Annotated in this window: 56 protein-coding genes, 3 tRNA genes, 1 pseudogene and 1 other annotated feature; of the genes and pseudogenes, 39 read left to right on the top strand and 21 right to left on the bottom strand. The window is 69.5% G+C overall.

Annotated features, from left to right (window positions below; all coding sequences use genetic code 11):
• Positions 1-202: 202 nt before the first annotated feature.
• Positions 203-691, bottom strand: a complete 489-nt coding sequence (locus tag DEI95_RS08425) for an aminoacyl-tRNA deacylase (protein WP_111059973.1) — start codon at positions 689-691, stop codon at positions 203-205.
• A 47-nt stretch (positions 692-738) separates the two neighbouring features.
• On the opposite strand from DEI95_RS08425, the gene dusB reads away from it, so the two are divergent.
• The 11 genes from dusB (at position 739) to DEI95_RS08365 (ending at position 13876) form a co-directional block, all read left to right on the top strand.
• Complete coding sequence (gene dusB / locus DEI95_RS08420) at positions 739-1890, top strand: tRNA dihydrouridine synthase DusB (protein ID WP_110899976.1); 1152 nt, start codon at positions 739-741, stop codon at positions 1888-1890.
• A complete protein-coding gene (locus DEI95_RS08415; protein ID WP_110899977.1) occupies positions 1887-3167 on the top strand; it encodes a deoxyguanosinetriphosphate triphosphohydrolase in 1281 nt (426 codons plus the stop codon). The genes dusB and DEI95_RS08415 overlap by 4 nt, the downstream gene beginning before the upstream one ends.
• Positions 3168-3257: 90 nt before the next feature.
• Entirely contained in the window at positions 3258-5192 is a 1935-nt protein-coding gene (gene dnaG, locus DEI95_RS08405; protein ID WP_111059972.1) for a DNA primase, read from the top strand.
• Positions 5193-5495: 303 nt separating this feature from the next.
• Entirely contained in the window at positions 5496-7115 is a 1620-nt protein-coding gene (locus DEI95_RS08400) for an ABC transporter substrate-binding protein (RefSeq protein WP_111059971.1), read from the top strand.
• Positions 7116-7185: 70 nt separating this feature from the next.
• Complete coding sequence (locus DEI95_RS08395) at positions 7186-8280, top strand: ABC transporter permease (protein WP_110825332.1); 1095 nt, start codon at positions 7186-7188, stop codon at positions 8278-8280.
• 2 nt (positions 8281-8282) lie between these two features.
• Positions 8283-9281, top strand: coding sequence for an ABC transporter permease (locus DEI95_RS08390; protein ID WP_111059970.1), 999 nt, complete (start codon positions 8283-8285; stop codon positions 9279-9281).
• A complete protein-coding gene (locus DEI95_RS17050; protein WP_375342347.1) occupies positions 9278-10984 on the top strand; it encodes an ABC transporter ATP-binding protein in 1707 nt (568 codons plus the stop codon). The genes DEI95_RS08390 and DEI95_RS17050 overlap by 4 nt, the downstream gene beginning before the upstream one ends.
• Positions 10985-11122: 138 nt before the next feature.
• Positions 11123-11998, top strand: coding sequence for an ATP-binding cassette domain-containing protein (locus tag DEI95_RS08380; protein WP_110825334.1), 876 nt, complete (start codon positions 11123-11125; stop codon positions 11996-11998).
• Positions 11995-13002 (top strand): D-isomer specific 2-hydroxyacid dehydrogenase family protein, encoded by a 1008-nt coding sequence (locus DEI95_RS08375; RefSeq protein ID WP_111059969.1) that lies wholly within the window; start codon positions 11995-11997, stop codon positions 13000-13002. The genes DEI95_RS08380 and DEI95_RS08375 overlap by 4 nt, the downstream gene beginning before the upstream one ends.
• A 128-nt stretch (positions 13003-13130) precedes the next feature.
• Positions 13131-13203 (top strand) — tRNA-Asn (locus DEI95_RS08370).
• A 160-nt stretch (positions 13204-13363) separates the two neighbouring features.
• Entirely contained in the window at positions 13364-13876 is a 513-nt protein-coding gene (locus tag DEI95_RS08365) for a hypothetical protein (protein ID WP_110825336.1), read from the top strand.
• Positions 13877-13912: 36 nt separating this feature from the next.
• On the opposite strand, the gene def is transcribed toward DEI95_RS08365, so the two are convergent.
• Positions 13913-14488, bottom strand: a complete 576-nt coding sequence (gene def, locus DEI95_RS08360; protein ID WP_110825337.1) for a peptide deformylase — start codon at positions 14486-14488, stop codon at positions 13913-13915.
• A 39-nt stretch (positions 14489-14527) separates the two neighbouring features.
• On the opposite strand from def, the gene DEI95_RS08355 reads away from it, so the two are divergent.
• The 5 genes from DEI95_RS08355 to DEI95_RS08335 all read left to right on the top strand — a co-directional run bounded on the left by DEI95_RS08355 (position 14528) and on the right by DEI95_RS08335 (position 18709).
• Positions 14528-15442 (top strand): multidrug DMT transporter permease, encoded by a 915-nt coding sequence (locus tag DEI95_RS08355; protein ID WP_181436249.1) that lies wholly within the window; start codon positions 14528-14530, stop codon positions 15440-15442.
• A 169-nt stretch (positions 15443-15611) separates the two neighbouring features.
• Positions 15612-16844 carry a glycosyltransferase gene (locus DEI95_RS08350; protein ID WP_258367528.1) on the top strand — a complete coding sequence of 411 codons (1233 nt, stop codon included), beginning with the start codon at positions 15612-15614 and terminating at the stop codon, positions 16842-16844.
• Positions 16835-16909 (top strand) — tRNA-Ile (locus tag DEI95_RS08345). Before DEI95_RS08350 ends, DEI95_RS08345 begins: the two co-directional genes overlap by 10 nt.
• A gap of 64 nt (positions 16910-16973) precedes the next feature.
• Positions 16974-18044, top strand: a complete 1071-nt coding sequence (locus DEI95_RS08340) for an AI-2E family transporter (protein WP_258367527.1) — start codon at positions 16974-16976, stop codon at positions 18042-18044.
• A gap of 131 nt (positions 18045-18175) precedes the next feature.
• Positions 18176-18709, top strand: a complete 534-nt coding sequence (locus DEI95_RS08335) for a DUF3145 domain-containing protein (protein ID WP_110825338.1) — start codon at positions 18176-18178, stop codon at positions 18707-18709.
• Positions 18710-19153: 444 nt separating this feature from the next.
• On the opposite strand, the gene DEI95_RS08330 is transcribed toward DEI95_RS08335, so the two are convergent.
• The 6 genes from DEI95_RS08330 to aceE form a co-directional block, all read right to left on the bottom strand.
• Positions 19154-20398, bottom strand: a complete 1245-nt coding sequence (locus DEI95_RS08330) for a beta-ketoacyl synthase (protein WP_111059968.1) — start codon at positions 20396-20398, stop codon at positions 19154-19156.
• A gap of 88 nt (positions 20399-20486) precedes the next feature.
• Complete coding sequence (locus tag DEI95_RS08325) at positions 20487-20735, bottom strand: acyl carrier protein (protein ID WP_058741348.1); 249 nt, start codon at positions 20733-20735, stop codon at positions 20487-20489.
• A gap of 84 nt (positions 20736-20819) precedes the next feature.
• Positions 20820-21896 carry a beta-ketoacyl-ACP synthase III gene (locus DEI95_RS08320; RefSeq protein WP_110889655.1) on the bottom strand — a complete coding sequence of 359 codons (1077 nt, stop codon included), beginning with the start codon at positions 21894-21896 and terminating at the stop codon, positions 20820-20822.
• The gene (locus DEI95_RS08315) at positions 21893-22855 is read right to left on the bottom strand and encodes an ACP S-malonyltransferase (protein ID WP_110889656.1); all 963 of its coding nucleotides are present in this window, start codon (positions 22853-22855) and stop codon (positions 21893-21895) included. The genes DEI95_RS08320 and DEI95_RS08315 overlap by 4 nt, the downstream gene beginning before the upstream one ends.
• Positions 22856-22949: 94 nt before the next feature.
• Positions 22950-24176, bottom strand: coding sequence for a CdaR family transcriptional regulator (locus DEI95_RS08310; RefSeq protein WP_110825341.1), 1227 nt, complete (start codon positions 24174-24176; stop codon positions 22950-22952).
• Positions 24177-24183: 7 nt separating this feature from the next.
• Positions 24184-26928 carry a pyruvate dehydrogenase (acetyl-transferring), homodimeric type gene (gene aceE, locus DEI95_RS08305; protein WP_111059967.1) on the bottom strand — a complete coding sequence of 915 codons (2745 nt, stop codon included), beginning with the start codon at positions 26926-26928 and terminating at the stop codon, positions 24184-24186.
• A gap of 243 nt (positions 26929-27171) precedes the next feature.
• On the opposite strand from aceE, the gene DEI95_RS08300 reads away from it, so the two are divergent.
• Both DEI95_RS08300 and DEI95_RS08295 read left to right on the top strand, forming a co-directional pair.
• Entirely contained in the window at positions 27172-27660 is a 489-nt protein-coding gene (locus DEI95_RS08300) for a peroxiredoxin (protein WP_110825343.1), read from the top strand.
• 110 nt (positions 27661-27770) lie between these two features.
• On the top strand, positions 27771-28700 hold the full coding sequence (locus tag DEI95_RS08295; protein ID WP_181436248.1) for an alpha/beta fold hydrolase: 930 nt from the start codon (positions 27771-27773) through the stop codon (positions 28698-28700).
• Here DEI95_RS08295 and DEI95_RS08290 read toward each other — a convergent pair.
• Both DEI95_RS08290 and DEI95_RS08285 read right to left on the bottom strand, forming a co-directional pair.
• Complete coding sequence (locus DEI95_RS08290) at positions 28693-29580, bottom strand: L,D-transpeptidase (RefSeq protein WP_111059965.1); 888 nt, start codon at positions 29578-29580, stop codon at positions 28693-28695. The genes DEI95_RS08295 and DEI95_RS08290 overlap by 8 nt on opposite strands.
• Before the next feature lie 148 nt (positions 29581-29728).
• The gene (locus DEI95_RS08285; protein WP_111059964.1) at positions 29729-30298 is read right to left on the bottom strand and encodes a hypothetical protein; all 570 of its coding nucleotides are present in this window, start codon (positions 30296-30298) and stop codon (positions 29729-29731) included.
• 79 nt (positions 30299-30377) lie between these two features.
• Here DEI95_RS08285 and DEI95_RS08280 point away from each other — a divergent pair.
• Together DEI95_RS08280 and DEI95_RS08275 are read left to right on the top strand one after the other, a co-directional pair.
• A tRNA-Val gene (locus tag DEI95_RS08280) sits at positions 30378-30450 on the top strand.
• A gap of 314 nt (positions 30451-30764) precedes the next feature.
• Positions 30765-31814 carry a hypothetical protein gene (locus DEI95_RS08275; RefSeq protein ID WP_111059963.1) on the top strand — a complete coding sequence of 350 codons (1050 nt, stop codon included), beginning with the start codon at positions 30765-30767 and terminating at the stop codon, positions 31812-31814.
• Between the two features lie 49 nt (positions 31815-31863).
• On the opposite strand, the gene DEI95_RS17095 is transcribed toward DEI95_RS08275, so the two are convergent.
• The 3 genes from DEI95_RS17095 to DEI95_RS08260 are packed head-to-tail and all read right to left on the bottom strand — an operon-like array spanning position 31864 to position 33016.
• Entirely contained in the window at positions 31864-32082 is a 219-nt protein-coding gene (locus tag DEI95_RS17095) for a tyrosine-type recombinase/integrase (protein WP_111059962.1), read from the bottom strand.
• Entirely contained in the window at positions 32030-32449 is a 420-nt protein-coding gene (locus tag DEI95_RS08265) for a hypothetical protein (protein WP_146243635.1), read from the bottom strand. Before DEI95_RS08265 ends, DEI95_RS17095 begins: the two co-directional genes overlap by 53 nt.
• A 33-nt stretch (positions 32450-32482) precedes the next feature.
• Positions 32483-33016, bottom strand: a complete 534-nt coding sequence (locus DEI95_RS08260; RefSeq protein ID WP_146243634.1) for a hypothetical protein — start codon at positions 33014-33016, stop codon at positions 32483-32485.
• A gap of 1342 nt (positions 33017-34358) precedes the next feature.
• On the opposite strand from DEI95_RS08260, the gene DEI95_RS08255 reads away from it, so the two are divergent.
• From DEI95_RS08255 to DEI95_RS08230, 5 genes are all read left to right on the top strand, one after another.
• Complete coding sequence (locus DEI95_RS08255; protein WP_111059959.1) at positions 34359-34604, top strand: hypothetical protein; 246 nt, start codon at positions 34359-34361, stop codon at positions 34602-34604.
• Positions 34601-34936 carry a hypothetical protein gene (locus DEI95_RS08250; RefSeq protein WP_111059958.1) on the top strand — a complete coding sequence of 112 codons (336 nt, stop codon included), beginning with the start codon at positions 34601-34603 and terminating at the stop codon, positions 34934-34936. The genes DEI95_RS08255 and DEI95_RS08250 overlap by 4 nt, the downstream gene beginning before the upstream one ends.
• A 551-nt stretch (positions 34937-35487) precedes the next feature.
• The gene (locus DEI95_RS08240) at positions 35488-36318 is read left to right on the top strand and encodes a hypothetical protein (RefSeq protein WP_111059956.1); all 831 of its coding nucleotides are present in this window, start codon (positions 35488-35490) and stop codon (positions 36316-36318) included.
• Positions 36319-36373: 55 nt separating this feature from the next.
• The gene (locus tag DEI95_RS08235; protein ID WP_146243633.1) at positions 36374-36676 is read left to right on the top strand and encodes a hypothetical protein; all 303 of its coding nucleotides are present in this window, start codon (positions 36374-36376) and stop codon (positions 36674-36676) included.
• Positions 36673-37215 carry a hypothetical protein gene (locus DEI95_RS08230; protein WP_111059954.1) on the top strand — a complete coding sequence of 181 codons (543 nt, stop codon included), beginning with the start codon at positions 36673-36675 and terminating at the stop codon, positions 37213-37215. The genes DEI95_RS08235 and DEI95_RS08230 overlap by 4 nt, the downstream gene beginning before the upstream one ends.
• 158 nt (positions 37216-37373) lie before the next feature.
• Here DEI95_RS08230 and DEI95_RS08225 read toward each other — a convergent pair whose 3' ends face one another.
• Entirely contained in the window at positions 37374-38624 is a 1251-nt protein-coding gene (locus tag DEI95_RS08225; protein WP_146243632.1) for a hypothetical protein, read from the bottom strand.
• 94 nt (positions 38625-38718) lie between these two features.
• On the opposite strand from DEI95_RS08225, the gene DEI95_RS08220 reads away from it, so the two are divergent.
• The 3 genes and pseudogenes from DEI95_RS08220 (at position 38719) to DEI95_RS08210 (ending at position 42219) form a co-directional block, all read left to right on the top strand.
• On the top strand, positions 38719-38934 hold the full coding sequence (locus DEI95_RS08220; RefSeq protein WP_111059952.1) for a hypothetical protein: 216 nt from the start codon (positions 38719-38721) through the stop codon (positions 38932-38934).
• A 331-nt stretch (positions 38935-39265) separates the two neighbouring features.
• Complete coding sequence (locus DEI95_RS08215; protein WP_111059951.1) at positions 39266-40621, top strand: competence protein CoiA family protein; 1356 nt, start codon at positions 39266-39268, stop codon at positions 40619-40621.
• Between the two features lie 364 nt (positions 40622-40985).
• A pseudogene (locus tag DEI95_RS08210) lies at positions 40986-42219 on the top strand (IS3 family transposase).
• Positions 41264-41377: a sequence feature (AL1L pseudoknot), on the top strand. Its footprint overlaps the pseudogene before it by 114 nt.
• Before the next feature lie 132 nt (positions 42220-42351).
• On the opposite strand, the gene DEI95_RS08205 reads toward DEI95_RS08210, so the two are convergent.
• Complete coding sequence (locus DEI95_RS08205; RefSeq protein ID WP_146243631.1) at positions 42352-43506, bottom strand: helix-turn-helix domain-containing protein; 1155 nt, start codon at positions 43504-43506, stop codon at positions 42352-42354.
• Positions 43507-43948: 442 nt separating this feature from the next.
• Here DEI95_RS08205 and DEI95_RS08200 point away from each other — a divergent pair, with 442 nt between their 5' ends.
• The 5 genes from DEI95_RS08200 (at position 43949) to DEI95_RS08180 (ending at position 46680) form a co-directional block, all read left to right on the top strand.
• Complete coding sequence (locus DEI95_RS08200) at positions 43949-44887, top strand: hypothetical protein (protein ID WP_111059949.1); 939 nt, start codon at positions 43949-43951, stop codon at positions 44885-44887.
• The gene (locus tag DEI95_RS08195; RefSeq protein WP_111059948.1) at positions 44884-45081 is read left to right on the top strand and encodes a hypothetical protein; all 198 of its coding nucleotides are present in this window, start codon (positions 44884-44886) and stop codon (positions 45079-45081) included. The genes DEI95_RS08200 and DEI95_RS08195 overlap by 4 nt, the downstream gene beginning before the upstream one ends.
• A gap of 259 nt (positions 45082-45340) precedes the next feature.
• Positions 45341-45946, top strand: a complete 606-nt coding sequence (locus DEI95_RS16460; protein WP_146243630.1) for a hypothetical protein — start codon at positions 45341-45343, stop codon at positions 45944-45946.
• On the top strand, positions 45939-46295 hold the full coding sequence (locus tag DEI95_RS08185) for a hypothetical protein (protein WP_111059946.1): 357 nt from the start codon (positions 45939-45941) through the stop codon (positions 46293-46295). Before DEI95_RS16460 ends, DEI95_RS08185 begins: the two co-directional genes overlap by 8 nt.
• A 160-nt stretch (positions 46296-46455) precedes the next feature.
• Complete coding sequence (locus DEI95_RS08180; RefSeq protein WP_111059945.1) at positions 46456-46680, top strand: hypothetical protein; 225 nt, start codon at positions 46456-46458, stop codon at positions 46678-46680.
• A gap of 11 nt (positions 46681-46691) precedes the next feature.
• Here the strand turns inward: DEI95_RS08180 and DEI95_RS08175 are convergent, their stop codons facing one another.
• A complete protein-coding gene (locus DEI95_RS08175) occupies positions 46692-47612 on the bottom strand; it encodes a DUF2971 domain-containing protein (RefSeq protein ID WP_146243629.1) in 921 nt (306 codons plus the stop codon).
• 292 nt (positions 47613-47904) lie between these two features.
• Between DEI95_RS08175 and DEI95_RS08170 the strand changes: the two genes are divergently transcribed.
• The 3 genes from DEI95_RS08170 to DEI95_RS08160 are packed head-to-tail and all read left to right on the top strand — an operon-like array spanning position 47905 to position 49846.
• Positions 47905-48594 (top strand): NYN domain-containing protein, encoded by a 690-nt coding sequence (locus DEI95_RS08170; RefSeq protein WP_181436246.1) that lies wholly within the window; start codon positions 47905-47907, stop codon positions 48592-48594.
• A 41-nt stretch (positions 48595-48635) separates the two neighbouring features.
• Positions 48636-49520: a hypothetical protein gene (locus DEI95_RS08165; protein WP_111059942.1), complete on the top strand. Its 885-nt coding sequence runs from the start codon at positions 48636-48638 to the stop codon at positions 49518-49520.
• A gap of 26 nt (positions 49521-49546) precedes the next feature.
• On the top strand, positions 49547-49846 hold the full coding sequence (locus DEI95_RS08160) for a hypothetical protein (RefSeq protein WP_258367547.1): 300 nt from the start codon (positions 49547-49549) through the stop codon (positions 49844-49846).
• 181 nt (positions 49847-50027) lie between these two features.
• On the opposite strand, the gene DEI95_RS16455 is transcribed toward DEI95_RS08160, so the two are convergent.
• On the bottom strand, positions 50028-50453 hold the full coding sequence (locus tag DEI95_RS16455; protein WP_146243628.1) for a hypothetical protein: 426 nt from the start codon (positions 50451-50453) through the stop codon (positions 50028-50030).
• A 227-nt stretch (positions 50454-50680) separates the two neighbouring features.
• Between DEI95_RS16455 and DEI95_RS08155 the strand changes: the two genes are divergently transcribed.
• Positions 50681-51871, top strand: a complete 1191-nt coding sequence (locus DEI95_RS08155) for a hypothetical protein (RefSeq protein ID WP_111059941.1) — start codon at positions 50681-50683, stop codon at positions 51869-51871.
• Positions 51868-52308, top strand: coding sequence for a hypothetical protein (locus DEI95_RS08150; protein ID WP_146243197.1), 441 nt, complete (start codon positions 51868-51870; stop codon positions 52306-52308). The genes DEI95_RS08155 and DEI95_RS08150 overlap by 4 nt, the downstream gene beginning before the upstream one ends.
• 48 nt (positions 52309-52356) lie before the next feature.
• On the opposite strand, the gene DEI95_RS08145 is transcribed toward DEI95_RS08150, so the two are convergent.
• Positions 52357-53370 carry a tyrosine-type recombinase/integrase gene (locus tag DEI95_RS08145; protein WP_181436245.1) on the bottom strand — a complete coding sequence of 338 codons (1014 nt, stop codon included), beginning with the start codon at positions 53368-53370 and terminating at the stop codon, positions 52357-52359.
• A 68-nt stretch (positions 53371-53438) separates the two neighbouring features.
• Positions 53439-53651: an AlpA family transcriptional regulator gene (locus tag DEI95_RS08140; protein ID WP_220036640.1), complete on the bottom strand. Its 213-nt coding sequence runs from the start codon at positions 53649-53651 to the stop codon at positions 53439-53441.
• A 225-nt stretch (positions 53652-53876) separates the two neighbouring features.
• On the opposite strand from DEI95_RS08140, the gene DEI95_RS08135 reads away from it, so the two are divergent.
• On the top strand, positions 53877-54602 hold the full coding sequence (locus tag DEI95_RS08135; protein ID WP_146243627.1) for a hypothetical protein: 726 nt from the start codon (positions 53877-53879) through the stop codon (positions 54600-54602).
• A gap of 16 nt (positions 54603-54618) precedes the next feature.
• Here the strand turns inward: DEI95_RS08135 and DEI95_RS08130 are convergent, their stop codons facing one another.
• Positions 54619-55044, bottom strand: coding sequence for a hypothetical protein (locus DEI95_RS08130; protein WP_111059937.1), 426 nt, complete (start codon positions 55042-55044; stop codon positions 54619-54621).
• 97 nt (positions 55045-55141) lie between these two features.
• Positions 55142-55618: a MarR family transcriptional regulator gene (locus DEI95_RS17090; RefSeq protein ID WP_220036639.1), complete on the bottom strand. Its 477-nt coding sequence runs from the start codon at positions 55616-55618 to the stop codon at positions 55142-55144.
• Positions 55619-56096: the final 478 nt, after the last annotated feature.

The following is a 56096-nucleotide window of genomic DNA, read 5'->3' as shown; positions in this document are numbered from 1 at the left end:
GCCTCCCGGCCGGCCTGGGCCCACGCGAGCCGGTACCGACGCGTCGCGAAGCGGCGGGGCGGCCGAGCTCGTGGGGAGAGGGACGACCCGCCCTCCTGACGTTGGTCACGGCCGGCGGCGCCCCCGTCTGCGAGGGCGACTCGTGCTTCGTGCCGGGCGCCGAGGGGGACTGGTCCGAGGTCCCGGACTGACGCGGGCTCCGTCAGGGGCGGGCGGGCTCCTCGTCGGTGATGTCCGCGATCGTCGCGCCGTAGGCGGTGACGAGTGCGTCGCCGTCGACGAACGCGCTCGCGCCCTGGCGACCCGCTCCCAGTGCGATCCGTCGGCCGAGCACCCGCTCGTCGGCGTACACCGGCAGGTCGCCGGTCGCGCCGATCGGGGTGATGGTGCCGCGCTCGTAGCCGCTGGCTTCGAGGGCCGTGGCCGCGTCGGGCATCGACAGCTTGTTCACGCCGACGACGGTGCGGAGCTTCTTCCAGGCGATGCTCCGGCCGCCGGGGACGAGGGCGAGCAGGAAACCACCGTCGTGCCGCTTCACGACGAGGGTCTTCACGATGTCGCCGGGGTCGATGCCGAGCAGGGCAGCGGCGCCCTCGAGCGAATCGGCCGCGGGACGCTCGACGACCTGGACGTCGAGGCCCCGGGCGGCAGCGTCGGCGTCGAAGCGGGAGACGGCATCGGGATCGGTCATGTGGAGAACGCTACCGGCGGCAGCCGACGTGGGAGAATGGGCGAGGTATGACGATCACACAAGCAGCAGCACCCCTGCGCATCGGCCCGATCCAGGTCGATGCGCCCGTCGTGCTCGCCCCGATGGCCGGCATCACGAACATGGCGTACCGCCGCCTCTGCCGCGAGTACGGCGCCGGGCTGTACGTGTGTGAGATGATCACCTCCCGTGCCCTGGTGGAGCGGACGCCCGAGTCGATGCGGCTGATCCGGCACCACGAGTCCGAGACCCCGCGGTCGATCCAGCTGTACGGCGTCGAACCGAACACCGTCGCCGAGGCCGCCACGATCCTGGTCGGCGAGGACCGCGCGGACCACATCGACCTCAACTTCGGGTGCCCGGTGCCGAAGGTCACGCGCAAGGGCGGCGGTGCGGCCCTGCCCTGGAAGCTCGACCTGTTCCGGGACCTCGTGACGAAGACCGTCGCGGCCGCGGGCGACGTGCCGGTCACCGTGAAGATGCGCAAGGGCATCGACGGCGACCACCTCACCTACCTCGACGCGGCGAAGATCGCGCGGGATGCCGGTGTGGCGAGCGTCGCCCTGCACGCCCGCACCGCCAACGAGCACTACTCGGGCCAGGCCGACTGGTCGGCGATCGCGACCCTCAAGGAGACGATCACCGACATCCCGGTGCTCGGCAACGGGGACATCTGGTCCGCGGCCGACGCCCTCCGGATGGTCGACGAGACCGGTTGCGACGGCGTCGTCGTCGGACGCGGCTGCCTCGGCCGACCGTGGCTGTTCGGCGACCTCGCCGCGGCGTTCCGGGGCGAGGACCTCCGCGCGGCACCGAGCCTCGGTGACGTCGCGGTCGCCTTCCGTCGGCACGCCGAGCTGCTCGTCGAGTTCTTCGAGTCCGAGGAGCACGGCTGCCGGGACATCCGGAAGCACGTGGCGTGGTACTTCAAGGGGTACCCGATCGGCGGAGAGGTCCGTTCCGGTCTCGCGATGGCGTCGAGCCTGCAGGAGATCGACGACCTGCTCGGCAAGCTCGACTGGAGCGCCCCCTACCCGGGCGCCGACGTCGAGGGTCCGCGGGGCCGTGCCGGCCACGCCAAGCGCACCGCACTGCCCGACCGGTGGCTCGAGAGCCGTGATGTGGACGCGGAGTTCCGCAAGGTCCTCGCCGCCGCCGAGATGCACCACAGCGGCGGATGAGCGCCACCTCGTCGTACGGTCCGGCCGACGCCGACCGGTGGTTCCCCGAGCAGCACAGCAGCCGGCGGAGCGACTTCGCGCGTGACCGCGCCCGCCTGCTGCACTCCAGCGCGCTGCGCCGCCTCGCCGCGAAGACGCAGGTCCTCAGCCCGACCACCGGGCTCGACTTCGCCCGGAACCGCCTGACGCACTCGCTCGAGGTGGCGCAGGTCGGGCGCGAGCTCGCCGACAGCCTGGGCCTCGACCCGGACGTCGTCGACACGGCGTGCCTCGCGCACGACATCGGGCACCCGCCGTTCGGCCACAACGGCGAGACCGCGGTCAACGCCTGGGCCGCCGGCATCGGCGGGTTCGAGGGCAACGCGCAGACGCTGCGGTTGCTCACGCGGCTCGAGCCGAAGGTCTACGGCGACGACGGCCGGGCCTACGGGCTCAACCTGACCCGGGCCTCCCTCGACGCCAGCTGCAAGTACCCCTGGCCGGCGTCCCAGGGCGTCGGCGAGGCGTCGTCGGGACGGACCAAGTTCGGCTTCTACGACGACGACCACGAGGCCTTCGCCTGGCTCCGCGCCGGCGCACCGCGACGACAGCGGTGCATCGAGGCCCAGGTGATGGACCTGTCCGACGACATCGCGTACTCGGTGCACGACTTCGAGGACGCCGTCGTCGCGGGCTTCATCGACGTCGCTGCGCTCGGCGACCGCGTCGGTGAGAACGACATCGTCACCGCCATGCACGCTTGGGTCGGCGACGACCTGAGCCGCGACGAACTGCTCGAGGCGTTCGACCGCCTGCGCGGGATGTCGCTGTGGATGACCTCGTACGACGGCTCGCGGCAGGACCAGGCACGCCTGAAGAACCTGACGAGTCAGCTCATCGGCCGCTTCGCCCGGACCGCGACCACGGCGACGCGGGAGTCCTACGCCTCCGGCTCGCTCGTCCGGTTCGCCGCGAGCGTCGTCACGCCGCCGGAGATCATCGGCGAGATCGCGGTGCTCAAGGGCATCGTCGCGGCCTTCGTGATGACGCACGGCGACCGGCAGCCCGTGTACGAGGACCAGCGGCGCGTGTTGACCGAACTGCTCGACGCGATCGCCGCGCGCGAGGACTCCGCACTCGAGCCCGGGTTCGCCGCCGACTGGCGGGCCGCCGGGGACGACGCCGGACGGCTCCGGGCCGTGGTGGACCAGGTGGCGAGCCTCACCGACCAGGGGGCGCTCGCCTGGCACAAGCGGCTGGTGGTCGGGGAGCGCGAGACGGTCTCCATCGCCGTCTGACCGGAGCGGGTCCGTTGCCCGCACGGACCGGTGTCCCGACGCGGGTGCACACGGTCCGCCGGCGTCGGCCCGCCGAACTAGAATCGTCGGGTGGCAGGCCTGATCGCGCGGAACGACATCGACGAGGTCCGCGCGCGCGTGAACATCGCCGACGTGGTCGGCGACTACGTCACGCTGAAGTCGGCGGGCGTCGGGTCACTGAAGGGCCTCTGCCCCTTCCACGACGAGCGGACGCCCTCGTTCCACGTCCGCCCGCAGGTCGGTCGCTACCACTGCTTCGGGTGCGGTGAGGACGGCGACGTCTTCAGCTTCCTGATGTCGCAGGACCACACGACGTTCCAGGAAGCCGTCGAGCGGATGGCCGCCAAGATCGGTTTCACACTCCACTACGAGGAGGGCGACGGGCCGCGGACCGACTACAACGCGCGCGCCCGGCTCATCGCCGCGAACGAGGCCGCGCAGGCGTTCTTCACCGCGCAGCTCACGACGGCCGCGGCCGAGCCGGCCCGCCGGTTCCTGGGCGAGCGCGGCTTCGACCCGGCGGCGGCGCAGCACTTCGGCGTCGGCTTCGCACCGAAGTCGTTCGACGCGCTCAAGGACCACCTGCGCGGCCTCCGGTTCAGCATCGACGAGATCGTCGCCGCCGGACTGGTCAGCCAGGGTGACCGGTCCCCGTACGACCGGTTCCGCGGACGCCTGATGTGGCCGATCCGGGACGTCACCGGGGCCACCATCGGCTTCGGCGCACGACGGCTGCTCGAGGACGACAAGGGGCCGAAGTACCTCAACACGCCGGAGACGCCGATCTACCACAAGAGCCAGGTGCTCTACGGGATCGACCTCGCCCGCAAGGAGATCGCGAAGGGCAAGCAGGTCGTCATCGTCGAGGGCTACACGGACGTCATGGCGTGCCACCTCGCCGGGATCACGACCGCGGTGGCCACGTGCGGGACGTCGTTCGGGGTCGACCACATCAAGGTCCTCCGACCGATGCTCGGCGACTCCGCCGCACAGCACGTCTCCCAGCTCGGGCAGATCGTCTTCACCTTCGACCCCGACGAGGCCGGGCAGCGCGCCGCCTCCCGTGCCTTCACCGAGGAGCAGCGGTTCGCGTCGCAGACCTACGTCGCGGTCGCGCCGGGCGGGCTCGACCCCTGCGACCTGCGCCTGGCCCGCGGCGACGACGCCGTCCGCCGGCTCGTCGAGAACCGTCGACCGATGTTCGAGTTCATGATCCGCCGTCGGTTGGACGGCCACGACCTCGACACGGTGGAGGGGCGCGTCGCGGGACTCCGTGAATCGGCGCCGGTCATCTCCGAGATCCGGGACCGCGCGCTGGCCGACGGGTACATCCGGAACACCGCCGGCTGGCTCGGCATGGACATCGACGACGTCCGTCGCGCCGTCTCTGCGGCGCGGCGACGCCCGGCCGACAGCGGCGCGGAGACCCGGTCGCCAGGTCCGTCCGGCGCCGGTCACACCGGCACGGGGAACGGCCACCCCGGTCACGGCGACGGACCGAGCGTGCCCGAGGAGCCGCAGGCGAGCCTCCGGTCCCTGCCGGACGACCCGATCGCGCGGATGGAGCGCGACGCGGTGATGGCGATGGTGCAGCAGCCGCAGTCCGTCGGTGTGCCGCTGCTCGGCCTGGCGGCGTCCGCCACGTTCTCGGCACGGATGCTCTCGGTCGTCCGCGACGCTGTCGTCGCCAACATCGATGCCGTGGGGGACCGGTCCTGGCTCGACAAGCTGCTCGCGGACGTGCCGGCGCCGTTCCGCTCGCTCGTGCAGGAACTCGCCCTGGCGCCGATCCCGGCGCGCTCCGACGAGGACCTGGCGATCTACTGCCGCGGCATCGTGGTGGCCCTGGTCGAGCGCGACCTGCTCGCCCGCAAGGCGTCGCTGCTCGGACAGCTGCAGCGCACCGACCCGTCCGACCAGGAGCGTCGGGCGGATGTGCAGCGGCAACTCGTCGACCTCGACGCCCAGCGGATGCGCCTCCGCGCGGACACCCCCGGAGCCTGAGGCCGGGCCCTCCCGACCGGTCGTCGCGGTCCGTCGCCAGGTCCTGACTCCCGCGGAGTACTGCGGAATTGCCGGACGCAACAAGGCGTCCCGAGCGCAACGAAGATGCGCGCCGCGCCGGGCACACCGACTCCGATGCTGCCCTCGAAGCTGCGATCGTGCGTTACAGCGGTGTAAACAATCCGTTCCCGGAGCGCTCCGTTGTCTGGCAGGGTGTGACCATTGAACGTCCCTGCGACCGGTCACAGCCCGTTCCACCTCGGTCCCAGGACTCCTGCAACCACACCAGAGAGGCAATCGGACATGGCATCCGTTCCCACATGGGGCAAGCGCACCCTCGCGCTGGGCGCCGGCGCGGCAGTGACCGCGCTCGTGCTCACCGGCTGCGCAGGCGGCACCAGCGGCGGCACCGGCGACCTGGACGGCCTGATCATCGGCACGACCGACAAGATCACGTCGCTCGACCCGGCCGGCTCGTACGACAACGGCTCGTTCGCCGTGCAGAACCAGGTCTTCCCGTTCCTCATGAACACCCCGACGGGCAGCCCGGACGTCGAGCCGGACATCGCCACGAAGGCCGAGTTCACCGACCCGACGACGTACGAGGTGACCCTGAAGAAGGGCCTCCAGTTCGCGAACGGCAACGACCTCACCTCGAGCGACGTCAAGTTCTCGTTCGAGCGTGACCTGAAGATCAAGAACGACAACGGCCCCTGGTCGCTGCTCGCGAACCTCAAGAGCATCGAGACCCCGGACGACACCACGGTCGTGTTCCACCTCGACCACGCCGACCAGACCTGGCCCCAGGTGCTCTCGAGCCCCGCCGGTCCGATCGTCGACGAGGACGTCTTCTCGGCGACCGAGCTCACCAGCGCCGAGGACATCGTCAAGGGCAAGGCCTTCGCCGGCCAGTACACGATCACCTCCTACAAGGAGAACGACCTCATCGCCTACAAGGCGAACCCGAAGTACGACGGTGTCCTCGACAAGGCGAAGACCAAGGACGTCACCGCCCAGTACTTCACCAAGGAGACCGACCTCAAGCTCGCCGTCCAGCAGGGCGACGTCGACGTGGCGTACCGCTCCCTGACCCCGACCGACATCTCGTCGCTCCGCAAGGACGACGCGCTGCAGGTCATCGACGGCCCCGGCGGCGAGATCCGCTACGTGGTCTTCAACTTCGCGACCCAGCCCTTCGGGACCGGCCAGGACGACGCCGACGAGGCGAAGGCCCTCGCCGTGCGTCAGGCCGTGGCGGACGTCGTCGACCGTGACGAGCTCGCCAAGGAGGTCTACAACGACACCTACACGCCGGTCTACTCGATGGTGCCGGACGGCCTGACGGGTGCCGCGACGCCGTTCAAGTCGCTCTACGGCGACGGCAACGGTGCCCCGGACGTCGACAAGGCGAAGAAGACCCTCGCCGACGCGGGCGTCACGGGCAAGGTCGAGCTCGACATCCAGTACTCGCCGGACCACTACGGCTCGGCTTCGGACGACGAGTACGCGACGCTCAAGACGCAGCTCGAGGACTCGGGTCTGTTCACCGTCAACATCCAGTCGACGGTCTACACGACCTACGCCGTCGAGCGCACGAAGGACGCCTACCCGCTGTACCAGCTCGGCTGGTTCCCGGACTTCTCCGACGCCGACAACTACCTGTCGCCGTTCTTCACGAAGGACAACTTCGTGCAGAACCACTACGACGACCCGACCATCCAGGGTCTGATCGCCGACGAGCAGGAGGAGTCGGACGCGGACAAGCGCGCCGCGATCATCGAGAAGGCCCAGCAGCGTGAGGCCGAGCAGATCTCGACCCTCCCGCTCCTGCAGGGCAAGTCGGTCGCCGTGGCCGGCAAGGACGTCAAGGGCGTCACGCTCGACGCGTCGTTCAAGTTCCGCTACGGGACCATCACCAAGTAACCAGACGGACGACCGGGGGTGCTCCCACGAGGGGCACCCCCGGTCGCGTCATGCGAAAGGCACCCACCCCGTGACCCTCACGAACCCCGAGGCGATCGACACGGAGCCGACGAAGCCACAGGCACAGCGACGTGCCAGTGGCGGCGGCGGACTCGGTCGGTACGTCCTCGTCCGCTTCCTCCTGATCTTCCCGACGGTCTTCATCCTGGTGACGCTCGTCTTCTTCCTGATGCGCGTCGTCGGGAACCCGATCACCGCCTCCGTCGGTGGTCGCCTCACGCCGACCCAGCTGCAGGAACGCCTGCACGCCGCCGGCTACGACCGACCGGTGATCGTCCAGTACCTCGAGTACCTCGGCCAGATCGTCCGCGGCGACTTCGGCACGACGTCGACCGACAACCGGCCGGTCACCGAGATCATCCTGCAGTACGGCGGCGCGACCGCCGAGCTCGTCTTCTACGCGCTCATCGTCGCCCTCGTGCTCGGCATCCCGCTCGGCATGCTCGCCGCCTACCTGCGCGACAAGTGGCCCGACGTGCTCCTCCGCGCGCTCGCGATCCTGACCTACGCGACGCCGGTGTTCTTCGGCGGCCTGCTGCTCAAGCTCGTGTTCTCCGTGTGGCTCGGCTGGCTGCCCCTCGGCGACCGCGCGTCGACCCGCGCGCAGCTCATCCTCGACCGGATCGAGAACCCGACCGGCATCTACATCATCGACGCCCTGCGGACGGGCAACGGTCAGATCATCAGCGACGTGCTGCAGCACGCCGTCCTGCCGGCGCTGACCCTCGGCCTGCTCACCGCGGGCATCTTCCTGCGCCTGGTACGCGCGAACATGATCGGGTCGCTCGGGTCCGAGTACGTCGACGCGGCCCGGTCGCGCGGTGTCCGGGAGTCCCGCCTGGTCCGGACGCACGCGTTCCGACCGGCACTCGTGCCGATCATCACCGTGATGGGCCTGCAGATCGCCATGCTGCTCGGCGGCTCGGTGCTCACCGAGACGACCTTCGGCTGGCGTGGCCTGGGCTTCGAGCTCAACCAGTACCTGTCCGCCCGTGACTTCGTCGCCGTGCAGGGCATCGTCGCGATGCTGGCGGTGATCGTCGCCGTCACGAACTTCGTCGTCGACGTCATCGCGGCGCTCATCGACCCGAGAGTGAGGTTCTGACGATGTCCGACATCACCCTCGTCGACCGCCACGAGCCGCTGTGGAAGCGACTCCCCGTCGTCGTCCAACTCCGTCGGAGCACCGGATGGCAGCGCGCCATGCTCATCGTCGGCGTCGTCATCTGCGCGCTGTTCCTGCTCGTCGCGCTCTTCGCCCCGCTCATCGCCCCGTACGGCTTCGGCCAGCAGCAGGGCGCGGACGGCGTGAACTTCCCGCGCACGGCGGCGCCGAGTGCCGAGCACATCTGGGGCACGACCGTCGGCGGGCTCGACGTCTTCAGCCGCGTCCTCTTCGGCACGCGCACCGCGGTGCTCGTCGTCATCGTCGCCGTGATCGTCTCGATCACCATCGGCGTCCTGCTCGGCATGGTCTCCGGTTACATCGGTGGCTGGCTCGACCGGATCCTCGTGGTCGTCGCGGACGCGATCTACGCGTTCCCGTCGCTGCTGCTCGCGATCGTCGTCTCGATCGTCGTCTCCGGCGGCCGGTCGACCTACTGGGGCGGCATCATCGCCGCGGCGATCTCGATCACGGTCGTCTACATCCCGCAGTACTTCCGCGTGGTGCGTGCCGAGGCCGTCCGTCTGAAGAACGACGCGTTCGTCGAGTCGGCGCGCGTGATCGGCACGAACCCGTGGCGCATCATGACCCGGCACGTGCTCCGGAACTCCACCCGGTCGCTGCCGCTCATCCTCACCCTGAACGCGAGCGACGCCGTGCTGACCCTGGCCGGCCTCGGCTTCCTCGGGTTCGGCATCGGACCGACGCAGGGTGCGGAGTGGGGCTACGACCTCAGCCGTGCACTGTCCGACGTCGCCAGCGGCGTCTGGTGGACGGGCGTCTTCCCGGGTGTCGCCATCGTGCTGCTCGTCCTCGGTGTCACGTTCATCGGTGAGAGCCTCAACGACATCTCCGACCCGCGTCTCCGTGCGCGTCGTCGGCTGAAGCAGCTGGTCTCCACGCGTCGCGCGGCGGCCATGACGGAAGGAGCGGGCTCGTGAGCGACGTCCCCTCGGGCCTCCGGTCCGACACCGGCCGGACGGCAGCCGACCCGGTGGTCGTCGTCGACGACCTGACCGTCACCTTCGCGACCGACGGCGGCGCCGTCGACGCGGTGAAGGGCGTCAGCCTCGACGTCCGCCCGGGTGAGGTGCTCGCCCTGGTCGGCGAGTCGGGCTCCGGCAAGTCCGTGACGGCGCGGAGCATGCTCCGGCTCATGCCGGAGACCGCGACGCTCGGCGGCGCGGTGCTGCTCGACGGCACCGACGTTGTGTCGGTGGGCGCGCAGAAGCTCCGCGACCTGCGGGGCACGGCCGGCGCGATGGTGTTCCAGGAGCCCTCCACGGCCCTCAACCCGGTGTTCACGGTCGGCTGGCAGATCGCCGAGGGCCTCCGGGCGCACGGCGGGATGTCGAAGAAGGAGGCACGCGCCAAGGCGATCGACTACCTCGGCCGCGTCGGCATCCCCGACCCGGAGACCCGCGTCGACCACTACCCGCACCAGTTCTCCGGCGGACAGAAGCAGCGCGTCGTCATCGCGAGCGCGCTGGCCCTCGAGCCGAGCGTCATCATCGCCGACGAGCCGACCACCGCGCTCGACGTCACCGTGCAGGCCGAGATCCTCGACCTGCTCCGCCGTTGCCGTGACGAGTTCGGTGCGGCGATCGTCGTCATCACGCACAACATGGGCGTCGTGGCCGACCTGGCCGACCGGGTCACCGTCATGTACCAGGGCGAGATCGTCGAGGAGGCGCCGGTGCACCAGCTCTTCGCGGCGCCCCAGGCCGACTACACGAAGCGCCTGCTCGCCGCGGTGCCCCGGCTCGAGGCGTCGACCGGCGTCGCCCGGCGTGCGGCGATCACCGAGGACGTGGAGCCCGTCGTGTCCGCGAAGGGCCTGGAGATCGTCTACCCGGGCCGGCTCGGCGCCGCGCCGTTCCGTGCCGTCAAGGGCGTCGACCTGTCGATCCGTCCCGGCGAGGTGCTCGGTCTGGTGGGGGAGTCCGGATCGGGCAAGACCACCATCGGCCGCGCGATCGCCGGTCTGACGAAGATCACCGGCGGCTCGCTCGAGGTGCTCGGGACCGAGATGCTCGGGTACAAGGAGCGCGACTTCAAGCGGCTGCGGAAGGACATCGGGTTCGTCTTCCAGGACCCGGCGACGTCCTTCAACCCGCTGCTGACGATCGCCGAGGCCGTCGCCGAGCCGCTCGTCGTGCACGGAGTGGCCTCGTCGCCGCGCGCGGCCCGCAAGCAGGTCGACGAGCTCATGGAGGCCGTGCAGCTGCCCGCGGCGTACGGCGACCGGTACCCGCACGAGCTCTCCGGCGGACAGCGGCAGCGTGCGTCGCTCGCCCGGTCGCTCGCGCTCCGGCCGAAGCTGCTCATCGCCGACGAGCCCACCAGTGCGCTCGACGTGTCGGTGCAGGCCCGCGTGCTGGAACTGTTCCTCGAGTTGCAGCAGGACTTCGGCTTCGCGTCGCTGTTCATCAGCCACGACCTCGCCGTCGTCGGCGCGCTGTCCGACCGGATCGCGGTGCTGTACCGCGGCGACCTGGTCGAGACGGGCACCACCGCGCAGGTCCTCGGCGCGCCGCAGCACCCCTACACGCAGCGGCTGCTGGCCTCGCTGCCGGTGCCGGACCCGGAGGAGCAGGCCGAGCGACGGCGTACGCTGGAGCGACTGGAGCAGGCCGGAGCCTGACCGCTCGGTCAGGACCGACGGCAGCACGACCAGCCTGGAGGCCCGGCCCCCGTCCGCGACGCACGTCGCGTCGGCGGGGCGGCCGGGCCTCCCGACACGGTGCCGCAGCAGGGTGCGCGCGGCACGAGAAGGGGTTGCATGACCGGGGAGAACGGGCCGGCCGTCGTCGCGGACGACGTCAGCATCGAGTACCGGGGCGGTGCGGTCACCAGCCCGATCCGCGCCGTCGACGGCGTGAGCCTGTCACTCGGCTGGGGTGAGGTGCTCGCGGTCCTCGGTGCGTCCGGTTCCGGCAAGTCGACCTTCGCGGCGGCGGTCGCGGGTCAGCTCGGCACGAACGGCGAGGGCGAGGGTGCGCACCGGCGTCGGGTCATCGGCGGGGAGCTCACCGTCCTCGGCGAGCGGATGCGCCGGATCCGGCCGTCCTCGCGACGCCACGCACGGCTGACCGGACAGATCGGCTACCTGCCGCAGGACGGCGCGGACCGCCTCCGCCCCGACCTGCTCGTCGGCGAGGCCATCGCCGAACCGATCTACGCGCGCGACCGCCGGTTCGACCGGAAGGAGGCCGGGCTCATCGTGGCGCGGCTCGTCGACGCCGTGCACCTGCCGCTCGGGGTCCTGCGGTTGAACACGTGGGAGCTCTCCAGCGGCCAGCGGCAGCGCGTGGCGCTGGCCCGTGCGCTCGTGCTCGAACCGCAGCTGCTCGTCGCCGACGAACCCGCGCGCGGTGTCGACGTCCTCGTCCGCCAGTCCGTGCTCGAGGCCCTGGTCGGCCTGCAGCGGAAGCGCGCGTTCTCGGCGATCGTGGTGTCGAGCGACCTGCGCGAGGCCCGGGCACTCGCGGACCGGGTGGCCGTCATGAACGAGGGCCGGCTCGTCGGGCTCGGGACCTTCGACGAGGTGCTCGACAACCCGCTCGACCCGTACGTCCGGACGCTCGCCGCGACGGCGTCGCGCCCGGTGAAGCGCAAGCCGGTCGCGGCCGGCCGAGGAGGGGTACGACAAGCATGAGCGAACAGCACCAGCACCGCGGACACCGGGCGGTCGTCACCGACGGCGGGCGTCCCCTGCCGGTCGGGCCGCCCACCCCGGGTGCCGTGACGATCCTGCCGACGCCCACCGATCTGCACGAGGACGCCGTGCGGCAGGCGGGCGGGACGCTCGCCGACCTCGGCGGTGACACGCGGGGCATCGTCTGGCTCGACGCGAGTGACCCCGACGGCCTGCAGCAGGCGCTGACGACCGCCCCGGGGGTGACGTGGGTGCAGCTGCCGTTCGCCGGCGTGGACGCGTTCGCCCACCTCATCGCGGAGCACGGCGACCGCGTGCTCTTCACCTCGGCCAAGGGCGCCTACGCCGAGCCGGTCGCCGAGCACGCCCTCGCGTTGACGCTCGCGACCCTGCGGGTGCTGCAGAAGCGCGCCCGCACGACGACCTGGGGCCGCGAACCGGAGGGCCTGTCGCTCTACGGCCGGCACGTCGTCCTCATCGGCGCCGGCGGGATCGCGCTCGAGTACCTGCGCCTCGTCGCGCCCTTCGACGTCCGGGTCACCGTCGTCCGCCGTTCCGCCGACGACGTCCCCGGCGCCGACCGCACCGTCACGACCGACCAGCTCGACGACGTGCTGCCGGACGCCGACGTCGTCGTGGTCGCCGCCGCGATGACGGCGGGGACGTCCGGCCTGCTCGGCGCGCACCAGTTCGCGCTCATGCCCGACCACGCCCGACTGGTGAACATCGCCCGTGGCGGGCTGGTCGACACCGACGCACTCGTGGACGCCCTGCGGTCCGGGAGCATCGCCGCCGCCGGACTCGACGTCACCGACCCGGAGCCGCTGCCCGACGGGCACCCGCTGTGGAGCGAGCCGGGCGCCCTCGTCACGCCGCACCAGGCGGACACCCCGGACATGGTCGCGCCGCTGCTGGCGGAGCGGGTCGGCACCAACGTGGCGGCGTTCCTCCGCGCCGACGGCACCGGCTTCATCGGCGTGGTCGACCCGGCCGCGGGGTACTGACGATCCGCCCCAGACCAGGGCTTCCCGTGCGGCACGCCCGGGATGCGCGACCGATGCGCGGGACGCTGGACGTTTGCTGCTATGCTGTTACCCGCTGTTCAACCGCTCTCCAGCGGAGGACACAGTGATCCTCGATAGCTCAATTGGCAGAGCAGCCGGCTGTTAACCGGCAGGTTGTTGGTTCGAGTCCAACTCGGGGAGCGACAGGCCCTCACCCTCCGGGGTGGGGGCCTCTTGCGTTCCGGCCCGGCTCGCCCGTCCTGGCCCGACTCGTGTGCCGCACGGCGCGGGCCTGCGGTTCCCGGGCGCCGTGGTGCGCATCCTCAGCCGATCGTCCGCCCGATGCTGTTAACGTCCACAGGTGCCCCGTCGTCCCCGCCGCTCCGCGACCACCGTCGCCGTGCTGGCGCTCGGGCTCGCCGTGACGGCGCTCACCGGTTGCTCCTCGGCCGACGACCTGACAGACCGCGCGGTCGCGGAGGAACCGACGTCGTCCGCGAGTTCCGCGACGTCCGGCCCGAGCGGGTCGGCACCGATCGTGTTCGCCTTCACCTGCGCCGTCGGCGACGGACCGGAGACCGAGACCTACACGACCGCCGCGGCCGTCTGGGAGGACGGCAGGACCTCGTGCACGGCGGCACCGATCACGGGCACCGAGCCGTCGGAGCAGCAGCGGTCCGCCCTGGCCGCCACGGAGGGCGACGCGACGCTCGAACAGCTCGCGGCAGCGTGCGCCGTCAGCGGGACGGCGCCGTGGACGGGTGCCGTGACGAGCCGGTCGCAGGCGCACCTGGCGGCCGGGCTCGAGCGCTACTGCCCGGGGCACCCCGAGATCGGCCGGCTCCGGGACGCCCTGGACACGTACCGGGGCTGACGCCCGGCTGCCGGACGCGGTGTGCCGGTGGAGCGTTCAGCCCTCGGGGTGGTCCCGACCCGGCAGCCACGACTTCCCCGGACCGCCCCAGCTGTTCTTCCGCACGGCCTTCTGCGCCTGCTTCGCGTACGGGTGCACCAGCCGGTCCGCGTACAGCAGGCCGTCCAGGTGGTCGTACTCGTGTTGGAACACCCGAGCGAGCCACCCGTGCGCCTCGATCTCGAAGGGTTCGCCGTACTCGTCGACCGCGCGGAGGAGGGCGCCCTCCGACCGGCGCAGCGGGAAGCGCTCCCCGGGGATCGACAGGCACCCCTCGGACTCCTCGTCCTCGTCGAGCTCCTCCACCGACTCCGGCAGCGGGGGAGTCGTCCACAGCACCGGGTTGACCGCGACACCCCGCCACAGCACGCCGTCGTCGTCCGTCCACGAGTAGACGAACAGCCGCTTGCCGACACCGACCTGAGGACCGGCGAGGCCGACACCGGGAGCGAGGTCCATCGTCTCGACCATGTCGGCCACGAGTGCGCGGAGGGCGTCGTCGAAGACGGTCACCTCGGTCGCGGGGGTGTGCAGGACGGGGTCACCGGTGATCCGGATCGGCAGGACGGGCATGCTCCCAGGGTATCCGCGCGGGTCGGATAGCCTCGACCCGTGACACCGGACCTGCCGATCCCCGACGTGGTGCAGAACCTGACCCCGTTCCAGGCCCTGATGATCCCCGTGGCACTGGTCGGCGCGGTGTTCCTGTCGCTCGGTGCGCAGTTCCAGAGCCGCGGCGTCCAGCGCGTCGAGGCCCGGCTGGGGCAGCAGTCGAAGGGCCTGTCCGTCCGACACGTCCTGGCCCTGCTCGGCAGCGGCAACTGGGTGCTCGGCACGCTCATGCTCGGTGCCGCCATCGTGCTGCAGCTCGTCAGCATCACCTACGCGCCGCTCATCGTCGTCCAGCCCCTCGGTGCGGTCGCCCTGGTGGTGACGACGTGGTTCTCGTCCCGCAGCAGCGGCGTCCCGCTCGGCACCCGGGCACGTCGGGCGGTGTGGACGTGCATCGGCGGCGTCGGCCTGTTCGTGCTCATCGCCGCGCTGTACGGCCGGGAGAGCCCGATCGGGCGCGGGCAGCTCATCACCGTCCTCGTGGTCCTGGCGGTCGTGCTGGGGCTCGTCGTGGTGTCGTTCCGGCTCGTGGCCAAGCGGCGGAACGCGCTGTACTACATCATCGGCGCCGGGGTCCTGTACGGCTTCGTCGCGACGCTCGCCAAGGTCACGCTGAACCGCATCGTGAACAGCACGTTCGACTGGGTGACGGTGTTCGCGATCGTGGGGGTCGTCGTCGCCTCGGCTGTCGGGGCGTACTTCGTGCAGAACGCGTACTCCAGCGGGTCGGCCGACCTGGTCATCGCCGGCCTCACGGTCGTCGACCCGATCGTCGCCGTCGGCATCGGCGTGATCGTCCTCGACGAGGCCGCCGGGGCGCCGGTCGGCGCCGGCATCGGCTTCCTCGTCGCCGGGGCGATCGCGATCACGGGCGTGTTCCTGCTCGCGAAGCACCACCCCGACACCCGCCGCTAGCGGGCGGACGGGAGGCGTGCCTCCCGTCCGGCACGACCCCGGGGATGACCCGGGTCAGCCGCGCGGCGGAGGCGGGCGGCCAGAGGGGTGCGGTAGCGTTCCGAACCGACCAGACCGGCCGTCCGCCAGGACGCGCGCCGGTGACCGCGACGAGAGGACGACCCCCGCCGTGTCAGCAGACGCCAGGACCGAGACGACCGACACCACGGCCGCCACCGGGGGGCGACGGCCGCTGCGGGTGCTCATCGCCGCCGACACCTTCGCGCCCGACGTGAACGGTGCGGCGACCTTCACCGAGGAACTCGCGGTCGGGCTCGCGCAGCGCGGGCACGAGGTGCACGTCATCGCCCCGTCCTGGAACCGGACGCACCACGGCTCCTTCGACGAGGAGTACCGCGGCGTCACGCTGACCGTCCACCGGCTGGCTTCGTACCGCTGGCCGGCACACGCCTGGTACCGGTTCGCGTGGCCGTGGACGGTCCGCAAGCACACGGCCCCGGTCATCGACGCACTGCAGCCGGACGTCGTGCACATCCAGTCCCACATCGTGGTCGGCCGCGGCGTCGCCCGCGAGGCACACGACCGGGGCATCCGGATCATCGGCACGAACCACTTCATGCCCGAGAACCTGCTCGAGTACACGCCCTTCGGCAAGCGGACGACGCCCATCGCGCTCAAGATCGCCTGGCGGGACGCGGCGAAGACCTACCGGCTCGCCGAGGCGATCACGACGCCCACCGAGCTCGCCGCCGACTACCTGCGCGACGCGATCGCCGGGCAGCCGGTGCTCGCCATCTCGTGCGGGATCGACGCCACGCGGTACACGCCGGCGACCGGACGGCCCGCGGGCAACGACATCGTGTTCGTCGGCCGGGTCGCGCCCGAGAAGAACCTCGACGTCGTCATCCGGGCGCTGCCGCTCCTGCCCGCCGCGCTCGACGCCCACTTCACGATCGTCGGTGACGGCGACATGATCCCGAAGCTCACCGCGCTCGCGCAGGAGCTCGGTGTCGAGGACCGGGTGCGCTTCCTCGGGTTCGTCCCCGACGAGGTCAAGCTCCGCACCCTGACCGAGGGCACCGTGTTCGTGATGCCGTCGACGGCCGAGCTGCAGAGCATCTCCTCGCTCGAGGCGATGGCCTCCGGGCTGCCCGTCGTCGCGGCGGACGCGATGGCGCTCCCGCACCTCGTCGACGGCAACGGCGCCCTGTTCGCGCCGGGCGACGAGCACGACCTCGCCGCGAAGCTCGCCGCGGTGCTCACCGCGCCCGACGACGAGTACGCCCGCATGCGCGCGCGCAGCCTGACGATGATCGAGGCACACGACATCAACCGCACCCTCTCCACGTTCGAGGCGCTGTATCGTGGGGAGCCGGTGGCCGCTGGCCCCGAGGGGCGGTAGCCAAGCTGGTCAAGGCAGTCGGCTCATAACCGAACGATTCGCGGGTTCAAGTCCCGCCCGCCCTACGTGCACCTGCCGTCCAAGAAGCGCCCTCCCGAAGACACGAGTCACGCGCCCACCCCGAACGTGATGTTCGAGGTGAGCCGGGCCGGCACCGGTGTGCGCGTCAACGCCTTCCGCATCGGGTTCATGGGTGCGATCGGGGTGCTCGTCGCACTGTTGGCCGGCACGCTCATCCACGAGCTGAGCACCGTCCTCGTCTACATCGGCGTCGCGCTGTTCATCGCCCTCGGCCTCGACCCGCTCGTGACCCTGCTCGAGCGGTACATCCCGCGGTGGTCGGCGATCCTCGTCGTCGTCGTCGCGGTGCTCGGCACGTTCGTCGGGGTCGTCTTCGCGATCGTGCCGCTGCTGGTTGAACAGGCCACGAACCTCGTCCAGAACTTCCCCGAGATCGTGGACGACATCTCGCGACAGGGCTGGGTGCAGGACCTCTCGCGACAGTTCGAGGGGTCGTTCGACGTCGACCACGCACTGGAGTCCGCGCAGAAGTTCGTCGAGAACCCGGGCAACCTGCTCTCCCTCGGCGGCGGGATCCTCGCCGTCGGCAGTGGCATCCTCTCCGGCCTGACCGGTGCCCTCATCGTCATCATCCTGATGCTGTACTTCCTGGCGTCGATGCGCGGCCTGAAGACGATGGCGTACCGGTTCGTGCCGGCGTCCCGTCGGGAGAACTTCGTCGCGGTGAGCGAGGAGGTCACGTCGTCGGTGGGCCGCTACGTCGTCGGCCAGATCACCCAGGCCGGCATCAACGGTGTGCTGAGCATCATCTGGTTGCTCATCATCGGAGCGCCCCTGCCCGTGCTGCTGGCGACGTTCGCGTTCCTCGGGTCGCTCATCCCGCTCGTCGGCACGATCGGCGCCGCGGTGCTCATCTCGTTGCTCTGCCTGTTCGCCTCGCCGGCGACGGCACTGGCTGCGGCGATCTACTACCTCGTGTACATGCAGGTCGAGGCGTACATCATCTCGCCGCGCATCATGTCGCGGGCCGTGCAGGTCCCCGGGGCCCTCGTGGTCATCGCCGCGGTCGCCGGAGCGACGGTGGGCGGGGTGCTCGGCGCGCTCGTGGCCGTGCCGGCAGCAGCGTCGGTGATCATCATCGTGCAGAAGGTCATCTACCCGCGTCAGGAACTGGCGTAGGGGATCCGGCTCCACGGTCTTCGTCCGGGTGCTTGCCGTTCCCGGTCGGCAGCTGGCATGATGAGCGTGTCCTGCGGGACATCACAATCGCATACCGATGGTCCCGAACGGGTCCTCCGCAGTCCAGGTCGATGGGGAAGTCGCACCTGACGATCGGAGGAATCGTGACTGGGACAACGTCAGGAGTGCTCTACGTGCACTCCTCACCACGCGCGCTCTGCCCGCACGTCGAATGGGCGGCAGGTCGCGCGATGAACCGCGCCGTGAACTTCTCGTGGCTCGACCAGCCCGCGCTCGACGGCTCACGTCGCACCGAGTTCACCTGGTCCGGCCCCGTCGGGTCCGGCGCGGCGATCGCCTCCGCCCTGCGCGGTTGGGAGCACCTGCGGTTCGAGGTCACCGAGGACGCCACCGCCCATTCCGACGGCGGCCGGTGGATGCACACGCCGGACCTCGGCGTCTTCTACGCGCAGACCGACGTCACCGGCAACATGGTCGTCCCCGAGGACCGGGTCCGCTACGCCATGGAAGTCGCCGGCAGCAACGCCCTCGACCTGCACCGCGAACTGCGACTCGCGCTCGGTCAGGCATGGGACGACGAGCTCGAGCCCTTCCGGCACGCGGCCGAGGGCAACCCGGTCGTCTGGCTCCACCGCGTGGGGTAATCCCGGGCCTGCTTCCTCCGATCGACGGCGTCGCCTCTGCCGAGGCGGCGCCGTCGTCTGCGTCGCGGGGCCGGGGTCCGACGCGCGCGGGCCCCTGCGTCGCGGTTCCGGAGTTCGCCCATCTCGCGCGCCGAGAGCAGCACTTTCCGGAACCACGACGGACGTGAGCGGCACGTCGTGCGACCGCGGGCGACCGCGGGCGACCTCGGGCAGCGGGGGGGCCGACGGGCAGCCGGGAGGCGCGGCGCGCCCGGGCGCAGACGTCCAGGTTCCGGGATCCGCGGACTTCGCGCGTCGAGAGCCGCACATCGTTGGACCTGGGCGGACGTGAGCGGCACGTCGTGCGACCGCGGAGGGGTCCCGGGAGCGCGCCGACCGGCCGCGCACGCAGGACGACGGAGGCCCGCCCCGCGACGCGGGACGGGCCTCCAGGCCGACGGCGGATCAGACCGAGCGGAACGCGACCACGGCGTTGTGCCCACCGAAGCCGAACGAGTTGCTCACCACGAGCAGGTCGCCCGCCGGCAGCTCCCGCGGAGCGGTCGCGACGTCCATCACGATCTCCGGGTCCTGCTGGGTGAGGTTGATCGTCGGCGGTGCGAGACGGTTCTCGAGCGCGAGGACGGTGAAGACCGCCTCGATCGCGCCGGCGCCGCCGAGCAGGTGCCCGGTCGACGCCTTCGTGGCGGACACGACGACCTGGTCGAGGTGGTCACCGAAGACCCGACGCATCGCGTGGTACTCGGCCACGTCGCCGACCGGGGTCGACGTCGCGTGGGCGTTGACGTGCGCGACGTCCGAACGGCTGGCGTCCGCGTGCTCGAGCGCCATGATGAGCGCGCGAGCGGCGGCGGAGCCCTCGGGGTCCGGAGCGGTGATGTGGAAGGCGTCGGACGTGATGCCGGAACCGGCGACCTCGGCGTAGATGTGCGCGCCGCGGGCCTCGGCGTGCTCCTTCGTCTCGAGGATGAGCGCGGCGGCGCCGTCGGCGAGCACGAAGCCGTCACGGGTGACGTCGTACGGACGTGACGCGGTCGCGGGGGAGTCGTTCCGACGCGAGAGCGCCTGCATCGCGGCGAACGCCGCGAGCGGCAGCGGGTGCAGCGCGGCCTCGGCACCACCGGCGATGACGATGTCGGCGTCACCGAAGGCGACGTGGCGATATGCCTCGGCCAGGGACTCCGTGGAGGAGGCGCAGGCGGAGAGGTAGGTGCGGGCGCCACCACGGGCGCCGAACTCCATCTCGATGGCGGCGGCCGGGCCGTTCGCCATGAGCATCGGGACGGTCATGGGCAGGACGCGTCGGGGACCGCGCTCCCGCAGGGTGTCCCACGCATCGAGCAGCGTGTTGACGCCGCCGATGCCGGTCGCCCAGTCGACGATGAGGCGCTCGGGGACGACGGACTCGGCGTCGATGCCGGCGTCGGCCCAGGCTTCACGAGCCGCGATGAGCGACAGCTGCGAGGACGGGTCGAGACGCTTCGCCTCCGGGCGGGTGAGCTGGTCGGTGACGAATCGACGCGCCTGACCGGCGAACTCCACGGGGAGCTCGAGCTCGGCGTAGCGCGTGTCCTCGATGCGGGTGATGCCGGACTCGCCGGCGAGCAGGGCCGCCCAGGATTCCTTGGCGGTCGCAGCGAGGGGACTGATCGCACCGATCCCGGTGACGACGACGGTTCTCTTGGTCATGGACGACGGTTCTTTCTGCGAGGGACAAGACGAGCGCCGCGGGCCACGACTCGAGGGTCAGCGGCCCGCGGCGCTCAGGAAGCTCGTTTCAGGCCTGGGCCTTGACGATGAAGTCGACGGCGTCGCCGACGGTCTTGAGGTTCTTGACCTCTTCGTCGGGGATCTTGACGTCGAACTTCTCTTCGGCGTTCACGACGATGGTCATCATCGAGATGGAGTCGATGTCCAGGTCGTCGGTGAACGACTTGTCAGCGGCGACGGTGTCGGTGGCGATACCGGTCTCGTCGTTGATCAGCTCGGCCAGGCCGGCGAGGACTTCTTCGTTGGACAGGGCCATGAGTGTTCTCCTTGAGGGGGGTGTCGTTTGACCGTGGGACAGCCTAGGGCACGGGCACTGCCCGCGCCCGGAGGCGCGAGGGGACTAGGGGAGGACGACCACCTGCGCGCCGAACACGAGTCCGGCGCCGAAGCCGATCTGCAGGGCGAGACCGCCCGACAGTTCCGGGTGCTCGGAGAGCAGGCGGTGCGTGGCGAGCGGGATGCTCGCGGCCGAGGTGTTGCCCGTCGTGGTGATGTCACGGGCGATGGCGACGGTGTCCGGGATCCCGAGCTGCTTGGCGAACTCGTCGATGATCCGGATGTTCGCCTGGTGCGGCACGAACGCCGCGAGCTGGTCGGCGCGGACACCGGCGGCCTCGAGCGCCTGGCGTGCGACCTTGACCATCTCCCAGACGGCCCAGCGGAACACGGTCTGCCCGGCCTGGCGCATCGTCGGGCGGGGGGCTCCCGCCGCCCACTCGTTGTAGGTCGCGGTCATGCCGATCGCGTCCCACTTCGAGCCGTCGGAGCCCCAGATGCTCGGCCCGATGCCGGCGGTGTCGCTCGGACCGACGACGGCCGCGCCCGCCCCGTCCCCGAGGAGGAACGAGATGGAGCGGTCGGTCGGGTCGACGACGTCGCTGAGCTTCTCGGCGCCGATGACGAGCACGTGGTCGGCGATGCCGGACTTGATGAACGAGTCCGCCTGCGCGATCCCGTACGCGTATCCGGCACACGCGGCGCTGATGTCGTACGCGGCGGCCGGTGCAGCACCGATCCGCTCGGCGAGCAGGGACGCCATCGACGGCGTCGCCACCGTGTGGGTGACGGTCGCGACGAGCACGACGCCGATCTGGTCCGGGGTGAGCCCGGCCTTCTCGATCGCCTCGCGCGCGGCGGCCTCCGCGAGGTCGACTGCTTCGACGTCGCGGCCGGCGCGCATGCGGGTCACGATGCCGGTGCGCTGGCGGATCCACTCGTCGGAGGAGTCGATCGGACCGACGAGGTCGTCGTTCGGGACGACGTTCTCGCCGCGCGCGGCTCCGAAGGCGAGGATGCGGGTGAACTCGTGGCCGCGTCGCTGGGACAGGACCGGTCGGTCGCCGGCCTGGAGGCCCGTGGTCGCGTCCGTCCCGCCGGTGGCGTCCGTCTCGACGGCGGTGGTGCTGGCGTCGGTCATCGGGCGGCCTCCGTGGACTGGGCTGCCTCCGTGGACTCGTCGGCGGCGCTCTGCAGCAGCTCGACGGCGGCGGGCAGGTCGTCCGGGGTCTTGATCGCGACCGTCGGCGTGCCGCGGAGACCGCGCTTGGCGAGGCCGACCAGGGCCCCGGCCGGTGCGAGCTCGATGATGCCGGTGACGCCGGCCTGCTGGAAGGAGGTCATGACGGCGTCCCAGTGCACCGGGTTGGCGATCTGCCGGACCATGAGGTCGACGAAGCGGCGACCGTCCCGGACCTGCGACCCGTCGGCGTTCGTCCAGAGCGGGAGGGTCGGGTCCTGCACGGTCGCGGCCGCGGCGACGGGTGCGACCCGGTCGACGGCCGGCGCCATGAAGCGCGTGTGGAAGGCGCCGGCGACGGCGAGGGGGACGACGCGGGCCTTCGCGGGCGGCTGTTCCGCGAGGCGGGCGATCGCGTCCGCCGGACCGGCGACGACGGTCTGCCCGCCGCCGTTGTGGTTCGCGGCCGTCAGCCCGAGGGAGTCGAGCAGGGCGGCGAGCTCGTCGGCGTCGCCGCCGAGGACCGCGGCCATCGAGGTCGGCTCGAGTGCGGCGGCGTCGGCCATCGCCCGGCCCCGCTCGGCGACGAGCGACACGGCGTCGGTCGGGGTGAGGACCCCGGCGACGGCGGCGGCGGTGAACTCGCCGACCGAGTGCCCGGCGACGCCACCGACGAGGGCGCGGCGGTCGTCGGCCAGCAGGGCGTCGGCCGTGACGAGCCCGGCGGCGACGATGAGCGGCTGCGCGAGGGCGGTGTCCTTGATGGTGTCCGCGTCGGAGTTCGTCCCGTGTTCGGCGAGGTCCACGCCGATCGCGTCGGACCACTGCCCGACGCGGTCACGGACGGCGGCGTCCTCGAGCCAGGGGGCGAGGAAGCCGGGGGTCTGGGAGCCCTGTCCGGGCGCGACGACGACGATCACCGCTCAATGATGCCGGGCGGTCACCGTCGGGCACGTGTGGACTCCCCACACGGATTGCCGGGATGCCTTGTAGGAACCCCACCCAGTGGGGTCGTCAGCGGCGCGTGGGGCGACGGCGCGTGGACGCCGCTTCGGACATCGCGCCGAGGATGAGCGCGGACTGCACGATGAGGGCGTCCCGCGCGTGCGTGGCGTCCCACCCGATGATGTCCGCGACCCGGCGGAGGCGGTAGCGGACGGTGTTCGGGTGCACGAAGAGTTCACGCGCCGTCGCCTCGAGCGACCGACCGGTGTCGAGGTAGCACCACAGGGTCTGCAGGAGCTCGGTGGACTGGTCCTTGAGCGGCGTGTAGATCCGCTGCACCAGGGCCGAGCGGGCGAGGGGGTCGCCCGCGAGCGCACGTTCCGGCAGCAGGTCGTCGGCGAGGGCCGGTCGCGGTGCGCCCCGCCAAGCCCGGGCCACGGCGAACCCGGCCAGGGCGGCCTTCGCGCTGGTCGAGGCGTCGACGACCCCGGGGACCTCGTTGCCGAGCACGAGGTGGCCCTCGCCGAACAGCGGTTCGAGCTCCTGCGCGATCGACATGAACGACACGGGTTCCTCGCCCTCGGGCACGTCGTCGCGCGGGGTCGCCCGTCCGATGACGACCACGAGCCGCGAGCCCTGCACGCCGATGAGCACGTCGGCGTCCTGGTGGCGGGCCGTCCGGCGGACCTGGTCGACCTCGAGCTGCTTCGGCGCCGTCCCGACCAGGACCGCGACCTCGCCGTGCCCGTGCCAGCCGAGGGCGGCGATGCGCGACGGCAGCTCGTCGTCGTACTCGCCCGACAGGATCGAGTCGACGACGAGGGCCTCGAGCCGGGCGTCCCACAGCCCGCGGGCCTCCGCCGCACGGGCGTAGACGTCGGCCGCCGCGAACGCGATGTCGCGCGAGTACTTGAGGATCGCCTCCTGCAGCATCTCGTCGTCGGCGGCGCGCTCCTCGACCACGGTCACCACGACACGGATGAGCTGCAGGGTCTGCTGCAGGCTCACCGAGCGCAGGAGTTCACGCGGAGCCGAGCCGAAGACGTCGGCGGCGGCGATCCACGGGGTGGAGGCGCTGCCCTCGAGCCACGAGATGAACGACGTGATGCCGGCCTGGGCCACCATGCCGACGGCCGAGCGACGGCCCGGGGGCATCTCGCTGTACCAGGGCAGGGTGTCCTCAAGCCGCTTGATCGTCGCGGTCGAGAGTTCGCCCGACACCTGCCGGAGCCAGGAGAGCGCCCGTTGCCGGTCGTCCTCCCGGCCCGCGGCGGTGGCGGTGCGGGGTGTGGTCACGCGGAGATCAGCTCTCGCCGCCCGCGCTGCCGGTCGTGCCGGCCGTCACGTCGTGCAGGCGGTACTTGTCGATCGCCTGCTGCAGGACCGACGCGTCGAGCTTGCCCTGGCGGACCAGCTGCTGCAGCGTCCGCACGACGACCGACGGGCCGTCGATGTGGAAGAAGCGGCGCGCTGCCGGACGGGTGTCCGAGAAGCCGAAGCCGTCGGCGCCGAGCGTGGCGTAGTCGGACGGGACGAACGGACGGATCTGCTCCTGCACGGCGTGCATGAAGTCGCTCACCGCGACGACCGGGCCCTCGGTCACGCGCAGGCGCTCGGTGACGTACGGGGTGCGGGGCTGTTCGTTCGGGTTGAGGAACGCGTGCTGCTCGGCGTCCACACCGTCGCGGTACAACTCGCCCCAGCTCGTGACACTCCAGACGTCGGCGGACACGCCCCAGTCCTCGGCCAGGAGCTGCTGTGCCTCGAGGATCCACGGCACGGCGACACCGGACGCGAGCAGCTGGGCCTTCGGGCCGTCGTGCTCGCTCGGCTTGAGCAGGTACATGCCCTTGACGATGCCCTCGACGTCGACGCCCTCCGGCTCGGCCGGCTGCACGAGCGGCTCGTTGTAGACCGTCAGGTAGTACATGACGTTCGGGTCGTCGTGCGACGGCGTCCCGTCCTCGTTCGTCCCGTACATCCGCTCGAGGCCCGTACGGACGATGTGCCCGATCTCGTAGCCGTAGGCGGGGTCGTACGAGACGACGGCCGGGTTCGTCGCGGCCAGCAGCGGCGAGTGTCCGTCCGCGTGCTGCAGGCCCTCACCGGTCAACGTGGTGCGACCGGCGGTTGCGCCGATCATGAACCCGCGGGTCATCTGGTCGCCGGCGGCCCAGATGGCGTCGCCGGTGCGCTGGAACCCGAACTGCGAGTAGAAGACGTAGACCGGGATGAGCGGCTCGCCCTGCGTCGAGTACGAGGTGCCGACGGCGGTGAACGCCGCGAGGGCGCCCGCCTCGTTGATGCCGACGTGGATGATCTGGCCCTGCGGGCTCTCCTTGTACGCCAGGAGGAGCTCGCGGTCGACGGACGTGTAGTGCTGCCCGTTCGGGTTGTAGATCTTCGCCGTCGGGAAGTACGCGTCCATGCCGAACGTGCGGGCCTCGTCCGGGATGATCGGGACGACGCGGTTGCCGAAGTCGGGCGAGCGGAGCAGGTCCTTCAGCAGACGGGCGAACGCCATCGTCGTGGCGACCTCCTGCTTGCCGGAGCCCTTCTTGACGATCTGGTACTTCGACTCGTCGGGCAGGTTGACCTGCGTGTACTTCGACCGACGTTCCGGCACGTAGCCACCGAGCTCACGGCGGCGCTCGTGCATGTACTGGATCGCCTCGTCGTCGTTGCCCGGGTGGTAGTACGGCGGCGTGTAGGGGTTCTCCTCGAGTTGCGCGTCCGAGATCGGGATGCGCATCTCGTCGCGGAACTGCTTGAGGTTGTCGAGCGTGAGCTTCTTCATCTGGTGGGTCGCGTTGCGGCCCTCGAAGCTCGGGCCGAGGCCGTAGCCCTTGACCGTCTTCGCGAGGATGACGGTCGGCTGGCCCTTGTGCTCGGTCGCCGCCTTGAACGCCGCGTAGACCTTGCGGTAGTCGTGGCCGCCGCGCTTGAGGTTCCAGATCTGGTCGTCGGTGTAGTCCTTGACGAGCTCGAGCGCCTTCGGGTCGCGCCCGAAGAAGTTCTCGCGGACGTAGGCACCGTTCTCGGCCTTGTACGTCTGGTAGTCGCCGTCCGGCGTCGCGTTCATCAGGTTGAGGAGCGCACCCTCGGTGTCGCGGGCGAGCAGGTCGTCCCACTCGCGGCCCCAGACGACCTTGATGACGTTCCAGCCCGCGCCGCGGAAGAACGCCTCGAGCTCCTGGATGATCTTGCCGTTGCCGCGCACCGGGCCGTCGAGGCGCTGGAGGTTGCAGTTGATGACGAAGTTCAGGTTGTCGAGGCCGTCGTTCGCCGCGACCTGGAGTTGGCCGCGGGACTCGACCTCGTCCATCTCGCCGTCGCCGAGGAAGGCCCAGACCTGCTGCTCGGAGGCGTCCTTGATGCCGCGGTTCGACAGGTACTTGGCCTGCTGCGCCTGGTAGATCGCGTTGATCGGGCCGATGCCCATCGACACGGTCGGGAACTGCCAGAAGTGCGGCATCAGGCGCGGGTGCGGGTACGAGGAGAGCCCACCGCCGGCGTGCGACTTCTCCTGGCGGAAGCCGTCGAGCTGGTCCTCGCTCAGGCGGCCTTCCATGTAGGCACGCGCATACATGCCGGGGGAGGCGTGGCCCTGGAAGAAGACCTGGTCCCCGCCGGACGGGTGGTCCTGCGCGCGGAAGAAGTGGTTGTAGCCGACCTCGTACATGGCGGCGCTCGACGCGTACGTCGAGATGTGGCCGCCGACGGCGATGCCGGGACGCTGCGCGCGGTGCACCGTGATGGCCGCGTTCCAGCGGATCCAGCGGCGGTAGCGGCGCTCGAGTTCCTCGTCGCCGGGGAACGTCGGCTCGTCCTCGGGGGCGATCGTGTTGACGTAGTCCGTCGTCGGGACCATCGGCACGCCGAGGTGCAGCTCGTTCGAGCGCTTCAGCAGGCTCTGCATGATCTCGCGGGCCCGCTGGTGCCCGTGCGTCGCGACGAGACCGTCGAGGGACTCACGCCACTCGGCGGTCTCCTCCGGGTCCTGGTCCTGCCCTGCGGTGCTGCGCGGGTCCTGGTCGTTCACCGTCACCGTTGACCTCGTTCGTTCTCGTGGTGGTGGACATGTCGAGCCGTCGGTGGTCGGATCACGACCGGGGACGGGCCGCGTCCACTCTAGGCCCACGCACCGACGGCGATGCTGATGACGACGCGGTCCGGACGGCACTTGCGTTCGCGGGCCGTCGGCGTAGCATGGCCGACCGTGCGTCCGCGACCGGTGGATGCGTGGAACCGACGGGCACACCCAACGCCCGGGGAGAGAAGCACCACCACGATGGCACTGGAGATCGGCTCACTCGCGCCGGACTTCGAGCTCCCGAACCAGTTCGGTGAGCACGTCCGACTCAGCGACCACCGCGGCCACCGCCCGGTCGCCCTCGTCTTCTTCCCGCTCGCGTTCTCGTCCACCTGCACCGACGAGCTCTGCACGCTGCAGGACAACATCGCGATGTTCCAGGACCAGCGCATCGAACTGATCGGCATCTCGGTCGACTCGAAGGCGACGCTCCGGTCCTTCGCCCAGGCGAACGGCTACGACTTCGAGCTGCTCGCCGACTTCTGGCCGCACGGTGCCGTGTCCAAGGAGTACGGCGTCTTCCTCGAGAAGAAGGGCTTCGCCACCCGCGCGACCTTCGTGATCGACGTGCAGGGCCGCATCAAGGCGTCGATCATCACCGAGCCGGGCGTCGCCCGCGACGTGACCGAGTACCGGGCCGCCCTGGACCGCCTCGCCGCGTGCTCCGCGCCGGTCCCGGTCAGCTGACCCGGGCCTCCCGGCCGCTGCGCCCCCGCTGACGGACGCCCACCTGCCCTCCCCGGCACGGTCTGCTCCGAACCCCTGACGGTGCCCGAGCGCACCGGACTGGAGGCACGGTGACCGCCACCGACACCGGCTCGGCCCCGCAGGTCGGCGGGGTCCCGGACGGCCGCTACGCGCCGTACCCCGTGGTCGACGACCCGGCCCGCTGGGGGCTGACCACGACGACGATCGCGACGGACGCCGGGCCGGCCGTCGTCCACCACCGCCGCGGTGTGCGGCCGCTGCTGTTCCTGCACGGTGTCGCCGGGTCGTGGTCGACGTGGACGCCGCTCCTGGCGGCAGCGGACGGGCTGCCGGGCCGCGGCCTCGTGTTCGTCGACCTGCCCGGGTGGGGGGCGTCGCCCCCGCCGGAGGTCCCGCTCGACGTGGACGACTCCGCCCGGGTGCTCGTCGCGGTGCTCGACGCGCTCGGCCTCGACCACGTCGACGTGGTCGGGCACTCGATGGGGGCCTTCGTCGGCCTGCACCTCGCCGTCGACCGACCCGCTCGGGTGCGGTCCCTCGGGCTCGTCTCGGGGACGACGTTCGCGACCGCGGCGGCATCGCGACACCCCGTGCGGGCGCTGCGGTCCCTGCCGGCGTTCACCCTGTTGCGCGCCGGGCTCGCCGTGACCCGCGGGTCCGCGCACACCGTCCTGCGGGCGTTCGCCCGGGTCGGGCTGCTCCCGCTCCTCGCGGCACCCGTGTTCGCGGCCGTGCGCCGACTCGACCGCAGCGTCCTCGACGCCTTCGTCGAGGAGTTCCGGCCGGCCGGGTTCCTCGGCGCAGCCCGCTCCGCGGCACACTACGACACCCGTCGCTGGTCCGCCGTGCGGTGTCCGGTGGTGGCGGTCGCCGGGCGGCAGGACGTGTTCGCCCGGACCGACGACCTCGACCGGTTGCGGCGGGCGCTGCCGGACGTGCGGACCGTGCTGCTCGAGGACTGCGGGCACTTCGCGCACGTGGAGCGGCCGGACGCAGTCGTCCGGGAGCTGCTCAGCTGAACTCGATCGGCGTCCCGATCGGCAGCCCGGCCAGGGCCTCGGTCATCGGCGCCGAGATGCGGACGCACCCGTGCGACGACCCGTTCGGGTCCGGGTAGTAGTGCAGGGCGGTGAGGGCGGCGTTCCCGCCGTAGCCGGCGAGCGTCGCGGAGTGCGCGCCGGTCAGCGAGATCGGGTGCCCCTGCGTGTACGTCACCTGCGGGTCGACGTAGTTCGCCTCCATGTACGTCTTCGTGTCCGTCGGCGTCGGGTCCTGCGGGGTGCCGAGGCGCGCGGCCTCGCTCGTCTGCACCGAGCCGTCGCGACGGACGATCGCGATGGTCGACGCCTGGTTGTCCACACGTACGACGCGGTCGATGCCGGTCAGGGTGAAGTCCGCGGCGCGGGCCCACGCGAACGTCGCACTCGGGGCGGTGGCGACCCCGCCGTCGCCCGGTGTCCGGTTCCGCGAGGGCGTCGAGACGAGCACCATGCCGCCGTCCTGTCCGGGCGCGCGGTCCCAGACGGCGGTGACCGTCGGGGTGTCCAGCGTGGACACCGAGGACGACAGCGTGGCGACGGGAGCGGCGTCCGCGTCGGGGGAGGCGTAGAGGGGGACGAGCGGGGTCTTCGGGGTCGCGGTCGTCCAGTGGTTCTCCGCGTCCACCTGAGAGCCGTCGAGGAGCCCGCCGATCACGGCGTCGTGGAACGCGAGCGGCAGGGCGGCGAGGGCGGCGTCCGACGGGCGCGCGGGCACGGCCGGCAGCGGCGTCCGTGACGGTGTCGGGGTGGGCGTGGCGGACGGTGCGGCCGCGACGGGCGTGGGGCGGGCCTCCTGGCCGGTGCCGGAGAGCGCCCAGGCGGTCGTCGCGGCTGCGACGACGACCGCGAGTGCCCCCACGCCGACGATCCACCGTCGACGTGTCCCGCTCGCTGGTGCGTCCGGTCCCGGTGTGCTGGACGGATCCGTCATGGTGCTCCCACCCCCTCCTCCCCAGCTTCCCAGACCGCGGCTGGGTCCGACAGCGGCGTGCGCGGGCGCCGCGCGCTCAGCGGTACTGCCGCGGCCAGTCGAACGGTGCCGGACGGTGCGGGACCTCGCCGATCGTCGTGACGGCCAGGGCGATCTCGCGCCGGTTCGTCAACGCGATCGAGCGGGGGTTGCCGAGGAAGCGTTCCCCGTCCACCCACACGGTGAGCTCGCCTCGGAGTCCGCCGACGTGAGCCGGACCGAGGGAGACGCCCCACTCGTCGAAGAACTGCCCGAGGGTGAAGGTCTCGCGGGTCGGCGACTCCACGTGCAGGATGCCCGACCTGTCGTGCGTGTGGAGCTGCGCGGCGAAGTGCTCGGACGCCGAGTGGCCGACGTTCCCGGGCACGACGACCGGGGTGTCGCCGTCCGTGATCGACAGATGGCTGTGAACGTGTTCGGCCAGCCGTTCGCCCCAGACGTCCTTCAGCCCGGCCTCGTCGGCGCGGTGCTCCAGGTCCGTCGGGCGCGGCCACGGGGGCGCCGTCGTGCTCGTGTCGGAGCCGGGCACCGAGCAGCCGGCGAGCAGGGTGCCGAGCAGGGTCACGAGCACGGTGGCGGTGACGACGGCGGGGGAGCGGCGGTGCATGAGCGCGAGCGTAGTCAGCGGCGCGGCACGGTTCTCGGCGCACCCGTAGGATGTGGGGTGCGCCGGCAGCGGCGCGCGAGGGCCTTTAGCTCAGCTGGTAGAGCGCCACGTTTACACCGTGGATGTCGTCGGTTCGATCCCGGCAGGGCCCACACGAAGAAGCCCCGGTGAGACGGTGTTTCGATGGCAAGGGGAAGTGGCTGCTCGAAGCGGAATCAGCGCATCTGCCGGTGAGCTGCCGGTGGCGAATCTGAGAGCTAGGGGATCGCGGTGAAGGCGGCGCGCTCGACGGTGTCCGGAACCGTCCTGACTGCCGTGCACATCGCTCGGCCCGCGGCAGGTACGGGCGCGTTGCCCGAGGGCGCAATCGTTCTCTCCATCGACGGCATGTCGAGCGCCTCCACGTAGCGAAGATGTACCAAGCCGATGCGGCAAACGCGCGCGGGCAGGTGAGCGAGGAGGACCCATGGTACTTGACAAGGAGATTGTGTCGGCCGGCATGATCGGCGCACTGAGGCTCGAGGAACTCCTCACGGGCGACCTGCAGCCAATCATCTGGCGGCATGATCGCGACGATCCGGACGCAGCGGACCTTCGGGACTACGTCGTCGGCGTCTCCGGGAGCATCCGGACGAACCTGATTGCGGCAGCGGCTCACCTCGAGTCGTACACACAGCTCCGCTACAAGCAGGACAACGCCATCAAGATCGGCCTATCCCGCGACGGTCGAATCCCTGCGGGAGAGGCCTTTTCCGACCAGGGACAACGCATGATGGCTGCCGAGCAAGGCTTCTTCACCGCGCTCGGCGCCGCTCTCGACTGCTCGGCGGCGGTGTGCGTCGCGGTCAGCGGGCTGCGGTATCCGGTACTCAAGGCGGACATGCCTTTCTTGTTGCCTACCTCGGACGAGCTCGACTTCCCAGCCGAAGGACGCCGGCGCGCGCTCAAGGACGCCATGCGTGGAGCGTCCCCAAGCCTCAAGGAGCTTCAGCACCAGGTGCTCGGCGGGATTCACGGCGCTCACCTGGCGTCAGGTCCGCCCGGCTGGCTGCGGTGGATGCTCGACGTCAGGAACACGGCGGTCCATCGTGAGCGGCCGATGAACTTTCACTACGTCGATGTCGACCGCAAGGCGGGAACCCGGGTATACCGCTACATGCGGCGTCACCCCAGGCTGAGCAATCTGCAGGCCATTCGTCTCGCAGGCTCGGACATCGACGACCTGCTGTTGGAGGAGGACGCAGCCGACACGCTCGCATCGTGCGGCCGATCGACGAGTGCGCTTATCCACGGCGTCGCCGCGGTAGTCGACAAGGCCTGGAACGAGCGCCGGATCACGCTGGACGTCCGCGTCGCCGCGGCTGACCAGTGGGGCGCCTCGGAGACATCCTCATTCCCCGGTTTCGCACCCGGGTCGGCTCCGCGCTTCGCGCAGGGGACGGAGTTGCACTTGAACCCCGCGGATAGCGCCCGCCTGCAGGCCGGGAGGGTGCTAGACCACGACCGTCTTCGCTGACGGCCTCCCACCTGCCGGCCACACCGCGGTCGAGGGCCGGGACGGACCTTCAATGGCCTCCGGTTCGCGCTCGACGCGCGTCACGTGCCTTCGCGACTGCAGCGAGGTCGCTGTCGGATGACATCCAGTGCGAGTACCGGTTGACGGTCCGTTGAGTCGTCGAATGCCCGAGCCAGACCGAGATCGTCTTCACGTCGATGCCGTCGCGCAGCCAGCTAGTGGCCGCGGTGTGCCGGAGGTCGTGGAGACGGTGCCACCCACTCCCCATCGCGGAGCGTCGTCGACAGCGTCTGCGCGACGACCCGCACGTCACCTCCAGCCTGCGTCGCCGTTCCCGGGACGCTGCGCACGTCGTAGTCGGCGCGGACAATCGACCGGGTGACGGACAGGTCCGGCACGTCCACTTCCTCCGACCGGGCCTCAACAGCCTGCGCGAACTGGAACGCCGCAGCCGGCGCCCGCTTCTCGTCCGGCACCAGCACCAGGTGCCGGAGCTGGCCGTCCTGCCGGATGGTCAGAAACGTCGTCCCGGACGGCACGTTCGACATCGCGCTCCGGGAACGCTGCAGGACGGTCTGCACCATCGACTGGTCGAGGTTGCCGGTGCGGGTGAGGGTAAACGCGCGGATGCTCATGCACATCACCCTGTGACGAGTAGCCCCGACAGATCAGGGCCTCGGCGGCAGGCTCCGTGCGAGCTCGTCGAACGACTCGCCCGACCACGTCGCGATCTGATCCGCGACCAGCAACGAGCCGGACGTTGCAGACATCAGCCAGGCGAGGGGATCGCCTCGCGGATCGCGGCGCAGGTACTCGTCGACGGCGTCCATCGTGACCTCCATCAGCAGCGCTTCCTCGGACGTCGGCGTCCGCGCGTCGAGTAGCTCCGCGGCTCTGTCGACCGTGACACCGAGCAGCCGGGCCGCCAGCTCCGGCGTTAGGTGGTAGCCGTCGAACTCCCACCAGAGATGGTCGCCCACCGCAGCGAAGGCCTCGCGTTCGAAGTCCACGCGCGTCGGACAGTCGAACGGCAACGCATAGAGGTTGTCCACCGCGAGAAACGGGTCATCCTCGAGCATCTCCTCAAGGCGACGTCGGATCTCGTCGGCAGCGCGGAACCCCTCCTCCTGGATGAGCCCGTCAAGCGGCTCTTCACCACGCCACAACTCCGTCAACCACTCGTCCAAGCCCCACGGGTTCACGCTCACCCACCCTCGCGCCGCAACGCTGAGGGTGATGAGGCGCTCAACTGCACGCGACGGCAGACCCGCACCCGCGCTCGCCAACCCAGTAAAAGGACCTTCGAACGAGCGCGCCAGATCCGCAAACGTCCAACGGGGTGCGTCCGCCACGCGGAGCGTCACATTGCGTTCAACTCGCCCTCGAAGCAGCGGCCAGTCCGGCGCCGACCAGTCCGCCGACGGCAGGTAACTCCTCGGATTCGGTGGTGGCGCCACTGCGATGTCCCTCCCACGTCGGGCGAGCAGCGAGCCCGCTCCTCCATGACGCTAGTGGCCCCCACAACCACCAGGCGCATAGGGGTGGCGATCATCGGAGGAAAACATGCCAACGAATCAGCCCAACCGGACGCGATCAATCCGCCTGAAGATCGCATGAACATGCCGATCCCAGCCCCCGCGCCCCGCCTAGCGCTTCCCACCCCCACCAGGGTTCCTCATTCTTCGGAGTGGGAGCGGCAAGCCAGGTGCTCAGTCGCCGCCCTGGACCAGGCATCAGCGCTGCGCGCGCTCCGGCCGCTGCGCGTCCGCCAGGTGCTCAGTCGCCGCCCTGGACCAGGCACCGGCCCCGCTCCTGCACCTGCGGTGAGTTCGGGGCGGGGCAGGCGCGTGCGCTCACGACGCTCCGGCGTGTTGCGTGATGAGCGTTACGCGGTGCCCAGTGACGGCTGCTCCCATGACCCTATGACGCGAGCCGTCCCGGGTCTGGTACACCCTGTGAGTGGGGACGCCGCGCGCAGCGCCCCACCTCGAGACCGGGCCTGAACTGCGAACCTCGCCGCCCCGGTTTCCCGCTCTGCAGGTCGAACCGACGACGAGGACTCACCCGGCCGGCAGCTCACTCGTGAATCCGGCCCAGCATGCAGCTCGACATGTGCCGGTCCGACCATGCCGGCCGCTGTCGGATCCACCACGCCGAACCAACCCGACGAAGCGAGCAGACCCGCAGCTGTGAACCGTCGCGAAGCGCTGCGCGCAGCGCGACCTGACGAGATGGCTGACACCCACAAGGCGTGTTGCGGAACGAGATGGCTGAGGACAGCGAACCGTGCCGCAACGAACCATGACGTGCCACACCGAAACGAACCGTCGCACACCGTCCCGGAACGAACATGACGTGGGCGCGGAGCGCCCAGTGGGCGAGCGCTAGCGAGCCCTTCTCTGTGTAGGGGTCGGGTGGTGGCCCAGGGCGCTATCGCGGCGGGGCGCTGGCGCGCCCATGGGTGTGCGCGCGAGCGCGAGTGCGGTGCATAGGAAGAGGCAGGTGGCATCGCGATCGCGGTGCGACGAGCAGGAGGAGCATCGCATGAAGTTCGAGCAGTCCAGGGCCGAGACCGCGGCCGTCGACGCGACGGATCGGTGCCGCGTGGACGCGGACAGGAGCCGGCGAGATGACCCGCAGTTCAAGGACCTGACGCCGGGGGCATCCCGACCATCGACTTCACCACCGCAGGCCAGAACAACGTCGGGCGAGGACATGGCGATCGACTTCGTCTCCGTCCGGGATTTGCACGACGTACTCACCGAGCTCGACCAGGAGGCCGGCCGGTGAACGAGCAGCAGTACCGCTTCATCGCGGACCGAGACGAGGGCGACGACCCGAAGCCGCAGGACATCCAGGACGCCGATCGCTACGTCCTCAGCGGGCCGTTCATGGGCGACTCGCAGATCCTGCGCATCGAGCGCCCCGTCCTGACCGCCGCGGTCGATGAACTGCTCGCCGCCGGTGAGTTCCAAGATCCGCAGCCGATGCAGGAGTGCGGGGTGTGCGGGCGTAACTACTCGGCGTCTGACACGCGCGACACTTGCCCGGTCTGCTGGCCCGGGTTCGGCGAGTACGCCCAACAGTCGACTCCGAGCGCCGAACTGGACGTCGAGCCGTGACTGCGCCGCTGTGGAAGTTCCCAAACGTACCCGTGGCGATGACGTCGCGTGAGTGCCTGTACGAGGCCAAGCGCTGGAGCCAGGGCCGAACGATCACCCGGTACCGCGGGCAGCGCTGGGACTGCCTGGCCGAGCTGGCACGGCCCGCCGGGCCGGGGCTGTACGTGCCGCTTGCACGCGGCACGGAGGATTGCCCCAACGACCCCGAGCCTGGGAAGGAATACTGCTACGGCTGCGTGATGGAGTGCCGTGCGCTGCCACCGACCGGTCCGCGATTCGCGGTGTGACGCCGCCGAGCTTGACGGAGAGCAGCTGATGCCGATCCTGAACTGCAAGACCGGTCAGCACTGGTGCCAGCGGAGCCGGCTATCCCAGCGGGGTGACCGCCGCCCGAATGTAGCGCCTGATAGGAGGCGCGGTGCATGGCGTCGATGCATGACGTGAGCGAGCTTGAGCGGTGCCGTCGAGCCGTGTAAGCATCAGCTCGATCCGGTCGCGTTGTCGGGATGTACGCCGGGCGGTGTTGGAGGTGACGGGAAGGGGGCTGTGAGGTGACCGATGTGGTGCTCGACGACGACGGTGTGGCCAGGAGCATCGAGGAGGTGCGGGAGCTGCGGGTGGTGCCACCGTTGTGGTGCGCCGGGCAGGACCCGAACGGGCAGCCGTGCCGACAACGGATGCGCGTGAAGGCGCTGCACAGCACGCTCAAGAGTCCGCACTTCGCTGGCGGCCACATCGGCGGCTGCGACCACGGGTCGCATCGCTCCGAGGACCGCCCCGGTGATGTCGGGCATCTGCACCCGGTCGCGACGGGGACAGCAGGGTGGCGGGTCGTCGTAGGCGAGGACGCGCCGACGACGGGGCCGGACGGGCGGCGACGACCCGACGACCAGGTTGCAGGGACGACCACGCGGCGCTACGTCCCCGGTCCGACGACCGCGGGGAACGCGGGCACGGGTCGGCGTCACCTCGAGTCGGTGCTGCAGGCGGCGATCGCCGGGGCCCTCCCTCCGACGATGACGCTGCCGGGCGGGCAGCCGCTGCCAGCGTCGGAGACTGTCGTGTCGGCGTCGGACGGCCGGGACAGCCGGTTCGCGGCTCGCGACTTCATCGTGTGGGGCGCGGTCACGGTGACGCGTCGGGTGGGCAGCGAGGGCGCGACGATGTTGCTACTCGGCGACAGGGCGCAACGGTTCGGGGTCCTGATCCCGGCGGATCTTCGGCCTCGATTCGCGCTGGCGCGCGACGATGAGTTCGTCGGCCGGCACGCCGCGGTGCTCGGGAGCCGCCGCGGCGCAGCGGACAGACCGTACATCGCGCCACGTGACGCCGGCCACGTGACGTTCCTGCCCAGCGTGCAGGTCCGCCCGCCGAAGCCCTGACCGGATGCGCCGGTGCCGGTCGCAGCGGTAGGGGAGCCAGACACATACTGGGGTGGTGACGACTGTGCGCGGGATCCTCCGTTCGACCGAGACCGCCGAGAGCGAAGGCGAGGGGCCGGACCTGTCGTCCGCTGGAACGGCCGCGATCGCCGGGATCGACCTTGAACAGTTCGAGCTGCTGCAGGCGAACACCGTCGGCAGCAAAGCCACCGGCGAGTCGACGGAGAAGGCGGTCGCGCGCTCCCGAGCGCAGCAGCCTCACGAGGCGACGGGGAAGAACTACGACGACGCGATACGCGCTTACCTGGAGCCGATTCCAAATGGGTGGCGCTCCCTATACGTCACCGTAGAAGGATGACTGGTCCGGACCCCTCCGCCGGCAGCGCACCACTGGCCGCGCTGCTGGCCCGACGCCGGCACCTGCAAGCCGAGGCGGAGGCGATCACAGCCGAGATCCGACGACGCGGGCTGGCGCGGACGGCGAACCTCGTCGGTGAGCTCGGCGAACGGCTCACCCTCGAGGTGCTCGGCGGAACCCTCCAACCGCCAGGGGCGAAGAGCATCGACCTCATCGACGGCGCCGGCCGACGCGTGCAGGTGAAGACCCGCGAGCTACCGGCCGGGCAGCTGCGGCACTTCCAGTTCGGTGACACCGAGCTCGACTTCGACGTCGCAGTGTGCGTCCGCTTCGACCGCGCCACCTTCCACGTCGACTGGGCGACGGCGTTCGACCGCGCGGAATTGCAGCAGCTGGTGACGCCGCATGCGTCCGGTCCGAGGCTGCCCGGTGCCAGAGCGAGAGACCACGGGCAGGATCTCACCGACGAGTTCCGGGCAGCATGGGCGCGGCTGCAAGGCGGCGACGTGCCGGGTCGGCGTCGGGAGGTGCGTCGCTAGGGTGTTGGTGGGAAGTGCTTGGCCGGGATGCCCAGAGGTGCACCGCGGGTGGCGCCGTCACTGCCTTGATCGCCCTCGTCGACACGGTCGTGGTGTTTGTCCTCTCTGACGTGTGGGGCAGCCGCCGAGACACCGCCCGCGAGGCGGTGGACGGGCGCTTAGCGGCGGGGCGCCGTTGCCTGCTTTGCCGCTGCGTCGTAGTTGCAGATCGCGCTCGTCAGATGAGCGATCGCGACCATCGTATTCAGCTTGGAGAACTGCCGTCGTTTCGTGGTGTGGTGCACGCTGGCGTGACGGTTGAACTCTCGTGGCGCGGTGTCGCCGACGGTCGCCATCACGACGCGGAGTTGACCGACGAAGAAGAACCACCGGAAGAGTTTTGGAGGTGCCTGGTTCTCGTCCCGGATTGCGCCCCAGTGCGCCTTGTCGAACTCCTTGACCAGTGCTTCAAGGTTCGCGGCCGCCCAAGTCTGCGCAAGCCGGTGGTGTCCGTCTCGATAGCCGGCGATCGCCATGCGGGCGGTCTCGACGTATGGGAGCACGGAGGTAGCGGTGATCTCGTCGAGCAGAGCGTCGCAGTCGTTCACGATCCGATCGCGGTGTCGGCCCAGCAGCGTGCGTCGTTCTTGGGGCGTACTCGTCTCGCCGAGGGCGTCGATGATGCTGCTGTCCAGCACGTACGCTAAGGGGATGCCCTCCCGCATCCACATCTGGAACGCGCCCTGGTCGTAGACGACGGGACGAAGGTTCCGCGGCAGCGTGAGCTTGCGGATCGTCTCTCTTGTCGGTAACAGATCGGCGATGCCCTGCAGCGTCCGGTCGAGTTGCTCCCCGATAGCGAAGACCGAGGACCATCCAGTCGCATCCAGCATTCGTTCGACGGCGCGCGCGGACTCGGTGAACCGTGACGAGAGCAGACGGTCGAAGCGGTCGGCATCCCACTGAAGCTGGTCCTGCATCCTGAGGAAGCCCGACAGCGCCGTCCGCGTGTCGTTGCCGACTCGGTCCGCGAATCGTTGTGTGATACGACTTCCGTCGAGGGCGGAGTTCACCTGCCGCTGAAGCTCGTCCTGCATCTTGAGGAGACCCGGCAGCGCCGTCCATGCATGGTTCAAGGCCTGATCCTCGATGCGTTGCGCGATACGGCTTCCTTCGAGGGCGAGGTTCATCTGCCGCTCGAAAGCAAGGGCAGTGTCGACGACGCCCTGGCTCGGGGCGAGATCGAAGTCACGGCGGGGCCGCGACGTGGAACCGAGGTCGTAGACGGGCTCGTCTCCTGCAGACGCATCGTCCGTGCTGCCCGACACGTCATCGGAACTGGTGGCCTCCGGTTCCCGGCTTACGAGCGGCGACGAGTCGGGCGCAATTTTCTCATCCGCGGCGGAAGCGTTCTCTTCGGGTCCGGTCACGAACCACACCGTAGCGGCCGACGCCGACGACCCCGCACCCACGGCCGGAGACCGTTGCTGGTGGACGATTACCGTGCGGTGCATAGGTACCGGTATGGACCACGAGACTCCCGTGGTGACCGAGCCGAGCGCCGGACACCACCATCACGACGCCGGCGCGCTGGCCAGCGGTGACCCGTTTACGCTGATGCCGCCGATCTGGCCGCTCCTGTTCGGCGAGCCCCACGCCGCCCCATCCGTCGTGCACCTCACCACAAATGCGCCGCCGCTCGCGTTCCCGGCGGCGTCGCTGTCGCGACGCCAGTCGTAGCCGAAGTCGGCGCCTGCAACCACTGGGCTGCCCTGCCCTGCGTGCGCCCGTCGTCGTTCGTCGCCGGCGATGAACTCTTCACGAGTGCTCAGCGACGATCAGGGCAATGCCTGCCTACACAGGCGCCTGTCGGGTCTGCGGCGAAGCATCCCAGTTGCAGCGAGCGAGGCTTTCGCGCAGGAGTGGCTCGACAACGAGAAGCACGAGCAGTCGGCGACCCCGACGCACGATACGCGGGATGGCTGCCGCCCCAGTGCGCCGACGAGTCCACGACGAGTACCCCTCGACTGGGACCTGATGACGCGGCGGCTTCTGGGTACGGTCGACTCCCGTGGTGCAGTCCTTTGCCTTCGACCACGCGACGCTGCTCGCGACCTTCCAGACCGACGGTGATCCGCGCTTCCTGTGGGGCCTCAACCGGAGCACCCGGGGCTTGTTCTACCTCGAAGAGAACCAGGCCGCCGAGCACCGTGACCATGTCGTCGCGAATGTCACCTGCCCGGTCCCCGGATGTGATGCGCAGCTCACCACCGTGCACAGCACGATCAAGCGTGACCATCTTCGCCACCGATCGTCGTCCGGAGGTCACGGGCCGGAGTCGCTCTTCCACTCTCAGGGGTGCGCTCTGATCGAGTCGTGGCTGGCCCGCCGCTACCCGGCTTGCCTCGTCAAGCGGGAGGAGTACACCAGCGCAGAAGGTGAGAGCCGCGCCGACGTGCTCATCACGCACCCGTCGGGAGAACGCATTGCCTTCGAGGTGCAGTACTCACCGCTCACCGCCGACGCGTGGAACGATCGGCACGAGCGCTACAGTGCTCGCGGCGTCCGAGACGTCTGGCTCTTCGGCCACACCCGGAAGCAGCTCAAGCTCGACGGCGCCGACCGGCTGAAGTCGAACCCTGCCCTCGACGCAGTGGTCGCCTCCGGAGCGCCGCTGCTGTTCATCAACCCCGAGCTCGAGCAAATCGCCGTCGTAGTCGAGCAACGCCACCCGATTTCGGCAACCAGCGGACAGCCCCTCCTCGAACACCCCGTCGACGTCCTCGGCCGCGGCACTGGGTCATCCCTCGAAGTCCACCCGCTCGACGACTTCCGACTTGGGGCTTCCACTCTCACCTCTGACCGCGTCGACTGGCTGATCAGCGCGAGAATCAGCCTCGACGACTACAACGCCGAGCAGCAGCGCCTCTACGCGATCGCACGCGAGCAAGCCGCCGAACGGGCTCGCATCCTGCAATCCGAAGCGGACGAACGTGAGCGGCTCGGCCGTGCCGAGCGCGCCGCTCAGGAGGAGCGCGCGAAGCGTCGGCGGGTCCTGATGGCCGACGGCATCCGCCGAGCGCTCGACAGTTCCGAGCCATGGGGAACCGAGCACCCCGCGGTCCGACTCCTCCACCCCTACCTCAACGGTCACCGCGACCGGAACCTCGGCTGGGAGGACTACGTCCCCGAACGGTGGAAGTGTCTGGCGTTCTTCCACCACGTCGCTGCGAATGAAGACACCCGGTTCGGACCGCCACAGGTCGCTTCGACACTGCGCCGCCACGGCGTCCGCCTCGAGAAGGGCATCTTCAAGGTCATCGCGCTCTGGCTTCGCCAACTCGTCGAAGACGACTTCCTCTTCGAGGAACGCGGGGAGGACGGGCACTCGGTCTATCGGCCGACCTACCGAGGCACCTGGTGGTGATTCGGCACCCACCAGTCGGCACCGTCGCAGTGAGAGTCCTGCGTCCATTCGAACCGCCCTCGTCCGCGCCATGGACAAGGCGTGGGACCGCCGCCGGCGCCGGGGGTACATCGCCATCGCCGACGAGGACGGCAACGGGCAGCGACCTTCCCACGTCGGTCGCCGGGTGCCGCAAGCTCCTGTAACAGGCTGCTGACACGAAGCCGAGACGGCGCAAACTACCTAGATCGCACCGTTTACGCTAGGCACACCCGAGGACGTCGACGGGATCGGCGAAGGCATCCGGACCTGCCATCTCCCAGCCTCCTAAACTGTTCCGCCTCGGGTCTGATGGAGGCTCTCAATCCACGGGAGGATGAGAGTCATGGGAGCACCGAGGAAGTACCCGGAGGAGCTTCGGGAGCGAGCGGTCCGACTCGCGGTGGAAGCACGCCGCGACCCGAACACCAGAGGCGGTGCGCTGCGTCGGATCGGTGAACAGCTCGAGATCAATCCGGAGACGCTGCGGAACTGGGTGCAGCAGGCCGAGATCGACGCGGGTGACCGGCCCGGCGTCACCACCGACGACGCGCAGCGGATTGCGGAACTCGAACGCGAGGTTCGGGAGTTGCGGCGGGCGAATCAGATTCTGAAGTCGGCGTCGGCTTTCTTCGCGGCGGAGCTCGACCGCCCCTCCAGCAGATGACGCAGTTCATCGACGCGCATAAGCACGAGTTTGGGGTCGAGCCGATCCTTCGCACGTTGCAGGTCGCCCCGTCGAGCTACTACGCGGTGAAGGTTGAACCACCGTCGGCGCGGTCGATCAGTGACGCTCCCCGCACGGTCGAGGTCGAGCGGGTGCACCGGACCAACTACGGCGTCTACGGCGCCCGCAAGGTACACGCACAGCTACGGCGGGAGGGGCACGTGATTGCCCGCTGCACCGTTGAGCGACTCATGCGGTCCACCGGACTGCACGGCGTGTCCAAGCGGAAGGGGCCGAAGACGACGATTCCGGGCCCCGTCGGGGATCGGCCGGCGGATCTGGTGCAGCGGGCGTTTACCGCGACCGGCCCGGCCAGCTCTGGGTCGCCGACATCACCTACATCTGCACCTTCTCCGGGTGGGTCTACGCGGCGTTCGTCACGGACGTGTTCTCCCGCCGCATCGTCGGCTGGCAGCTATCGAAGAACATGCGCACCGACCTCGTCCTCGACGCCCTCGAGATGGGCATCTGGACCCGGCAACGCGAGAACCGAGATCTGTCACAGCTGATCCATCACAGCGATTGAGGAGTCCAATACCGAGCTATTCGCTACACGGACCGGCTCGCTGAGGCCGGTGCGGTCGCGTCCGTTGGGTCCAAGGGTGACAGCTATGACAATGCCCTCGCGGAGGCGGTGAACTCGATCTTCAAGGCCGAGCTGATCCGCAACAAGGGACCGTGGCGCGGCATCGAGCACCTTGAGATCGCGACGGTCGAGTACATCGACTGGTTCGACCACCGCCGTCTGCACGGCGAACTCGGCATGGTCCCGCCGGTCGAGTTCGAGCAAGGCCATTACCGTCACAACCCCGCTCCGACTACCGTCGAAGCGACACTACCGAGCCTCCACTAAACCCGGGGCGGAACACCGCGACGTGCGCTCGTGGTCGTAGCCGCCATCATCTGCGCCGCCATGCTGTCGCTGGACGTGGTCGCGCCCGCCCACCGCATCGGTGGCGTTCCACGCGCACCGCGGCGCACATGGTCAGCTCGAGGGTCCGTCGTCGATGGGGAGGTTCCGCAGGAAGCGGCGCCCGACCGCGAGTTGCGCGTGCAGCATCGATGCCTCGAGCCGCTTCGTGTCCTCGCCGCGCCGTTGTGCGACGGTGAACGCCTTGCCGTCGACCTTCCGGCCGTCGTAGGAGAGCGCCCCTTTCGCCAGGAACGGCTTGAGCTCTTCCGGCTGCGCGGGGATGTCGATCATGATGATCGGGCGGTCCTCGCCGACCGTGACGACGTCGACTCGGAGCCCGAACGGGAGCGGGAAGATCCAGTCGCTGAGGATCTGCTCGTAGGTACGCGGTTGCGTGCGCACCTGGTGTAGCCCGCCGACGGCGGTGATGATCTCCCCGCTGCCACGCTCCGGGCCCTTGTCGGTGGACGCGCCGAACACGATGATGCCGCCTTCCTCAGCGTTGCAGAACGCGCTGACCTCGACACCGAGGCTGTACTTGCCGCCGTCCGACGTGAGGTCCCACTCCTGACTCTTCGCGTCGAGCCAGTTTCCCTCCGGCAGACCGACCAGGAGCCCCGCGTGGCCGCCGCGGATCAGGTCCGCGAGCGTGTCGCGGGATGCCGTCCCGCCAACCAGCGCGTCGACGAGGCGCTCGACGCCGTCGCCGAGGTCGGCGAGATCCGCCAGCGTGTCGGCGTTCTCGGGCTGCGTTGCGACGATCGTCGCGATGAAGCGACCGTCCTCGGTTGCCTGCCATGGGCCGTAGGCGTGCTGTGACAGCTGCAGGATCGACGAGCCGCGGGACTGCAGGAACGGGGTGATGACGTTCCGGACGGCAGCGAGCCGACCGGCGAAGTCCTCCACGTGGTGCGGCAGTGTCGACGTCGGCCAGTCGAGGAAGAACTCGACCCTGACGCAGAGTCCGCCGTCGCGGAGGACCAGCGAGGTCGCCTTCACCACGAGATTCTGCGCGTCGAGGTAGCCTTCGGCGCCGTTGTAGATGAGTGCTTCGCAGGCGTCCGTATCGCCCCAGTGCGCTTCCGCAGCCCGGAACGTTCCGGTGAGTTCCCCGACCGTGATGTCAGGCAACTCGCGCGGATCGAGCAGGACGGCCGAGGAATCCCCAGACCGGTCTTCACCGTCGACCATCCATCCGTACTCGTCGCCGAAGGTCACTGTGGGCACGGCTCACGATAACCGGACCCGCTTCTGAACGAGAGGCGCCGCGGTGCATAGGAAGGGGCGGACCATCAGCAGATCGAGAGGATCACCCCGTGTACGCATCAGCAGGCGCGTGGCGATGCGGGGATGAGGGGAGTGGTGCGTGGTCATGGTGTGGCGTCTTCCAGTCAGGGGCTCCGCGAGTGCACGGTCCCGCCCACTCCTATGCACCGCGGAGGCGGATCCGCTCACATTGTCGGTGGTCTGGTGTACTGCACGTGACACGTTAGCGGTATGACGGTCGGTCGTCACAGGGTGAGTAGTGCACGAGCATCCGAACGAAGGCGAGCACAGAGAGCATGGACATGACCGCCGAAACCGAGTCGTATGACGACGTCGCCGAAGCACTCAACGTCTGGCGCCCCTCCACCAGGCGCTGCACCGCACGTACCTGACGTACACCGGCATGGACGCCCCCGAAGGTGGCCAGCAGGACGAGAGCCTGCTCGTCACCGCCCACGTCAGCGACACCTTCCGCCGCTGCCAGCAGTACGCGCTCGACACCGGCATCCCCGCCGACCGCATCTTCAGCGACCCGATCGTCAGCATTCCGCTACCGATCTATGAGGAGGCCGACGACCGCGTCGTCTTCGGCTCCACCCGCCCTGAAGCGTTCTGGCACCCCCTCGCATGGCTCCCAGAGGCGCAGGCGATGCCCGCGACCTGGCTGGACGAAGACGGCGCACCGGAAAGCGAGTCCGACCAGGAGTGGGCCATGCGCCTCGCCCTCGAGCTCGCCGCCAGCGGCCTGTACGACCCCAGCCGAGGCTGGGTCGACATTCTCGCCCTGCACGGACTCGACATCGCCACCCCAGCCGTCATCGAACGCATCACCCGGTGGCTCACCGGCGCCGCCGACCCCACCCTCGACGCCATCGACCTCACCCCCTACTTCGCCGCCACCGACACGCTCTACGGCCGCGGCTGGGCGCACATCCGCGTCGAGGGGACCTTCTTCGCCTACCGCAGCGCGGCCTGGGCCGTCACCGCACGCACCCTCATCGAAGAGCTCCGCACCGTCAACGTCGAAGCCCTCCGCGACCCCGACGCGCGGGAAGTGCTCGTCACCATCGGCGCCATCGCCGCCACCTACCTCGACGGCGTCCCCACCCCCGACAGCGCCGACGACGACTACCCCGACCGGTTGAGCGCCATCCCCAGCACCGTCGACCTCGACGCTGACGGCGACGTGTCGGCCGACACGATCCGCGATGCCGACATGGGCCTGCTCCGGATCCTCGACGAGATCGCCGCCGACTACGGCGACGCCGAAACGGACCTCGCCTCCGCCGAAGCGGACGCCATCAAGCAGCTCGAGAAGATCACGCAGGGAGCCGCATCGTGACCCTCACCCACCCCCGCACCGCCCACCGTGCGTTCCTCGTCGCGCCCGGCGAACCACCCGTCCTCCCCGACGACATCGGCGAGCTCCTCCGCGGACGATGGGCGTTCTGCGCCGTCACCGGACTCGACGACGACCACGTGCACACCGACCCGCTCGTCGCCCTCCCACTCCCCGAACGCACAGAAGGCCGGTAGCGCGGCAACGCGTCGTTCCTGTGGTGCCCCGCTGGCGTACCTGCCCGACGCACTCAGCGCCCCGTCCGGCGGACGCCGAGGCGCCATCCCGACCGTCGCCAGCCGCGTCTGGGCCACGACGGTCGTCCTCACCCTCGGCTCCAGCGGCCTGTACAGCGTCGACGAGGGCTTCGTCGAGCTCGAGCGCACCTGGGGGTTCGACCTCACCGACCCCGACACCGCCGCCCGCGCTGCAGCCTGGTGCGACGGCGCCGCCGACGTGCTCTTCGACGCCATCGAACGCGACATCCACGACCGGCTGCTCCGCAACACGAACCCCGCGCGGACCGGCGCGATGATGAGCCTGCTGCACGACCAGCAGTCCCTCATTGCGGACGCGCTCGCCCGCTCCTTCGCCGCCGTCCCCGACCAGCGCGTCGCCCTCACCTGCTACCTCGCCGTCGCCCTCGACCTGCTCGGCGACATCCCCGCAGCGTTCACCCCGCACCGCACCGGCGACATCGTCCTCGCATCCTCAACGAGGTCGGCGGCACCGTGCACCGTGACGCCGAGACGATCCCCCAGGAGATGGTCGATGAAGCGATTGCCGACTTCACCGAGATGCTCGACACCATCGCCAACGGCAAGTGCCCCGGGGACCGCTGACCGAGGTTCTGCGAACCCTGGGCACATGAAGGGCATGGCCCACACCGACTCGGAGGCCGCCGGCGCACCTAACGCGTCGGCGGCCGACGCGCACCACCCAGACCCGACCCCTATGCGCACGGACTGCTACGCTCGTGCCGATTCCAGGGACATGTCCACCATCGCAGAGCCGTCCCGGTTCACCGGCCACGACAAGGACTCATCGCACACTTATGGCTGATCGCACTGACCGCCCGGACCGGGCCGACGACGAACGCGATCCTGCCAGCCAGCGCCGCACTGCAGCCGACGACTTCAGGCGCTCGCACGCCGCGGCTGAACTGGTCGCGCGCGTCAACGAGGACGCCGACGCCGTCCAAGAGACCCTCGAGCGCCGCGGCGTCCACATTGACCGCGCGGAAGCGTGGGACGCCGCGATGCGCTCCGCCATCCACGCCGGCGAAATCGACCCCGCCGCCGCAGCCCTGCAAGCCGAACTCGACGCCGCTGCAGCCCGCTGGGACGACGGCGCCACCGTCGACACCCTCGAGGACCCGCGCACGCGACGCCCTCATCGCAGCGTTCCCTGACGCCGACATCGACGTCACTGACCGCGACGACGCCTGGGGGAGCTGGCTCGTCCTCGAATGGACCGACGGCCCCACCGAACAGGACGTCACCGACGTCGCGCAACGCTTCGTCGGCGTCCACGAGCTCGACGGTCGCCACGTCCGGTACGCGTTCTATGGGTTGAGCTGCTGGCGGGACTGCAGCCCCACCGTCACCGCCTGGGCCGAACGCGCCCTCGCCGCCGCCGGCATCACCCGCGACGACGGCGACGCCGACTACGTGACCGGCCTGCCCGACGACCCCGTCGCGTCGACGATCACCGTCGAAGGCACGCCGATCTCGATCGACATGGATCCGCCGCTCGAGCGGCTGACCCGCACCCTTCTCGACGCCCGCACCCTCTGAGGCGTACCGCGTCAGCGTAGGGGGATCTCTAGCTGCGTTGCCAGCGCCGAGAGCTTGAACTTCTGCAGCCCCATCTTCAGGCCGTCCATCGCGGCTCGTGGATCGAGGAGGCCTGGCCCGATCCGCACTTCTGTGAGGACCGAGTCGAGCTCGGACTCCGCGTCCGGGCCCGGGTTCGGCTCCGCAACGAAAAACGGAGTGAGACCAAGACGGCCGGCGCGGACCTTCACGGCCGGGTTGGAAAGCGAGAGCTGCGCGAAGAGGCGCACCTCCTTCTCATCCCGGAACGCCTCGTGCTTCAGGTGGGCGGCGACCGCGATGAACTGCGACGCGAACACCTCTCGTTCGAAGGCCGTGTCGTCTGCCGCTTCATCGTCTTCAGTGACGGTCGTCCGTCCTGAAGCGACATTGGAAGCGACTTTGCGCGCAACGTGCTCGAGGAAGGCGTCGATGAGCGCGTCCTGCTCGTCGCGGTCGTACAAGACCGGTCGCCACCCGTTGTCCGCTGTCAGGTCGGCCTCCACGTCGCTGGGCCAGCTGAAGCCGAAAGCCTCCTCCCCTGAGCGATCACGTCGAACGCGGAGCGGGATGTCGGCTCGCAGACCGACCGCGTAGCTCCCGTAGGCGCGGAACTGGCTCAGGGAATCGCCCTCCGTCGATGCGCACGCAACGAAGAGATCTTGGCGGCGGGAGAGCGCTCCCTCAGCGAGTAGCTCCTCAATCACCTCTGCGTCCGGGAAGTCGGACCTTCGCGCTGCCCAACGCTCGTGCATACGCGCTGCTCCGTACTCGATCTCCCCGGAGTCGTTCAGTGTGCGTGCGGAACTCACCCAGAGCCCGCCGGTTTCTAGGATCCCAAGCAGCCCCGCGGTCGACGTGTACTGCCAGATGGTGCCAGACCGCAGCTTGGGGGGAAGCACCTGTAGCAGCATGGGAGCTGTGTAGTAGGGGGGCACTGCACCATCATGGCCTCGTTCGCAGCCCGCTCGGCAACGACGAAGCGTCGTCGGAGCCGGCTCAGTAGTGCAGGCGGCAACGTCGCTGGCGTTGACGTCGTCCACGCCATCGTTCGCGCAGATTCTGTCGACGGCATCGTTTCCGAAGCGTCGAGCGCTCACGTTTCGCCGACGTTGACACCGAAACCGGGGCATGCCACACTCTCTGTTGTTGCTCCCCGCCGTCTCCGGATTGGCGGGGATTTTCTTTCCCCTGGAGGCTTCCGCCGTGTTGCGCGCTTCAGTCGTCGTCGACTACCAGAACGTCCACCTCACCGCCTACGACGTCTTCAACCGGGGCGGCAACCGCCACGAGTCCCTCATCCACCCGATGCAGTTCGCCAAGCGCGCCGTCCAGCAGCGCAACAGCGTGCAGCGCGACGGGTACGAGCACGCCGAGGTCACCCGCGTCACCGCGTTCCGTGGCCTCCACCACGTCGACCACGATTGGGAGCAGCACCGACGCTGCATGGACCAGGCCGCCGCGTGGCGAGCTGCCGGCGTCGACGTGCAGCTGCGAGACCTGAAGTACAGCTACGAGCGCGGAGCGGACGGCAAGCCGATCCTCGACGTCCACGGCAAGAAGGTCCCGTACGACCGGCCGCGGGAGAAGGGCATCGACGTACTCTGCGCGCTCGCATGCGTCCGGGAAGCCGCCCGCCCCGACGTCGACCTCGTGATCCTCGCGTCCCGAGACACTGACCTGATCCCGGCACTGGACGAGGTGTACGACTTCCACCGTGCGGATCCGAAGGTCTACGCGAAGATCGAGACGGTGTCGTGGCTGAACCGGCGCTGGCGCGAAGAAGGTACCCGCAGCGGCGGCAGCCTCCGACCGACCGCGCCCCGGCAGATCTGGAATACGAACCTGGACCGGTCCTGCTACGAGGCGTCCCTCGACCGAGCCGACTACCGGTGAGTCAGCCGCGTCCACGCCCTGTCGAGGGGATCCTGGAGCGGATGGCGCGCACCATCGTGTCCGAGCACCTCGACGTGCAGGTCGTTCGCCTCGACGACGGCACGGAGCAGTCGATGCCTGACGGGCTGATCTTCCTCGCCGACGGCCGCACCGCACCGCTCGAGGTCGTCTCCGATCACGACGTGCAGTGGAAGCGGCTCTCGGACGCGCTCGAGCGGCAAGGCAGTACCCTCGACCTCGACCCGACGACGCCCGCCTGGTTCCTGACGCTCCGGCACAACGCGAACCTAAAGCTCGCGCGCGCACGCCTCCCACAGTTGCTGCAGTCGCTACCTGCAGGGGTCCTTGAAGACGGAGCGTTCCCCGCCGACACCTGGGCGGCGGGCGAGAAGCACGCGGAGGCGCTCGAGGCGATCAGCCGACTCGGAGTCAGCTACCTCCCGTCGATCGCCGGCGTGTTCGGTCGGGCGGAGATCCGAACGCACGGCTGGGACAGCTGGCAGGATCCGGTGACGCTTCTGCCGTGGATCGACCGCGTCTTCGAACAGAACGAGGATGTGCCCCGGAAGCTCCTGCGCGCCGGCGGCGCGGAACGGCACGCGTTCATCTGGGCGACCATCGGCAGCCCCTTCCTCGTCACCGACGCCCTCAGCGATGTCGACGAGCTGGACGACGACGACCTCCGTCCGGGCCCTCATCCGGAGCTCCTCGCGCAGCTCTTCGCCCCGATGGACGTCGACGACGGCGAGCCGCTGCCCGATCCGACACTGCCGGAGGGCGTCACGCACCTCTGGGTGGCGAGCACCCTCTCGAACAAGCGCGCGCTGTACTGGAGCCCCGACGGCGGCTGGACGTTCACCGGCTGGCGCACTCCGGCGCATGAGGACGACGTCGACGCTCGGATCGGTGCCCCCGGCGAGAGCTGAACGATCTGTCGGAGGCAGCGTCCGTGATGACGCTCATGCCTCCCGAGCATCAGTGGTACCCGCCGGAGTTCCCGGACGTGACGCTGCTGCAACCGGTGCAGTTCGACCGCGAGCTCGCCGGCGAGCTGCAGGCGATCGGTCCGCGGCAACCGGTGTGGGCGACGATCGAGTTCGAAGGGGTCGGCCCGTTGCACCTGAAGTGCTTCGCCGCGGCCGCATCCGAGACGGCCGTGCTGGTCGAATCGTCCTGGCAGGGCCGCAAGCAGGACATCCTCGTCGAGCGTTGCAGGGTGACCCGGCGCACGTTGCAGCCGAGGCGGCTCTGATGGCTAGGCGTAACAGGAGTCGGTGGACGCCGCCGGCTGCGCTGTCACTACCTCCGGAGGCGCGTCCGGGTGGCGGCTCGATGTATCAGTAGCTCGGAAGTTCGGTGCGCTGACGCCACGGCCAGCCCACGACTGAGTTGAACTCGCCTTCGCGCAACTCTTTCGCCGACTGGACCCTTGGTCAGCCGACGTAGAACTCGTGGGGCGCACGAGCCTGCACCGAGAGTTGTCCGCCGGGTCCACTACCGCCCACTGTGACCTTGAACGGCTGCGCCGAGCCGTGATTTCGTCCAGCACATGCGCATTCGCAGAGCCACGCGTTCCCGGGGAGTCCAATCTTCCAGCACGCTTCCACGCACTTTTCGACACCGCCGTGCTGGACGACCTTCAGCCGGTCGTATCGTGCGGCAAGTCCTAGGATGACCGCATTCGCGTGCGGCCGCGAGACCGACCACGATCGGGAGCTGGGGAAGTAGTCAACCTGACCCTGCCGTGATGCGCCGAACATGTCTCCGAGGATGGTGTAGCCGCGTCCATTGCCCTCGAACGGCATGTTCTGGATTTCCGTGCGCCGACCGGGCCGAATTGTCACCGTGAGAACACCCATGCCCAGAGCGTAGGGGCTCTCGAGCGCTGCGCGCCGGTGGTCTGGTGCAGGATTGGGTCAAAGCGCATTCGTAGGCGCCACCCTCTCGATGACCTCCGGTCGGCGAGCGGACTCGCTCCACACCCGAACTCGGGGTCGCTTTGACTGCCGACATGAGGGATCGTCGGTCGGATGGGGAGCGCTGCAGCCACTGGGTCGGGGTCGTTGAGCCACCACGAGGTGATGCCGTGAGCCTCGACCAGTCAGGGACGATCGCGGTCACCCTGCACGGGAGTCGCGTGATGATCGACCGCGTCGTCTTCGTCGAGCTGTTCGAGAACTCTGTCGTGAGCGCACGTGTTCCGTATCGCCACGCCCTCGAACGGTCAACGATCAGCTTCTCGGATCTCGTCGATCTAGCGCGCACCGCACAGGTGCCGTACGCGCTCTGCTTCGCGCCGCGCGAGCTGGTTCGGGCGCAGGTCGAAACGAAGACGAAGAAACTACTGCAAGGGCTGAGCAAGGACACTTTCGCCGTCAACTCGCGTACGACGATCGAGCTCAGCGACGTCGAGCTCATCGTGAAGGATCTTGTTCGGAAGCAGATGATGCTGCGCACTCACGACAAGTCGCTCGTCGACAACAAGATCGTTGGAGTCCTCCGGAGGCCTCGGGCGACAATCGAGGAGGACTCCGCCGTACTGCTCACGGCTCTCGACTTGGATGTGGCCGTACTCCGCTCGGCTCGATCGAAGAGTGCCGCCCTATCGTTGCTCATCGATACACTGGAGGCGCACCAGATCCTCGTCTCGCGCAGCGTCCGCGGCTTCATGCCGCAGCTCATCGAGGTCAAGTTCAGTGGGCTGACCATCAAGGACAGGAAGATCCCGTACATCTTCCTCTCGAGGGGGAATCACGGCGACGATGAGGAGCCGGAGGGGCGTCAGCTCTTCACGCTGACCCTCCTCACGGTCTTGGTCGCTCGCGGCATCTTCGCGCCGGTCACCTACGACGGCCGGAACCTTGCGTCGAACCCGGGCCGCGAGTACGACATCGTTGGCGAGATCCTGATGCCGGTGGCGCAGATGAGAACGGTTTCGTCCGACGATCTCGGGGAAATCAGGAGTACCGCCGACTCGTTCAAAGTGACTCCGAGCGCCATGGTCGTGCGCCTCCAGCGACTCGGGCTCATCAGCCGTTCCGGGGCTCAGCAACATCTCGAGGAACTTCGCCTCGAGTTCGCAAATCGGCCCAAGTCGCAGGGCCGCCAGCCGAGACCGGTGAACGGGGTCCGGACGTACAACGGCCGAGAGCTGTCCGTTCGAATGCTCGGCGCGCTGGATGCCGGCAAGATCACCGAAGGTGAGTTCTGCCGAGCGGTCTGCGCGAACAAGATCCGGCCGCGAGAGATCCGGGACTTCCGGGAGGCGCTCGGATGATGGGGACGTTCTACCTCCTCGACAACAATGTGTTGACTCGGCTGACCCAGGAGCAGCGCTCCTCGGCGTTCGTGCACGAGCAGTGTCGGCTACCGTCCGAGGTGCTCCACGAAGCACGATTCCTTCCGGACGTCGATTCGCTGCGCCCGCTCGAATACACGACCAACGAGGGCGTCCTCCTGCACCTCGCTGCCGTCCTCCAACGTGTTCCAGCTGACGACACGACCCTCATCGACCTCTACGCGAATCTTGGAAATGCCGACCCGTTGTTGCTCGCGTGCGCGCTGGACGCGCTGGCCGAGGCCGAGCTGGGTCTATTCGGTGCGGAGTGGGTGGTGGTGTCGAACGACCGCGCCGTGGTGGCGCTGGCTGGTGACCTCGGCGTGCCAACACTCTCGAGCGAGGCGTTCTCCTTGGTGCTCGGCGAGGACCGCTGAGACGGAGCAGCCGGGCCACGCCCGTTCGACTTTGCTTGCTGAGTCTTGTTACAGGTCTCGTTCCTCCGAGCGCTCGCGTCGAGCCCGCATCATCCGCGCGATGGCGGCCATGTCTCCGTCGTCGTTCATCCAGTGGGAGTAGCGGTTGACGGTCTGCTGTGTCGTGCTGTGACCAAGCCACACAGAGATGGTCTTGACGTTGATTCCGTCGCTCATCCACGCCGTTGCCGCGGTGTGACGAAGGTCGTGGACGCGATGGTCTCCTGCCGTCGTCTTCCAGCGAAGGTCGCGGGTGAAGTTCGGTCCGCTTAGCTCGGAGCCGCCGGTCGACCGGAACAGGAACGCGTCGGGCGACTTGCCATCGGCATGGCGCATCGCGATTTTCCCTGCGTTACCCATGAGGGGGACCTTGCGGCTGCGGCGTCCCTTCGTCTGCTTCTCGGGGTATCCGTCGCTCTTCGAACGCTCGACCATGATGGCGAGGAAGGGGTTCGTGACGACGTTGCGGACACGGAGCGCCTTCATCTCTCCCCAGCGCAGGCCGGTTTCTCGGAGAAACTCGACGATGTCTGCGTAGTTCGGGTTCAGGGCTCGTTGAGCCACGAGCATCGATTTGAACTCCGACTCGGTGAAGGGCCGTACCGTGTTTGCTTCCGTTCCGTCCCCACGACCGAGCGGTGCGTCGAGAACTGGGTTGTGCGAGATGTACGCCTCCCTCACGGCGTATGCGAAGACCCCACCGAGCGACTCCCGAATCCGCTTCGCGGTGCTGTGTCGCTTGGTGCGCACGAGATTGGCGACGTACCTTCGCAGCTGGCGGCCATCAATGGAGGCGATGGGAAGTCGCTTCAGCTGGTCTGCAACATGGAGGCGGAGGTTGCTCTCGTCGGTGTCGTAGGTCTGCTGCGACACAAGTCCGCGCCGCTCGGTCAGGAATTCCTTGATGAGCTCGGCGAGCGTCATCTCGGCGTTCCGCGGGTCGGACCAGGTTCCGGACGCGAGACTCGTCTTCTGTCCGAGCTCCCAGGCGTCGGCGTCCTTCTTCCGGTCGAACGTCGCCATCGAGACCTGCTTGCCACGGTGATAGATACGGGCTCGCCAACGTCCGTTGTCCGCTTTTTTGACGCTCATCAGGCTGCCTGCGACTCGTCGCTCAGCATGTGGAGCCATGCGTCGACGTCGGACTTCCGGAATCGGAGCGCCCGACCGATGCGAACTCCCTTGGGTCCGCGTCCCTGGCTTCGCAGCGAGTAGAGCGTGCTCTTCGAGGTCTGCGTGTAGCGGCTGAGTTCGTCCATCGTGAGCATGGGCTCGAGGTGGTGGTTCACACCGGCAACGGTCATGGATTCGGTATGCGCGGACACAATCGGAACGCCGCACGTCATGCAGCGGGTCTGGGTTTCGGTCATGTGACGCCTATGCGTTGCTCGCGCGAACGGCACTCGGAACGCGGGTTTTGCCTGGTCAGGCAGGAAGCCGGGATGGTCCTCGCCATCCCGGTCGGTCACGATCGCACGCGAGACCGGGGATGGAACGCCCCTCCCTTGAACATCTGGCACCCTTTCAGCGTGGCAACGATCATGACGAAGACGAAGGCAGCCGCGACCATCCGGGACCATCTCGCCCACAGCGGCGTTGATGTGAGGAAGCTCAAGACGGTCACGAACACCGCTCAGCTCGTCATCCTCGAAGACGACCTCCTTGTTTCTGCAGCGTTGCTTCGGCCGCGCGGCGCCACCGCCGACCAGGTCCTGCCGGTCATCGAGCGAGCTGAGATGCGAGCGGTTCGGGTATACGTGGTGAATGGCTGGAACGAGGATGCAACTGCGGCCCTCGACGCCGTGGGCATCGAGCGATTCAGCATCGGGCCGACCGGTGTTGTCACAGCCGACAATGTGGTGGCGGAGATCTCGGCTGCCTCGGGAACGCGGCTGGACGAGGCTAGAGCGCTCAGCGTTGTCAACGACATCGCGGCCACCGCGCACCAGCTCCAGGCTACGGCGGAGCAGCTTCTCGACCTGGCGATGCGAGTTCGCGTCGCCCAACAGTACGGAGCTCTCACGTCAACAGAATGGTTGGACGTCATGGACCTTCGAGAACGGGTAGAGGACGCGAGGAGATTGCTTGCTGCTGCTCTCGATCGTGTGAAGGTCGCGGTGCCCTTCGGCCGTGTTCCGGCGAGTCGGATTGCCCAATGGCTTCCGGTCAGATCTGCGAACGAAAAGCTGGCGGAAGTGGTGAACGCTGGTCGCCGAGAGATCGACATGTCGCTGAGGACCCTCGGGCAGGCGTAATGTCGCCACCCCGGCGTCAGGGCTCGTCGGGTAGCTCCATCAGGGTGCGTCGAATGAGCTCGTGGGCGAGCACACCGACGTCCGAATGAGCGCCGTACCCGAGCCCGAGGAGCGCGTCGTGAAGTGCGTTGCTACTGGCAAGTTCGACGGGGATGCCTGCGTCGACGTCGCCGGTGCGTCGTGGGGTGAGCCTGGGCGTGGGGAACGCTGTGGTGGTGAGGGAGACCATGTGCCCGCCGATGATGCGCGCTTCGGAGTGACCGGCGAGGACGGTGCTGAGGTCCTCGAGGGCGATGTAAGCGGCGTCGCCGGTCTTCATCTTTGCGACGAGGTGCACTGTTTGCCGCTGCTGGAGGGGCGCACCGCCGTACGAGTGGCGTGGGTCTCGAGCGCACCTGCCGTCGTCGTTCCGGAGGCGGCCCTTGTCGTCTCGCATGCTCATGCTGTTGGTGCGCGCGGCCGGATGACCGCCGCGCGGATCCGTTCGGCAGCTTCGTGCTGGTCGCCGGTGGTGCCGGAGTGGAGAACGTCCCGCGCCGTCATGACGGGATCGGCAGTGCCGGGGCGGCCGGCGTGCGTGGCGGTGGCCCAAATGGTCTTGTCGGCGGGAACGGTGACGGAGAGCGTGTAGTCGCCACTGGTCCGAGCGCGAAGCCGCGGCTACTGAGGTCGACACCCGACCGCACGTAGGCATTGGCATGCTCGGGCATCCGCCACGCGGCGATGCGGTCGGCCGCGAGGTCGCCGCTGACCAGCGCTCCGTCGGGCAGCGCCGCGGCTTGCTCAGTGAGGGGTCGGTCGGACCACCAGTACGTAGTGACCCCGTTCACTGGCACGGCGATCGCTCGCTCCCACGCAGCGTCTGCATCTGCGGCGAACCAGCCTTTGACATCGCGCTGGGCGAGCGGGGTAAGCGCTCGAAGCGCGTTCGATACCGCCGGCTGCGTCAGTCCGGTTGCCGCTGCGAGCTGCTGCTGCGTCATCGGTTCGGGGGCGACCAGGAGGGCGCGGAGCACCGCGTACTGCCCGCACGGCGCGGGGCCCCTGGTCGGGGCTGGGGCAGATGCTGGCGCATCCTCGAGCCCGTGCCGGGCCTGGTCTGCGACAACGGTGCCGTCGGATACGACGATGAGCCGGCCGTCTGCAAGCGCCGCGGCAGCGAGCGTCGGCGTGACGCGATCAACTGCGTACAGCAGCCGTTCTCGCGGCCGAGTCGGCGCAGTTCACGTTGCACGTCGGATGGGGCGGGCAGCTGTCGTGTGCGCCCCCAACGGATGACTGCGCCGTCGGAAGTGATGAGTGAGGTGGCGTCCGCGGGCGTGGCGCGGATGCCGATGGCGAGCAGTGCGCGGAGAGCTTCGTGCTGTTCCATCGCCCTAACTAGGGACTGCTGCAGGTTTCGTTGACTCCTGACAGGTAGGGGCGTTGGCTCCTGCTGGAAGGATGTGCGCCATGGTGAAGGCGTATCCGGAAGAGTTCCGCCGTGATGTGATC

This window comes from Curtobacterium sp. MCBD17_008, from assembly GCF_003234475.1.
Lineage (GTDB): Bacteria > Actinomycetota > Actinomycetes > Actinomycetales > Microbacteriaceae > Curtobacterium.
This window is presented reverse-complemented; position numbering and strand designations above follow the sequence as displayed.

What these genes read in the sequence shown, in the direction of transcription:
- DEI95_RS08425 (WP_111059973.1), bottom strand. Translation starts at nt 691, where the DNA reads ATGACCGATCCCGATGCCGTCTCCCGCTTCGACGCCGACGCTGCCGCC.
- dusB (WP_110899976.1), top strand. Translation starts at nt 739, where the DNA reads ATGACGATCACACAAGCAGCAGCACCCCTGCGCATCGGCCCGATCCAG.
- DEI95_RS08415 (WP_110899977.1), top strand. Translation starts at nt 1,887, where the DNA reads ATGAGCGCCACCTCGTCGTACGGTCCGGCCGACGCCGACCGGTGGTTC.
- DEI95_RS08400 (WP_111059971.1), top strand. Translation starts at nt 5,496, where the DNA reads ATGGCATCCGTTCCCACATGGGGCAAGCGCACCCTCGCGCTGGGCGCC.
- DEI95_RS08390 (WP_111059970.1), top strand. Translation starts at nt 8,283, where the DNA reads ATGTCCGACATCACCCTCGTCGACCGCCACGAGCCGCTGTGGAAGCGA.
- DEI95_RS08380 (WP_110825334.1), top strand. Translation starts at nt 11,123, where the DNA reads ATGACCGGGGAGAACGGGCCGGCCGTCGTCGCGGACGACGTCAGCATC.
- DEI95_RS08375 (WP_111059969.1), top strand. Translation starts at nt 11,995, where the DNA reads ATGAGCGAACAGCACCAGCACCGCGGACACCGGGCGGTCGTCACCGAC.
- def (WP_110825337.1), bottom strand. Translation starts at nt 14,488, where the DNA reads ATGCCCGTCCTGCCGATCCGGATCACCGGTGACCCCGTCCTGCACACC.
- DEI95_RS08340 (WP_258367527.1), top strand. Translation starts at nt 16,974, where the DNA reads ATGTTCGAGGTGAGCCGGGCCGGCACCGGTGTGCGCGTCAACGCCTTC.
- DEI95_RS08335 (WP_110825338.1), top strand. Translation starts at nt 18,176, where the DNA reads ATGGGGAAGTCGCACCTGACGATCGGAGGAATCGTGACTGGGACAACG.
- DEI95_RS08330 (WP_111059968.1), bottom strand. Translation starts at nt 20,398, where the DNA reads ATGACCAAGAGAACCGTCGTCGTCACCGGGATCGGTGCGATCAGTCCC.
- DEI95_RS08325 (WP_058741348.1), bottom strand. Translation starts at nt 20,735, where the DNA reads ATGGCCCTGTCCAACGAAGAAGTCCTCGCCGGCCTGGCCGAGCTGATC.
- DEI95_RS08320 (WP_110889655.1), bottom strand. Translation starts at nt 21,896, where the DNA reads ATGACCGACGCCAGCACCACCGCCGTCGAGACGGACGCCACCGGCGGG.
- DEI95_RS08300 (WP_110825343.1), top strand. Translation starts at nt 27,172, where the DNA reads ATGGCACTGGAGATCGGCTCACTCGCGCCGGACTTCGAGCTCCCGAAC.
- DEI95_RS08285 (WP_111059964.1), bottom strand. Translation starts at nt 30,298, where the DNA reads ATGCACCGCCGCTCCCCCGCCGTCGTCACCGCCACCGTGCTCGTGACC.
- DEI95_RS08275 (WP_111059963.1), top strand. Translation starts at nt 30,765, where the DNA reads ATGGTACTTGACAAGGAGATTGTGTCGGCCGGCATGATCGGCGCACTG.
- DEI95_RS17095 (WP_111059962.1), bottom strand. Translation starts at nt 32,082, where the DNA reads ATGGGGAGTGGGTGGCACCGTCTCCACGACCTCCGGCACACCGCGGCC.
- DEI95_RS08265 (WP_146243635.1), bottom strand. Translation starts at nt 32,449, where the DNA reads ATGAGCATCCGCGCGTTTACCCTCACCCGCACCGGCAACCTCGACCAG.
- DEI95_RS08255 (WP_111059959.1), top strand. Translation starts at nt 34,359, where the DNA reads ATGAAGTTCGAGCAGTCCAGGGCCGAGACCGCGGCCGTCGACGCGACG.
- DEI95_RS08230 (WP_111059954.1), top strand. Translation starts at nt 36,673, where the DNA reads ATGACTGGTCCGGACCCCTCCGCCGGCAGCGCACCACTGGCCGCGCTG.
- DEI95_RS08220 (WP_111059952.1), top strand. Translation starts at nt 38,719, where the DNA reads ATGGACCACGAGACTCCCGTGGTGACCGAGCCGAGCGCCGGACACCAC.
- DEI95_RS08200 (WP_111059949.1), top strand. Translation starts at nt 43,949, where the DNA reads ATGGACGCCCCCGAAGGTGGCCAGCAGGACGAGAGCCTGCTCGTCACC.
- DEI95_RS08185 (WP_111059946.1), top strand. Translation starts at nt 45,939, where the DNA reads ATGGCTGATCGCACTGACCGCCCGGACCGGGCCGACGACGAACGCGAT.
- DEI95_RS08175 (WP_146243629.1), bottom strand. Translation starts at nt 47,612, where the DNA reads ATGCTGCTACAGGTGCTTCCCCCCAAGCTGCGGTCTGGCACCATCTGG.
- DEI95_RS08165 (WP_111059942.1), top strand. Translation starts at nt 48,636, where the DNA reads ATGGCGCGCACCATCGTGTCCGAGCACCTCGACGTGCAGGTCGTTCGC.
- DEI95_RS08160 (WP_258367547.1), top strand. Translation starts at nt 49,547, where the DNA reads ATGACGCTCATGCCTCCCGAGCATCAGTGGTACCCGCCGGAGTTCCCG.
- DEI95_RS16455 (WP_146243628.1), bottom strand. Translation starts at nt 50,453, where the DNA reads ATGGGTGTTCTCACGGTGACAATTCGGCCCGGTCGGCGCACGGAAATC.
- DEI95_RS08150 (WP_146243197.1), top strand. Translation starts at nt 51,868, where the DNA reads ATGATGGGGACGTTCTACCTCCTCGACAACAATGTGTTGACTCGGCTG.
- DEI95_RS08145 (WP_181436245.1), bottom strand. Translation starts at nt 53,370, where the DNA reads ATGGCGACGTTCGACCGGAAGAAGGACGCCGACGCCTGGGAGCTCGGA.
- DEI95_RS08140 (WP_220036640.1), bottom strand. Translation starts at nt 53,651, where the DNA reads ATGACCGTTGCCGGTGTGAACCACCACCTCGAGCCCATGCTCACGATG.
- DEI95_RS08130 (WP_111059937.1), bottom strand. Translation starts at nt 55,044, where the DNA reads ATGAGCATGCGAGACGACAAGGGCCGCCTCCGGAACGACGACGGCAGG.